Genomic DNA, 56785 nt, shown 5'->3' with positions numbered 1-56785 from the left:
CCGGGGGGAGCGGGCAGACACCGAACCGACACTTGATGGAAAAGCGGAGGACATGCCGAAGAAGGACGGCGTCATCGAGATCGAGGGCACCGTGGTGGAAGCACTGCCGAACGCGATGTTCCGCGTGGAGCTGAGCAACGGCCACAAGGTGCTCGCCCACATCTCCGGGAAGATGCGGCAGCACTACATCCGCATCCTCCCCGAGGACCGGGTGGTCGTCGAGCTCAGCCCCTACGACCTGTCCCGCGGGCGCATCGTCTACCGCTACAAGTGATCCCACCACTGGCCGCCGGCCGCGGTCCCGCCACGCCCGTGGCAGGGGCCGGGTCTGCACGACCGGAGACACGATGAAGGTCAAGCCGAGCGTCAAGAAGATCTGCGACAAGTGCAAGGTGATCCGCCGCCACGGCCGGGTCATGGTGATCTGCGAGAACCTGCGCCACAAGCAGCGCCAGGGCTGATCGCAGACCCACCCCCGCCGCCGGGCCCCGCAGCCGGCGGCACCCGTTGCAGCACCCGCCCGCACCCCCGAGGGGGAGCGGGTGGCACCCCCGGTCGGAGGCCGGGGACCCGCCCGACGAGAGCGGGAGCGGTGCTGCGTCAGACCTCCGCGACAGAAGAGGGACCACCACGATGGCACGTCTCGTCGGTGTCGACCTCCCCCGCGAGAAGCGGCTGGAGATCGCACTCACCTACATCTACGGCGTCGGGCGCACCCGCGCCCAGGAGACGCTGACCGCCACCGGCGTCAGCCCGGACCTGCGCGTCCGCGACCTCACGGACGACGACCTGGTCGCCCTGCGCGACCACATCGAGGGCAACTACCGCGTCGAGGGTGACCTCCGCCGCGAGGTGGCCGCCGACATCCGCCGCAAGGTCGAGATCGGCACCTACCAGGGCCTGCGGCACCGCCGCGGTCTGCCCGTGCGCGGGCAGCGCACCAAGACCAACGCCCGCACCCGCAAGGGCCCCAAGCGCACCGTCGCCGGCAAGAAGAAGGCCGGCCGCAAGTAAGCGGTGCGCGGCCCGCCGGGTCGCCTCGCGAGCCGTCCACCGGCTCGCCCTCGAACTCAGTCGTCGCAGTCCACCAGGAGCCCGGACACCATGCCTCCCAAGAGCCGCCAGGCCACGGCGACGCGCAAGCCGCGTCGCAAGGAGAAGAAGAACGTCGCGCACGGTCACGCGCACATCAAGAGCACGTTCAACAACACGATCGTCTCGATCACCGACCCGACCGGTGCGGTGATCGCCTGGGCGTCCGCCGGCCAGGTCGGCTTCAAGGGGTCGCGCAAGTCCACCCCGTTCGCCGCCCAGATGGCGGCCGAGGCCGCCGCCCGCCGCGCCCAGGAGCACGGCATGCGCAAGGTCGACGTCTTCGTCAAGGGTCCCGGCTCCGGCCGCGAGACCGCGATCCGCTCGCTGCAGGCCACCGGCCTGGAGGTCGGCGCGATCCAGGACGTCACCCCCAGCCCGCACAACGGCTGCCGGCCGCCCAAGCGCCGGCGCGTCTGACCCGGTGACGGCGCCGGCCCACCCCGCGGGGGAGGGCCGGCGCCACCCCGGCCGGCCGGTGCCGGTCGAGCCAGACAGACCCCGTCGGTGGACCGATGCCGGCGGGCGTGCGGGGCGTCATATGGCGGACGCCCGCGGGAAGGAACCTCCGTGCTGATCGCACAGCGCCCCACCCTCACCGAAGACGTCGTCGACGAGTACCGCTCGCGCTTCGTCATCGAGCCGCTCGAGCCCGGCTTCGGGTACACCCTGGGCAACTCGCTGCGGCGCACCCTGCTCTCGTCGATCCCGGGCGCGGCCGTGACCAGCCTGCGCATCGACGGCGTGCTGCACGAGTTCACCTCCGTGCCGGGGGTGAAGGAGGACGTCACCGAGATCGTCCTCAACGTCAAGAACCTCGTCGTCTCCTCCGAGCACGACGAGCCGGTCGTGATGTACCTGCGTAAGCAGGGCCCGGGCGCCGTGACCGCCGCCGACATCGCGCCCCCGGCCGGTGTCGAGGTCCACAACCCCGAGCTGCACATCGCGAGCCTGAACGGCAAGGGCAAGCTCGAAGTCGAGCTGACGGTCGAGCGCGGCCGCGGCTACGTCTCCGCCGCCCAGAATAAGTCCGGCGAGCAGGAGATCGGCCGCATCCCGGTCGACTCCATCTACTCGCCGGTGCTGAAGGTGACGTACAAGGTCGAGGCGACCCGCGTCGAGCAGCGGACGGACTTCGACCGCCTCGTCGTGGACGTGGAGACCAAGCACGCCATCACCCCGCGCGACGCCGTCGCCTCGGCCGGCAAGACGCTCGTCGAGCTGTTCGGCCTGGCGCGCGAGCTCAACGTCGAGGCCGAGGGCATCGACATGGGCCCCTCGCCCACCGACGCCGCGCTCGCGGCCGACCTCGCGCTCGAGATCGAGGCGCTGGACCTGACCGTCCGCTCCTACAACTGCCTCAAGCGCGAGGGCATCCACACCGTCGGCGAACTGGTCTCGCGCAGCGAGGCCGACCTGCTCGACATCCGCAACTTCGGGCAGAAGTCCATCGACGAGGTCAAGGCCAAGCTGGTCGGCATGGGCCTGCACCTGAAGGACTCCCCGCCCGGGTTCGACCCGAGCACCGCCGTCAACGACTTCGAGGAGGACGACTCGTCCTTCGCCGAGGACGAGCAGCTCTGACCGTCCGCTGACCGCCGCCCCGTCCGGGGCGGCGGGCCATTCCGAGGAGATCGACAACCATGCCCACCCCCACCAAGGGTCCGCGGCTCGGCGGCGGGCCGGCCCACGAGAAGCTCATCCTCGCCAACCTGGCGACCTCGCTCTTCGAGCACCGCAGCATCACCACGACCGAGGCCAAGGCCCGCCGCCTGCGCCCGTTCGCGGAGAAGCTCATCACCTTCGCCAAGAAGGGCGACCTCGCCTCGCGCCGCCAGGTGATGAAGACGGTGCGCGACAAGTCCGTCGTGCACTTCCTCTTCACCGAGATCGGCCCGGCGATGGCCGAGCGCCAGGGCGGGTACACCCGCATCGTCAAGATCGGCCCGCGCAAGGGCGACAACGCCCCCATGGCGGTCATCCAGCTCGTCATGGAGCCGGTCAGCGCCAAGCAGGCCACCGTGCGCGAGGCCGAGCGGGCCGCCGCCGGTGCCGCCGCGGCGTCCACCGCCGCCGCGGTCGCCGCCGACGCCGAGGCGGGCACCGCCGCGGCGGAGGAGCCCGTCGAGACCGGCGCCGACGAGCAGGCCGGCACCACCGACACCGCCGGCACCGCCGACACCGGTGTCGAGCTGGACGCCACCGAGCAGGACCCGAGCGACGAGGCCGCCGGCACCACGCCGGTGACCTCCACCGAGGGCACCGACGGGGGCACCGACGAGGGCACCGACGAGGGCAGCACCGGGGACCGGGCCTGAGCCCCACCCCCCCGAGCACCGACGAGCCCGCCCTCCCCACCGGGGAGGGCGGGCTCGTCGCCGTCCCGCCCGCCGCGCCGGCCGGACCCGCGGTGCCCGCCGCGCCGGCCGGACCCGCCGGGGCGGTGCGCCTGCGCCTGGACCTGGCCTACGACGGCACCGGCTTCGCCGGCTGGGCCGAGCAGCCGGGCCTGCGCACCGTGCAGGGCGAGCTGACCGCCGCCCTGGCCCGCGTGCTGCGCCTGGAGCCCGCCGCGCGCCTGACGGTCGCCGGGCGCACCGACGCCGGCGTGCACGCCACCGGCCAGGTCGCCCACGTCGACGTCCCGCGCACGGCCTGGGAGGCCGTCCCGGGGCGCTCCGGCTCCGCGCCGGGCACCGCCCTGGTGCGGCGCCTGGCCGGCGCGCTGCCGCCCGACGTGCGGGTGCACCGCGCCGCCGCGGCCCCCGAGGGCTTCGACGCGCGCTTCTCCGCGCTGCGGCGCCGCTACGCCTACCGCGTCAGCGACGACCCCGCCGGGGCCCCGCCGCTGCTGCGCGGCCACGTGCTGCACCACCGCCGGCCGCTGGACGCGGCCGCCATGGACGCCGCCGCCGGAGCCCTGGTGGGCCTGCACGACTTCGCCGCCTACTGCAGGCCCCGCGAGGGCGCCACGACCGTGCGCACGCTGCTGGCGTACTCCTGGCGGCGCGAGAGCGCCGGCCCGCACGCCGGGCTGCTCGTGGCCGACGTGCGCGCCGACGCCTTCTGCCACTCGATGGTGCGCGCCCTGGTGGGCGCGGTGCTGGCCGTCGGCGACGGGCGCCGCGACGCCGGCTGGCCCGCCCGCGTCCTGCTCGGCGCGGTGCGCGACCCCGGCGCGGCCGTCGTGGCCGCGCACGGGCTGTGCCTGGAGGAGGTCGCCTACCCGCCCGACGCCGACCTGGCCGCGCGCGCCCGCGAAGCGCGCGCCGTGCGGTCCCTGCCCGGCGCCCCCCGGACGGCCTAGGCGGGCGCGGGGGCGCGTGCGGTGCGGGCGCGGGCGTGCGGCACCCTTGCGCCGTGCCCACGCTCGTCCTCGTCCGCCACGCGAAGGCGGACACCCCCGTCGGCCTGCAGGACATCGCCCGCCCCCTGACCGAGCGCGGCCGCGCCGACGCCGCGGCCGCCGGGCGCTGGCTGGCGCAGAACGTCGCCGCGCCCGACCTGCTGGTGACCTCCCCCGCCCGCCGCACCGAGGAGACCACCGCCCGGCTGCTGGACGCCTGGGGCGCCGAGCCCGCCGTCGTGGACGAGGAGCGCGTCTACGAGGCCTCCCTGGGCGACCTGCTGCGCCTGGTGCGGGGCCTGGACACCGAGCGCCCCGACGCCGTCGTGGTGCTCGTCGGCCACAACCCGGGCCTGAGCGACCTGCTGGAGTCGCTGACCGGTGAGGTGCAGCAGCTGCGCACCGCCGGCATCGCGGTGCTGGACGTGGCGGGGGAGTGGGCCGACGCCGACAGCACCAGCTGCGCGCTGCGCACCACCTGCACCCCGCGCGCCTGAGCGCCCGGCCCCGGGCCGGGGGTCCCGGCGGGCCCCGCGGGGAAAACCGTGCGCCCGCCGCGGCGCGGGCGCGGCACACTGGCTGCCCGTGGGTCACGTCGACGTCCAGGCCGTCAGCCACGAGCTGCCCGACGGGCGCCCGCTGCTGCACGAGGTCTCCTTCCGCGTCGCCGACGGGACGACCACGGCGCTGGTGGGCCCCAACGGCACCGGCAAGACGACGCTGCTGCGGCTGATCGCCGGCGACGAGCCGGTGCAGGAGGGGGCCGTCGCGCGCAGCGGCGGGCTGGGCGTCATGCGCCAGTTCGTCGGCTCGGTGCGCGACTCGACCACCGTGGGCGAGCTGCTGGCCTCCGTGGCCCCGGCGCCGCTGCGCGCCGCCGCCGCGGCCCTGGACGCCGCCGAGGCGGCGCTGCTGGAGACCGACGCCGAGCGCGAGCAGATGCGCTACGCGCACGCCCTGGCCGACTACGCCGACGCCGGCGGCTACGAGGCCGAGGTCGGCTGGGACGAGTGCACCGCCGCGGCCCTGGGGCTGGCCTTCGACGCCTGCCGCCACCGCCTGGTGCGCACCCTCTCCGGCGGCGAGCAGAAGCGCCTGGTGCTCGAGGCGCTGCTGCGCGGGCCCGACGAGGTGCTGCTGCTGGACGAGCCGGACAACTACCTCGACGTGCCCGGCAAGCGCTGGCTGGAGGAGCGGCTGCGCGCCACCGCGAAGTCGGTGCTGCTGGTCAGCCACGACCGCGAGCTGCTCTCGGCGGCCGCCGACCGCATCGTCACCCTCGAGCCGGGCGCCCTGGGCGCCGTCTCCTGGGTGCACGGCGGCTCCTTCGCCACCTACGGCGCGGCGCGCACCGCGCGCGGGGAGCGGCTGGAGGAGCTGCGCCGGCGCTGGGACGAGGAGCGCGTGAAGCTGCGCGTGCTGGTGCTGACCCTGCGGGAGCGCTCGAAGTTCAACGACGGCATGGCCTCGCGCTACGCGGCGGCGCAGACGCGGCTGGCGAGGTTCGAGCAGGCCGGCCCGCCGCAGGCGCCGCCGGCCGCGCAGGACGTGCGCATGCGGCTGCGCGGCGGGCGCACCGGCAAGCGGGCGGTGGTGTGCGAGCGCCTGGAGCTGACCGGCCTGATGCGCCCCTTCGACGCCGAGCTGCACCTGGGCGACCGGGTGGCCGTGCTCGGCTCCAACGGCTCGGGCAAGTCGCACTTCCTGCGGCTGCTGGCGGCCGGCGGCTCGGACCCCGACCCCGAGCACGCCCCCGTCGACGAGCACGTCGTGGCGCCCGTGCCGCACACCGGCACCGTGCGCCTCGGCGCGCGGGTGCGGCCGGGCTGGTTCGCGCAGACCCACGAGCAGCCGGCGCTGGCCGGGCGCACGCTGCTGGACGTGCTGCACCGGGGCACCGCGCACCGCGCGGGCCTGGACCGCGAGGCCGCCGCGCGGGCCCTGGACCGCTACGGCCTGGCCGCCGCGGGCGAGCAGCGCTTCGAGCACCTCTCCGGCGGGCAGCAGGCGCGCCTGCAGATCCTGCTGCTGGAGCTGTCCGGCGCCACGCTGCTGCTGCTGGACGAGCCCACCGACAACCTCGACCTGCACTCGGCCGAGGCCCTGGAGCAGGCCCTGGCCGCCTTCGAGGGCACCGTGGTGGCCGTGACGCACGACCGCTGGTTCGCCCGCGGCTTCGACCGCTTCCTCGTCTTCGGCGCCGACGGGCGCGTCACCGAGAGCTCCGAGCCGGTCTGGGACGTGGCCCGGGTGGCCCGCGCCCGCTGAGGCGCGCGCGGCGCCCGGGCCGGCGCCAGGGGGCCGCAGGGCCCCGGCGCGCGGCCGTTTTGACCGGCCGCCGATCCGCCGGGTAACGTCATGGGTCGTTGTGCCCACGCAGTGCCTGCCAGCCCGGATCCCGCGGTCGGCGGCCCCGAGCGCGGGCCCGTTCCGCAAATCGTCTCGAGGAGATGGGCAAGCCCCGTGCGCACGTTCACCCCGAAGCCCGGCGACATCGACCGCCGCTGGCTCGTCATCGACGCGGAGGACGTGGTCCTGGGTCGCCTGGCGTCTCAGACCGCGGTCCTGCTGCGCGGCAAGCACAAGCCGACCTTCGCGCCCCACGTGGACGGCGGCGACTTCGTCGTCATCGTCAACGCCGCCAAGGTGGCCCTGACGGGCTCCAAGCGCGAGCAGAAGATCGCCTACCGCCACTCCGGCTACCCGGGCGGCCTGAAGGCCACCAGCTACGTGGACCTGCTGGAGAAGAGCCCCGAGAAGGCCGTCGAGAAGGCGATCCGCGGCATGCTGCCCAAGAACTCGCTGGGCCGGCAGATGCTGACCAAGCTCAAGGTCTACGCCGGCCCGGAGCACCCCCACGCGGCGCAGCAGCCGCAGCCCTACGAGCTGACCCAGGTCGCGCAGTGAGCGCTGCGCCCACTGCGAACTGACTGAGGAGAACCGTGGCCGAGTACACCACCGAGACCGTCGACGACATCACCGAGTCCGACGAGTTCACCGGCACCTACACCAGCGAGTCCGCGCAGCCGCAGACCGGCGGCAACAGCGTGATCGCCCCCGGCGGGGCCACCGGCCGCCGCAAGGAGGCCATCGCCCGCGTGCGCATCGTCCCCGGCTCGGGCAAGTGGTCGATCAACGGCCGTGAGCTGGACAACTACTTCCCGAACAAGGTGCACCAGCAGCTCGTCAACGAGCCGTTCCGGGTCACCGCCCTCGAGGGCTCGTTCGACGTGATCGCCCGCATCCACGGCGGCGGCTCGTCCGGCCAGGCCGGCGCGCTGCGCCTGGGCGTGGCCCGCGCGCTGAACGCGATCGACCTCGAGGCCAACCGGCCGGCGCTGAAGAAGGCCGGGTTCCTCACCCGCGACCCGCGCGCCACCGAGCGCAAGAAGGCCGGTCTGAAGAAGGCCCGCAAGGCGCCGCAGTTCAGCAAGCGCTGACCCGCGCCCGCCGCGGCGGGCGCGTTCAGCACACGCACCACGACGGCCCCGGGGGAGCGACCCCGGGGCCGTCGTGGTGCCGGGGCCGCGCGGCGGCCGGGTCGCAGCGGCGCGACGCGGCGGCACGGCGCGGCGGCAGACAGGGACCGAGCAGGGACCGGGCGGGGGACGGCGCAGTGGGACGGCTCTTCGGCACCGACGGGGTGCGTGGACTGGCGAACGTCGACCTGACGGCGGACATGGCGCTGGGCCTGTCCGTCGCGGCGGCCACCGTGCTGGCCGAGGCCGGCGGCGGCGCGCACCCGCGCGCGCTGGTGGCCCGCGACCCGCGCGTGTCCGGGCAGTTCCTGTCCGCGGCCGTCGTGGCCGGCCTGGCAAGCGCCGGGGTGGACGTCCTCGACGTCGGCGTCGTGCCCACGCCCGCGCTCGCGCACCTGGTGGGCACCTCCGGCGCCGACTTCGGCGTGATGCTCTCGGCCTCGCACAACCCCATGCCCGACAACGGGCTGAAGATCTTCGCCCGGGGCGGCACCAAGCTGCTCGACGACGTCGAGGACGCCGTCGAGCGCGAGTTCCGCGCCGGCGGCGGTCGCCGCCCCACCGGTGCCGCGGTCGGCCGCGTGCACTCCGGCCCCGACGTCGAGCAGGACGCCGCCGACACCTACGCCGCGCACCTGCTGGACTCCCTGCCGCACCGGCTGGAGGGCCTGCACGTCGTCGTCGACTGCGCCAACGGCGCCGCCAGCGCGATCGCCCCGCGCGTGCTGGCCGAGGCGGGTGCTCGCGTGACCACCCTGTTCGCGCGCCCCGACGGGCTGAACATCAACGACGGCTGCGGCTCGACGCACCTGGGCCCGCTGACCGAGGCGGTCCTGGCCCACGGCGCCGACGTCGGCATCGCCCACGACGGCGACGCGGACCGCTGCCTGGCCGTGGACGCGCAGGGGCGCACCGTCGACGGCGACCAGATCCTCGCCGTCCTGGCGCTGGCGATGCGCGAGCGCGGCGAGCTGCGCGAGAACACCCTCGTGGCCACCGTGATGAGCAACCTGGGCCTGCGCCTGGCGATGCGCCGCGAGGGCGTGCGCCTGGTCGAGACGGGCGTGGGCGACCGCTACGTGCTCGAGGCCCTGGCCGCCGGCGGCTGGAGCATCGGCGGCGAGCAGAGCGGGCACGTGGTGCTGCCCGCGCACGCCACCACCGGCGACGGCGTCCTGACCGCCCTGCACCTGCTGGCCCGGGTGGCGCAGACCGGCCTGCCGCTGGCCGAGCTGGCCGGCGTCGTCGAGCGCCTGCCGCAGGTGCTGGTCAACGTGCGCGGGGTCGACAAGGCGCGCGCCGGGCGCGACGAGGAGCTCGCCGCCGCCGTGGCCGACGCCGAGGCCGAGCTCGGCGAGACCGGGCGGGTGCTGCTGCGCCCCAGCGGCACCGAGCCGCTGGTGCGCGTCATGGTCGAGGCGGCCCGCACCGAGCACGCCCAGCAGGTCGCCGACCGCCTCGCGGACGTGGTCCGCACGCGCCTGGCCCTCTGAGCCGGGCCGCGCGCGTCAGATCTTGCGCAGGCGCACCTGCTGCACCGAGTGGTCGGCGGCCTTGCGCAGCACGCAGGTGGCCCGCCCGCGGGTGGGGCGCACATTCTCCACGAGGTTCGGCTCGTTGGTCTCGGCCCAGATCCGCTCCGCGCGCGCGACGGCCTCCTCGTCGCTGAGGGCCGCGTAGCGGCGGAAGTACGACTCCGGGCGGCTGAACGCGGTGCGGCGCAGCTCCAGGAACCGCGAGACGTACCAGGAGCGCACGTCGTCGGTGCGCGCGTCGACGTAGAGCGAGAAGTCGAAGTAGTCGCTCACCGCCACGCCCTGGGTGCCGTCGGCGCGCACCCGCGCCGGCTGCAGCACGTTCAGGCCCTCGACGATGAGCACGTCGGGGTGGTGCACCACCGTCTCGGCGCCGGGCACGATGTCGTACGTCAGGTGCGAGTACACCGGCGCGCGCACCTCGGCCGCCCCGGACTTCACCGCCGAGACGAAGCGCAGCAGCGCGCGGCGGTCGTAGGACTCCGGGAACCCCTTGCGGTGCAGCAGGCCGCGCCGCTCCAGCTCCGCGTTGGGCAGCAGGAACCCGTCGGTGGTCACCAGCTGCACCCGCGGGGTCTCCGGCCAGTGCGAGAGCAGCTCGCGCAGCACGCGCGCGGTGGTGGACTTGCCCACCGCCACCGAGCCGGCCACCCCGATGACGAAGGGGGTGCGCCGGGCCCGCTCGCCCAGGAACGTCGACGTCGCCGCGTGCAGGCCGCCGCTGGCGCGCTCGTACAGCGTCAGCAGGCGCGAGAGCGGCAGGTACACCTCCTCGACCTCGCGCAGGTCCACCCGGTCGCCCAGGCCGCGCAGCTGCGCGACGTCCTCGGCGGTCAGGGTCAGCGGCGTGGAGGCGCGCAGGCGGCTCCACTCGTGCCGCTCCAGGACCACGTAGGGGGAGTGCTCCCCGGGGTGCTCCGGCTGGCCGTCGCGGTGGCCGTCGCGGTGCCCGTCGCGGTCGGCCTCGCGCACCGGCCCGGGCCGGTGCGTCGGCGCCGCTGCCGGCGGGGTCCCGGGCGGTGGTCCGGCCGTGCTCACCGGCGGCACGCTACCCCGTGCCCCGGCCGGCACCGCCCGCGCCCGGCGCGCGCGGCCCGGCGCGCCAGCGCCCGGGAGGACCGGGCGCGCCCGCGCGGAACGTACCCTGCTGGGCATGTGCGGCATCGTGGGCTACGTCGGGCGACCCGGGGCACCGGGCGCGGCAGCCGGGGGCGGGGCCCCCGTCGTCCTGGAGGGGCTGCGCAGGCTGGAGTACCGCGGCTACGACTCCGCCGGCATCGCCGTGGTCACCGACGGCGGCGTGGCGGTGCGCAAGCGCGCCGGCAAGCTGGCCAACCTCGTCGAGCTGCTCGACGCCGACCCGCTGCCCGAGGCGGGCACCGCGATCGGGCACACCCGCTGGGCCACCCACGGCGGGCCCACCGACGCCAACGCGCACCCGCACACCGACACCGCCGGGCGCGTGGCCGTCATCCACAACGGCATCGTGGAGAACTTCGCGCGGCTGCGCGCCGAGCTGGCCGAGGCGGGCGTGGTGTTCACCAGCGAGACCGACACCGAGGTCGTCGCCCACCTGCTGGGCGCCCAGCTGACCCGCGCCCCGGACCTGACCGAGGCGGTGCGCGCGGTGTGCGCCCGCCTCGAGGGCGCCTTCACGCTGCTGGCCGTGCACGCCGACGCCCCCGGCGTCATCGTCGGCGCGCGCCGCAACTCCCCGCTGGTGGTGGGCCTGGGCGAGGGCGCGAACTACCTCGGCTCGGACGTGGCCGCCTTCATCGCGCACACCCGCGAGGCGCTGGAGCTGGGGCAGGACCAGGTGGTGACCATCACCGCCGACGAGGTGCGCGTCACCGGCTTCGACGGCTCGCCCGCGCAGGGCCGGCGCTTCCACGTCGACTGGGACGCCTCGGCGGCGGAGAAGGGCGGCTTCCCCAGCTTCATGGCCAAGGAGATCCACGACCAGCCGCAGGCCATCGCGGACACGCTGCTGGGGCGCACGGACGCCGCCGGGCGCCTGCAGCTGGACGAGCTGAAGATCTCCGAGGCGGAGCTGCGCAGCGTCGACAAGATCGTCGTCGTGGCGTGCGGGACCGCCGCCTACGCCGGGCAGGTGGCCAAGTACGCGATCGAGCACTGGTGCCGCATCCCGGTCGAGGTGGAGCTGGCGCACGAGTTCCGCTACCGCGACCCGGTCGTCTCCGAGCGCACGCTCGTCGTGGCGATCTCGCAGTCCGGCGAGACGATGGACACGATCATGGCGGTGCGCCACGCGCGCGAGCAGGGCGCGAAGGTGCTGGCCATCTGCAACACCAACGGCTCGACCATCCCGCGCGAGTCCGACGCGGCCCTCTACACGCACGCCGGCCCGGAGATCGCCGTGGCCTCCACCAAGGCGTTCCTGGCGCAGATCACCGCCTGCTACCTGCTGGGCCTCTACCTGGCGCAGCTGCGCGGCAACAAGTTCGCCGACGAGATCTCCGACGTGCTCGCGCAGCTGCACGAGGTCCCCGGCAAGGTGCGCCAGGTCCTCGACGGCCTGGAGCAGGTGCGCGAGATCGCCCGCTACATGGCCGACACCCGCTCGGTGCTCTTCCTGGGCCGCCACGTCGGCTACCCGGTGGCGCTGGAGGGCGCGCTCAAGCTCAAGGAGCTGGCGTACATCCACGCCGAGGGCTTCGCCGCCGGCGAGCTCAAGCACGGCCCCATCGCCCTGATCGAGCCGGGCCAGCCGGTGTTCGTCGTGGTGCCCAGCCCGCGCGGTCGCGACTCGCTGCACGCGAAGGTCGTCTCCAACATCCAGGAGGTGCGCGCCCGCGGCGCGCGCACGCTCGTCATCGCCGAGCAGGGCGACACCGACGTCGAGCCGTACGCCGACGTCGTCATCCGCGTCCCGCGCACCTCCACCCTGCTCTCGCCGCTGCTGGCGGTCGTGCCGCTGCAGGTCTTCGCGTGCGAGCTGGCCACCGCCAAGGGCCTGGACGTGGACCAGCCGCGCAACCTCGCCAAGTCCGTCACCGTCGAGTGAGACCCACCCCGCCGCAAGCGGCCCCGCCCCCGCGTGGGACGGTGGCCGCCGGCGGAGGGGGAGTGACGTGATCGTCGGAGTGGGAATCGACGTCGTCGACATCGCGCGGTTCGTGCGCCAGGTGCAGCGCACGCCGCGGCTGCTGGACCGGCTGTTCGGGGACGGCGAGCGGGGCCTGCCCCCCGAGTCGCTGGCCGCGCGCTTCGCCGCCAAGGAGGCCGTCGCCAAGGCGCTGGGCGCGCCGGTGGGCCTGGTGTGGCGCGACGTGGTGGTCGAGCGCGAGGACGGGCACCGCCCCGAGGTCGTCGTGCGCGGCAGCGCCGAGCGCATCGCCCGCGAGGCCGGGGTGGAGCGCTTCCACCTCTCGCTCTCGCACGACGCGGGCATCGCCACCGCGCTGGTGGTCGCCGAGGGCCGCTGAGGCCCGTGCCCGCGCACCGCGCCGGCCCACCGCGCCGTGCCCGCGCCGACGGGCGCGCGGCGCGCGGCGGTGCCAGGGTCGGCACGTGATCGAAGCGCACGCCGTCGCCGACGTCCGCGCCGCCGAGCGCGACGTGATGGCCACCGTGCCCGAGGGCGCCCTGATGCAGCGCGCCGCCGCGGCCCTGGACGCCGAGTGCGCCGCCGTGCTGCGCGCGGCCACCGGGCGGGTCAGCGGCCGGCGCGTCGTGGTGCTGGCCGGCGGCGGCGACAACGGCGGTGACGCCCTGCTGGCCGCGGCCCGCCTCGCCGGGCGCGGCGCCGGGGTGCTGGTGCTCACCACCGCCGCGCGCGCCCACCCGGAGGGCCTGCGCGCCGCGCTGGCCGCGGGCGCGCGGGTGCGCCCCTTCGACGGCGACGGCCCGGCCGCCTGCCGCGCCGCGGACCTGCTCCTGGACGGCGTCACCGGCATCGGCGGCTCCGGCGGGCTGCGCGCCCCGCTCGACGAGCTGCCCGCCGCGCTGGCCGCCGCCGGTGACGACGGCCCCGTCGTCGTGGCCGTGGACGTGCCCAGCGGCCTGGACGCCGACCGCGGCGCCGTCGAGGGCGGGGTGCTCCCCGCCGACGTCACCGTCACCTTCGGCACCGCCAAGCCCGCGCACCTGCTGGCCCCGGCCGCCACCCGCTGCGGGCGCCTGGTGGTGGCCGACATCGGCGTGCGCGGGCGGCTGCCCGCGCCCGCGGTGCGCCGCGTCGAGCCCGCCGACGTCGCCCGCCGCTGGCCGCGCCCGGGCCCCGGCGACGACAAGTACTCGCGCGGCGTGGTCGGCGTGGTCGCCGGGGGCCCGGAGTACACCGGCGCCGCGCTGCTGGCCGTGGACGCCGCGGTGCGCGCCGGCGCGGGCATGGTGCGCTACCTGGGCCCGGAGCACCCCACCGAGCTGGTGCGCCACCACCGCCCCGAGGCCGTCACCGGCGCCGGCCGCGTGCAGGCGTGGGTGCTGGGCCCGGGCGTCTCGCCGCACGACGAGGAGCAGCAGGCGCGCGTGCGCGCGGCCCTGGCCTCCGGCGAGCCGGCGGTCGTGGACGCCGGCGCACTGGCCGGGCTGCCCGCCGGGCTGGGCCCGCAGCACGTGCTGACCCCGCACGCCGGGGAGCTGGCGCGCCTGCTGGGCCTGCTCGGCGAGGACGTCGCGCGCGCCGCCGTGGAGGCCGACCCGCTCGCGCACGCCCGGCGCGCGGCGGCCGCCACGGGCGCCACCGTGCTGCTCAAGGGCGCGGTGACCACCGTGGCCGGCCCGGACGGGCGGGTGCTCACCGCCGCCTCCGCCCCCGCCTGGCTGGCCACCGCCGGCGCCGGCGACGTGCTCGCCGGCGTGCTCGGCGCCGCCCTGGCCGCCCGCGCCGCCGAGCTGGCCCGCGAGCCGGCGCTGGCCGCCGAGGTGGCCGCCGAGGCCGCCGTCCTGCACGGCTGGGCCGCCGAGCTGGCCAGCGCCGGCGGGCCGGTCAGCGCGCTGGACGTCGCCGAGGCGGTGCCGGCGGCGCTGACGTCGCTGCCGGGCTGGTGAGCGGGCGGCCCCCGTGCGGTGGGCGTGGGCGCCGCGCCGGGCGCCAGCGGCCCGCGCCCGGCGGGTACGGTCGGGGGGTGGGCTCACCCGTGGACGAGGCCGTGGACCGGGCCGTGGACGAGGCCGTGGACGAGGCCGTGGACCGGGCCGCCGCGCCCGCTCCCCGCGGCGCGCCGCCCGAGCCGTCGCCGGGGCTGGCCGCCGAGGCCGTCGTCGACCTGGACGCCATCGCCGGCAACGCCGCCGCGCTGCGCGACCGCCTGGGCGGCGCGCAGCTGATGGCGGTGGTCAAGGCCGACGGGTACGGGCACGGGGCCGTGCCGGCCGCGCGCGCGGCGCTGGCCGGCGGGGCGAGCTGGCTGGGCGTGGCGCACGTGCACGAGGCCCTGGCGCTGCGCGCGGCAGGGATCGGCGCACCGGTGCTGGCGTGGCTGCTCACCCCGGGGGTGGACCCGGGCCCGGCCGTGGCCGCCGACGTGGACCTGTCCGTCTCGGCGCCGTGGGCGCTGCAGGCGGTGGCCGCCGCCGCCCGCGCCGCCGGGCGCACCGCCGCGGTGCACCTGGAGGTCGACACCGGCATGTCCCGCGGCGGCGCCTCCCCGGCGCTGTGGCCGGACCTGCTCGACGCCGCGGCCGCGCTGGTCGCCGAGGGCGCGGTGCGGGTGCGCGGCACGTGGGCGCACTTCGCCTCCGCCGACGTGCCCGGCGACGCCTCGGTGGACGCCCAGCTGGACGCCTTCGCCGCGGCGGTGGCCACCGCCCGCGCGCGCGGGGTGGACCCGGGCCTGCTGCACCACGCCAACTCCGCCGCGGCCCTGTTCGAGCCGCGCGCCCGCTTCGACCTGGCCCGCTGCGGCATCGCCCTGTACGGCGTGAGCCCTGCGCCGGCCGTCGCGCCCGCCGAGCGGCTGGGCCTGGTGCCGGCCATGACCCTGACCGCGCGCCTGGCGCACGTGCGCGCGGTGCCGGCGGGCGCGGGCGTGTCCTACGGGCTCACCCACGTCGTCCCGCGCGCCACGACGCTGGGCCTGGTCCCCCTCGGCTACGGCGACGGCCTGCCCCGGCACGCCTCCTCCCGACCCGGCGGCGGGGGCGGGGCGGTGCTCGTCGCCGGCCGGCGCCGGCCGGTGCTGGGGCGCGTGTGCATGGACCAGGTGGTCGTCGACCTCGGCGGCGAGGAGCTCGCGCCGGGGGAGCCGGTGGTCGTCCTCGGCGCCGGAGCCGCGGCCGGGCGCCCCGAGGAACCCACGGCCCAGGACTGGGCCGAGGCCGCCGGCACCATCGCCTACGAGGTCGTCACCCGCATCGGCCCGCGCGTGCCGCGGCGCTGGACCGGCGCCGCGGCCGGGGGGCGCGCGTGGTGAGGGCGGCCGGTGCGCTGCGACCGCGCCGGCGCACCGCGCCCGCGCGCGAGGAGCTGCAGCCCCTGGTGGGCGAGGCGGTGCGGGTCGAGACCGACGACGGCGCGCTGCTGCACGTGGAGGTCGACCCGGCCGCCGCCGCGCCGCCGGGCGCACCCACCGTCGTGCTGCTGCACGGCTACGGCCTGTCCGCCGACGCCTGGTGCTTCCAGCGCCTGGCGCTGCGCGAGCGCTACCGGCTGGTGCTGCCCGAGCACCGCGGCCACGGCCGCTCCACCCGCGGCCCCGCCGGGCCGGTGAGCGTCGCCCGGCTGGCCGACGACCTGGGCGCCGTGCTCGACCGGGTGGCGCCCACCGGCCCGCTGGCGCTCGTGGGGCACTCCGTGGGCGGCATGACCGTCATGGAGCTGGCGGTGCGGCGCCCGGACCTGCTCGAGCGCACCCGCGCCGTGGGCCTGGTCGCCACCAGCTCCGGGGGGCTGGCCGCCCTCGACCACGGCCTGCCCCTGCTGGGGCGCCACCTGGTGCGCTGGGCCGAGCAGGCCCTGCAGCGCGCCGCCGGGCGCGCCGAGGTCCTCGAGCGCGGCCGCCGGCTGGGCGCCGACGTGGAGCAGCGGCTCGTCTCGCACTGGTCGTTCGCCTCCCCGGTGGCCCCGGAGGTCGAGCGCCTGGCCGCGCGGATGATGGCCGCCACCTCCGTGGGCACCATCGCCGACCTGCTGCCGGCCTTCGGCACGCTGGACGAGAGCGCGGCGCTGGCCGCGCTGGCCGGGCGGCCGGTGCTGGTCGTCGCCGCCGAGCGCGACCTCATGACGCCGGCCGCGCACGGGCGCACCATCGCCGACGCGGTCCCCGGGGCCGAGCACGTCCTCGTGCGCCAGGCCGGGCACCTGGTGATGCTCGAGCACCCCGCGGTGGTCACCGCCCGCCTCGAGCGGCTCCTGGCGCGCGCGGCCGGCGGCGCGGCCGCGCCGGCCGACGAGGTCGTCCTGCCGGTGCCGCGCCGCCCGGCGCGCCCGCTGCGCCCGGTCCGGGGGCGGCCGTGAGCGCGGTGGAGCTGGAGCTGACGACCCCCGCGGCCACCGGGGAGCTGGGCCGGCGCCTGGGCGCCCTGCTGCGCGCGGGCGACCTCGTGGTGCTCTCCGGCGACGTCGGCGCGGGCAAGACGACGCTGACGCGCGGGCTGGCCGAGGGGCTGGGGGTGCGCGGGCCGGTGACCTCCCCGACCTTCGTCATCGCCCGCGTGCACCCCTCCCTGCGCGAGGGCCCGCCGCTGGTGCACGTGGACGCCTACCGGGTCCGCTCCCTGGCCGAGGTCGACGACCTCGACCTGGACGCCGACGCCGAGGAGGCGGTCACCGTCGTGGAGTGGGGCGCGGGCCTGGTGGAGGACCTGACCGGCCAGCGCCTGGAGGTGCACCTGCAGCGCCCGCACGGGGCCACCGCCGGGGTGGACGAGGGCGAGGTGCCCGTCGAGCCGCGCACCGCGCGGCTGCGCGCGCACGGGCGGCGCTGGGAGGGCGTGGACCTGGCCGCGGCGCTGGGGGAGGGCGCGTGAGCGGGCCGGACCTGCTCGAGCGCGACGAGCGCGCCCGCCCCTGGCGCGAGGCGGTGCCCGGTGCGCGCGCCGGCGTGGCCGTCGTGCACGGCTTCACCAGCACCCCGCAGAGCGTGCACGGCTGGGCGCGCGCGCTGGCCGACGCCGGGACCGGCGTGGACGTGCCGCTGCTGCCCGGGCACGGGCGCACCGTCGAGGCGTGCAACGGCTCCACCTGGCGGCAGTGGCTGGCCGAGGTGGTCGCCGCGCTGCGCCGGCTGCGCGCGCAGCACGAGGTGGTCGTGGCCGCGGGGCTGTCCCTGGGCGGGGCGCTGGTGCTGCGCGCCGCCCAGCGCCACCCCGACCTCGTCGACGGCCTCGTCCTGGCCAACCCCGCCGTCGCGCTGGCGCCGCACCTGGAGGTGGCCGTGGAGGTCCTCGGCCGCCTGCGCGCGACCCGCCCGGCCATCGCCGGGGACCTCGCCGACCCCGGCGCGGTGGAGCTGGCCTACGAGCGCACCCCGCTGCGGGCGCTGCGCTCGCAGGCGCAGCTGTGGCGCGCCGTGCGCCGCGACCTGCCGCGGGTGCACCAGCCGCTGCTGCTGCTGCGCAGCGCGGTGGACCACGTGGTGCCCGCCGCCTCCAGCGCCCGGGTGCTGCGGGGGGTGTCCTCGCGGGAGGTCACCGAGGTCGTCTACCGCGACAGCTTCCACGTGCTGACGCTGGACCGCGACGCGCCGGCGGCCTTCGCCGAGACGGTGGCCTTCGTGCGCCGCCTGGCCACCGCCTAAGCTCGCCGCGTGCTGATGCTGGCCCTCGACACCGCCACCGACGGCGTCGCCGTGGCCCTGCACGACGGTGAGCGCGTGCTGGGCTCGCGCCGCGCCGGCGACGCGCGCCACCACAACGAGGTCCTCGTGCCCACGGTCGCCGAGGCGCTGCGCGCCGCCGGCCGCGAGCGCGGCGAGGTCACCGACGTGGCGGTGGGCGTGGGCCCGGGCCCCTTCACCGGCCTGCGGGTGGGGCTGGTGACCGCCCGCGCGCTGGCGCTGGCGTGGGGGGCGGCGCTGCACGGGGTGTGCTCGCTGGACGCCCTGGCCGCGCAGGCGCTCGCCGAGGGGCTGGTGCGGGGGGAGTTCCTCGTGGCCACCGACGCGCGCCGGCGCGAGGTGCACACCGCCCGCTACGGCGCCCGCGACGGCCGCCCGGTGCGCCTGGCCGGTCCCGACGTCGTCGCCCCCGCGGCCGTGCGGCGCGACGGCCTGCCCGTCGTGGGCCGCGGCGCCGCCCTGCACCCCGACGCGCTCGGCCCGGCCGGGCCGCTCTCGGACGTCGACGCCGGCTGGCTCGCGCAGGTCGCCGTGGACGCGCTCGCCGGCCGCGGCGGCCCGGGGCTGCTGCCCGTCGAGCCGCTGTACCTGCGCCGCCCGGACGCGGTGGAGCCCACGGGCCGCAAGCGCGTCACCGCGTGAGCGCCGCGCCGGCGCGCGCCGGGGACCCGGGAGGCGCTGGGAGCTCGGGGAGCTCGGGGAGCTCGGGGAGCTCGGGGGCCGCGGGGGCCGGGGTGGTGCTCGCGCCGGCGCGCTGGTGGCACCTGGCCGACGTGCAGCGCCTGGAGGCGGACCTGTTCGGTCCCACCGCCTGGTCGGTGGAGACGTTCTGGGGCGAGCTGGCCGCGCCGGGGCGCACCTACCTCGTCGCGCTGGAGGGCGAGGAGGTCCTCGGCTACGCCGGGCTGGCCGTCTCCGGCGCCGACGCCGACGTGCAGACGATCGGCGTGGCCCGCGGCGCGCAGGGCCGCGGGCTGGGCCGGCGGCTGCTGCGCGCGCTGCTGACCGCCGCCCGCGACGCCGGGGCCACCCGCGTGCTGCTGGAGGTGCGCGCCGACAACGCGCCGGCGCAGGCGCTGTACGCCTCCGAGGGCTTCGAGGTCCTCGCCCGCCGCGCGCGCTACTACCAGCCCGGCGGGATCGACGCGCTGGTGCTGCGCGCGCGCGTCTGAGGGCGGCGGGGCCCCGGGCGGCGGGGCCCCGGGCGGCGGGGCCCGGGCTCAGCCCACCGGCTCGACGACGAGCACCGTCTGCCGCCCGGCCACGCGCGTGAGCACCACGGTGGCCGGCACCGAGCCGCGCAGCCCCAGCTGCCGGCGCAGCACGTCCGGGTCCACGGCGGTGCCGCGCTTCTTGACCGTCAGCGGCCCGACGTCGCGCGCGCGCAGGTGCGCGCGCAGCGCCTTCAGGCCGAAGGGCAGCACGTCGAGCACGGCGTAGGAGCGCGTGAACGGCGTGCTCGCCGGGCCGTCGGTGGTGACGTAGGCGATGGTCCCGTCCACCAGGCGCCCGCCGAGCAGGCGCGCGGCGGCGCCGACCAGGCCGGCGCGCACGACCGCCCCGTCGGGCTCGTGCAGGTGCGTGCCCACCGGCCCGACGTCGGGCACGGGGTTGTCCGCGTCGTCCAGCGACCAGCGCCCGCCGTCGCGCAGCAGCAGGGCGCTGCGGGCGACGCCGGGCCGGGCCAGCGGGCCGCACCACAGCGCCGCCTCGACCACGTCGCCGTCCACGGACGTCCACTGGGCCTCGGCGCCGGCGGGCACGAGCTCGTGCGGCAGGCCCGGCGCCAGCTTCGCGCCGGTGGCCGGCACCCGCGCGGCGGTGGCGAGCACGAAGGACAGCGGCGGGGAGGTGGCCTCGGGGTCGAGCAGGCGGCGTCCGCCGGCGGTGCGGCGGGCGGGGTCGAACCAGGCGCCGTCGCCGGGGCCGAGCTCGTCGACGACGCCGGCGGTGACGTCGGCGCAGCGCACCCGCGCGCGGCCGGCGAGGTTGGCGGCCGCCGCGGCGGCGGTGCCCGGGTCGGCGTCCACGGCCAGCACGTCCAGGCCCGCGTCGGCCAGGGCGAGCGCGTCGGCGCCGATGCCGCAGCCGAGGTCGGCGACCCGGCGCACCCCGGCGCCGGCGAAGCGGGCGGCGTGCTCGGCGGCGACGGCGGCGCGGGTGGCCTGCTCCACGCCGGCCGGGGTCAGCAGCAGCCCGCGGGCGCGCTCGCCCAGCTTGGCGACGGCGCGCTCGCGCAGGCGCGCCTGCGTCATGGCCAGCGCCACCAGCGCCGGCTCGTGCCCCTCGCGGCGCAGCCGCTGCCCCAGCGCCAGGGGGTCGGCCGGGCCGGCGGCGTCGACCAGCTCCAGCAGCGCCCGCCCGGCGGGGGAGGTCAGCGCGGCGACGTCGGCGGGGTCCACGCCCCGACTGTGCCAGGCGGGGCGGCGATCACCCGACCGGGCACCGTCCCTGGCACTCGGGGTGCGGGAGTGCTAACTTCTGACCCAGCGCCGGTGGCACTCCGCACGAGGGAGTGCCAGGCGAGGCGGCACCGTCCGGCACCCGCGACGACGGTCGGCGCAGGCCCCGCACCCGGCCCGCCAGCACACCAGATCCGTACCGAGTACGCAGAAGGGGAGGGCCGCTCAGTGTCGGTCTCCATCACTCCGCTCGAGGACCGCATCGTCGTCAAGCCGCTCGACGCGGAGCAGACGACCGCTTCCGGTCTGGTCATCCCGGACACCGCCAAGGAGAAGCCCCAGGAGGGCGAGGTCCTGGCCGTGGGTCCGGGCCGCGTGGACGACAACGGCAACCGCGTGCCCGTCGACGTCGCCGTCGGCGACAAGGTCATCTACTCCAAGTACGGCGGCACCGAGGTCAAGTACGGCGGCGACGAGCTGCTGATCCTCTCGGCGCGCGACGTGCTCGCCAAGGTCGCCAAGTAAGCGGCTGACGGACCACGACGCCCCGGGCGCCCGAGACCGGGTGCCCGGGGCGTCTCCCGTTCGCCCGCGAAGATCCGGAAGGAACAGCACATGGCCAAGCAGCTCTCGTTCAACGAGGACGCCCGCCGCTCCCTCGAGCGCGGCGTCGACGCCCTGGCGGACGCCGTCAAGGTGACCCTCGGCCCCCGCGGCCGCAACGTCGTCATCGACAAGAAGTGGGGTGCGCCGACGATCACGAACGACGGCGTCACCATCGCCCGCGAGGTCGAGCTCGAGGACCCGTACGAGAACCTCGGCGCGCAGCTCGCCAAGGAGGTCGCCACCAAGACGAACGACGTCGCCGGCGACGGCACCACCACCGCGACCGTCCTGGCCCAGGCGATGGTCCACGAGGGCCTGCGCAACGTCGCCGCCGGCGCGGCGCCGTCCGCCCTCAAGCGCGGCATCGACGCGGCCGTGCAGGCCGTGGGCGACCAGCTGCTCGAGCTCGCCCGCGAGGTCGACGGCAAGGGCGACATCGCCCACGTCGCCACCATCTCCGCCCAGGACGCCAGCGTCGGCGAGCTGCTGGCCGACGCCTTCGACAAGGTCGGCAAGGACGGCGTCATCACGGTGGAGGAGGCCTCCACCACCGCGCTGGAGCTGGACTTCACCGAGGGCATGCAGTTCGACAAGGGCTACATCTCGCCCTACTTCGTCACCGACGCCGAGCGCCAGGAGGCGGTGCTGGAGGACGCGTACGTCCTCGTGCACCAGGGCAAGATCTCCACGGTCACCGAGCTGCTGCCGCTGCTGGAGAAGGTCCTCAAGACCTCCAAGCCGCTGCTGATCATCGCCGAGGACGTCGACGGCGAGGCCCTGTCCACGCTGGTCGTCAACAAGATCCGCGGCACCTTCAACGCCGTGGCCGTCAAGGCCCCCGGCTTCGGCGACCGCCGCAAGGCGATCCTGGGCGACATCGCCACCCTCACCGGCGGCCAGGTCGTCGCCGAGGAGGTCGGCCTCAAGCTCGACCAGGTCGACCTCGACGTGCTGGGCACCGCCCGCCGCGTCGTCGTCACCAAGGACGACACCACCCTGGTCGACGGCGCCGGCGCCTCCGAGGACGTCGCGGGCCGCGTGGCGCAGATCAAGGCCGAGATCGAGCGCACCGACTCCGACTGGGACCGCGAGAAGCTGCAGGAGCGCCTCGCGAAGCTGGCCGGCGGCGTGGTCGTCGTCAAGGTGGGCGCGCACACCGAGGTGGAGCTGAAGGAGAAGAAGCACCGCATCGAGGACGCCGTCTCCGCCACCCGCGCGGCCATCGAGGAGGGCATCGTCGCCGGTGGCGGCAGCGCCCTGACCCACGCGGTGAAGGTGCTCGAGGGCGGCCTGGGCAAGGAGGGCGACGAGGCCACCGGCGTGAAGCTGGTGCACCGCGCGGCCACCGAGCCGCTGCGCTGGATCGCCGAGAACGCCGGTCACGAGGGCTACGTCGTGGTGGAGAAGGTGCGCGGCCTCGAGGTGGGCCACGGCCTGAACGCCGCCACCGGCGAGTACGTGGACCTGCTGGCCGCCGGCGTCATCGACCCGGTCAAGGTCACCCGCTCCGCGCTGGTCAACGCCGCCTCGATCGCGTCGATGGTCCTGACCACCGACACCCTCGTGGTGGACAAGAAGGAGGAGGAGCCGGCCGCCGCCGGCCACGGTCACGGCCACGGCCACTGACCCTCCCCGCACGACGAGAGGCCCGGCACCCCGCGAGGGGTCCGGGCCTCTTCTCGTGCTGCTGGTCCTCGTGCTGCATGGTCCTCGAGCTGCTGGTCCTGCTGCGGCGTGCCGCGCACCGCACCACCGCGCGCGGCGCACGCCGGTCGACGGCGGGCCCCCGCCCGCCGGGCGGCGTCAGCTGGCGACGCGCAGGGTGCGGCGGCGCTCCGCGGCGTAGATCGTCTCGCGGTCGTCCTCGGTCAGGCCGCCCCAGACGCCGTAGGGCTCGCGCACCTTCAGGGCGTGCTTGCGGCACTCCTGCACCACCGGGCAGCCGGCGCACACGGCCTGGGCGGCGGCGTCGCGGTTGCGGCGGGCCGGGCCGCGCTCGCCCTCGGGGTGGAAGAAGAGGTCCGGGTCGGCGTCGCGGCAGGCGCCCACGAGCTGCCACTCCCAGATGTCGGCGACGGGTCCGGGGAGGCGGGAGATCTCGGCCATGGTGTGCTCCTGGGGGCTGGTGCGGGGGTGCCGCGGAGGTGGATCTTGCTGACGAGGTAGGACGCTACAACCGCGCCAGAAGTTGTTCAAGCCCCTGGGTCGAGGTTGTTCAGGCCCGATCCGGGTGACCTGCGCCACACGCGGCGGCCCTGCTGCCGTGCCCGGCGACCCGGTTGTGCACCACCCGTGGACAACCCTGTGAACAACCTGCTTCTCCTGTGAACGACCCGCCTCCCGGGCCCTCGTCCGTGCGCGACCGGCGGTGAACAACCCTGAACAACCTGTGGGGCCCTCCCGCCCCGAGCGGCCCGGCGGGGGCGGGGGAGTGGCGGCTCCGCGCCGCGCGCGGGAGGATCCACCCGTGTCCTCCTCCCAGGGGGCGTCAGCGCCGCCCGCTCCGCGCATGACCCTCACCGTGGCCGCCGTGGCCCGCCGGCTGGGGGTCGCGCCCGCGACGCTGCGCACCTGGGACCGCCGCTACGGCCTGGGGCCCAGCGAGCACACCGCCGGCGCGCACCGGCGCTACTCCTCCACGGACCTCGCGCGCCTGGTCGTCATGCGCCGGCTGACCCTGGAGGGGGTGGCCCCCGCGGAGGCCGCCGCCATCGCCGCCACCACCGCCGTCGCCGACGGCGGCTTCGCCCTGGCCAGCGTCTCCACCATCCCCGCGGCCGTCATCGAGGCCGCCGTCACCGACGCCGCCGCCATCGCCGGGCCCGACCCGGCCGCCGCGCCCGCCGCAGCGCCGGGTCCCGCGGCCGGCGCCGCCGCGCCCGCCGTCCCCGCCGGCGAGGGGCTGGCCCCCGACCAGGAGGAGGCCGCCGAGGCCGACGCCGCCGAGGACGCCGCCGAGGACGCCGCCGAGGACGCCGCCGAGGACGCCGCCGAGGACGCCGCGGCGGAGCGGCGTGCCGCGGCGGTGCCCCGAAGCCGCGGCGAGCTGCAGGACTGGGCCGTGCAGAGCCTGGCCGACCGCTTCGCCGAGGAGGTGCGCGCCCGCGGGGCGGCCGCCGCGTGGGACGCCGTGCTCGGGCCCGCGCTGGCCACCGACGACGCCGCGCTGCACGAGGCCGTCGCCCGCGCGCTGGCGCTGCTGCCCACCCGCGACGACGAGCGCGCCGTGCTGCTCGCCGGCGCCGACCCCGCCCCGCGCGGTCCCGCCCTGGTGGCCGCGGCCGCCGCCCTGGCCGAGGCCGGTGCCGGGGCGCGCTCGGCGGGCGACGGCGTGCCCGCCCGCCTGCTGGCCGCGGCGGTGCGCCGCACCCGCCCGCCCGCGGTGCTGCTGCACGCCCGCTCCCCGCGCACCTCCGCGGACCTCGAGGGCGTCCTGGCGCTGCTGCGCGTGCGCCCGGCGCCGCTGGTGGTCCTCGTCGGCCCCGGCTGGCCCGACGCGGTGCCCGGCTGCGAGCGCGCCGCGTCGCTGTCCGACGCGGTGCGCCGCTGCGCCGCCGCCGTGCACGCCTGAGGCCGACCGGCCCGCGCGCGCAGCGGCGGTCGCCCCGGCGCGCAGCGGCGAGCGGCCGCCGCCCGCGGGTGCCCGCCGTGCGCTCAGGTGGGCACCCCCGCGTGCCGATGCCTCCACCGTGGCGCTCCCCGCGCCGCGACGCTCCCACGGACGGGGGTGTCCCACCCGTACAGGGAAGAGGCAAGTGGTGGCTACGGTTCTGGTCTGCGACGACCTCCCGCTGGCGCGTGAGGCGATGCGGCGCATGGTCGCCGCGGTCCCCGGCGTCACGCGCGTCGTCGGTGCCGCCTCCGGCGAGGAGGCGCTGACGCGCTGGCCCGTCGAGCGGCCCTCGCTCGTCATCATGGACGTGCGCATGCCGGGCATCGGCGGGGTCGAGGCGGCGCGCCGCCTCCTGGCCCGGCACCCCGAGGCCAACGTGCTCATGGCCACGATGGCCGAGGACGGCGACGGCGTCGCCCGCGCGGTCGCCTCCGGCGCGCGCGGCTACGTCGTCAAGGACGTCTCGCGCGAGGAGCTCGCCACCGCGGTGCTCCAGGCCCTGCAGGACGTCTCGCGCCGCCGCGGCGGCGGGCGCACCCGCACGGTGCTGTCCGGCCGTGCGCCGGTGCTCACCGAGCGCGAGGGCCAGGTGCTCGTCGGCATGAGCCGCGGGCGCAGCAACGCGGAGATCGGCCGGGAGCTGTTCCTCTCGGAGGACACCGTCAAGACGCACGCCCGCCGGCTCTTCCGCAAGCTCGAGGCGGCGGACCGCGCGCAGGCGGTGGCTGTGGGATTCCGCTGGGGTCTCGTACGGTAGGTCCGTGGGCCCTGGGGGCGACGAGGCCGGTGGACCGGCCGGGGCGGACGCCGCGCGGCGCTCCGGCCGCCGTGCTGCCCCCGCGGACCTCGCCCCCGACGACCTCGAGGTGCGCACCACCGCCCTGCCGCCCGTCCCTCGCGAGGGGGCGCCCCGCGACGGCGCGCGGGTCGACGGGGCTCCCCTGGACGGCGCGCGCGTCGACGGCACGCACCTCGACGGCGCGCGCGTCGACGGCGTCCGCGTCGACGGCGTCCGCGTCGACGCGGACGGCCCGGACGGGGCGGGTCCCCTCGACGGGGACCTGGACCCCGCGGGCGCGCCGGGTGTAACGCCGCAGGACGAGCGAGCGATGAGCAGGGTGGATGCCGGGGGGCTCCAAGAGCTGGCGGCCCGCGCCCTGTCGGGGGAGCAGGGCGCGGTCGCCGACCTCCTGGCAGCGGTTCGCCGCCTCGTCCACCGCTACTGCCGGGCTCGGCTCGGGCGACTGCCCGGAGCCGATCACGCCGCCGAGGACGCGGCACAGGAGGTCTGCATCGCCGTGCTCACGGCACTGCCCCGCTACAAGGACACCGGGCGCCCGTTCGAGGCGTTCGTGTACCGCATCGCGGCCAACAAGGTGGCCGACGCGCAGCGGGCCGCCTACCGCGCACCGGTGCCCACCGACGAGGTCCCCGACTCCGCGGCCGCCGAGCCCGGTCCCGAGCAGCTGGCCATGGACTCCTTCGACGCCGAGACCGTCGGGCGCCTGCTCGACACCCTGCCGCCCAAGCTGCGCGAGATCCTCACGCTGCGCGTGGGCGCGGGCATGTCCGCCGAGGAGACCGGCCGCGCCCTGGACATGACGGCCGGTGCCGTGCGCGTGGCGCAGCACCGCGCCATGCAGAAGCTGCGCAAGACCGCCCTGGCCGACACCTCCCTGCGGGTGACCTCGTGAGCACCGACGGCCGCGGCCACCTGCGCGGCGAGCGCGAGGTGCCCACCGTGCCCGAGCTGCTCGCCACCGACGCCCTCCTGGACCGCCTCGGCGCGCACCGCGCCACCGAGGGCGACCTCGCCGACACCGTGGCGCGCCTGCTGGACGCCTACGCCACGCACGCCGACCCGGAGACCGCCGGCGTGCGCCCGCTGGAGCTGCCCGAGCCCGCCCCGGGCGAGGAGCTGCCCGCCGCCCCCGGTGCCCCGGCCCCGCGGGTGCTGGTGGCGCGCCGGCGCACGCTGGAGCGGCTGGGCCGCGGCACGGCCGCGGCCTGCGCCGTGCTCGCCCTGCTGGGCGGCACCGCCGCGGCGGCCGCCACGGGCGGCTCCGGGCTCACCGGGAGCGCCACCGCGATCGGCAGCCCCGTGACCGCGGTCCTGCCCGAGTGGTTCGGCGACCGCGTCATGCAGGCCCTGGGCGGCACCGCCAAGCAGCGCGTGGAGCGCGAGGTGCGCCAGGCGCAGGTCGTGGCGGAGCGCGGGAACCGGCAGGCCGCGGTCGAGCGCCTCGGCAGCTTCCTGGAGCGCCTGCGCAGCGCCGAGGGCGACCCGCAGCTGGTGCGCCAGGTCGAGTACACCCTGCGGCGGCTCGAGCGCGAGACCCCGGTCCCGCTCGCCGTCGACGCCCCGTCGTCGACCTCGTCGACGGGGCTCGCCTCCCCGGACGGCACCGCGTCCGTCACGCTGCCCGAGCTGGTGCAGAGCTCCGGCGACGCGTCCGCGACGCCCAGCGCGCCCACCACCGAAGCGACCCCCGCCGCCGTCGGCGCCGCGGTCGACGCCCCCGACGACGGCAGCCCCACCTCACCGCGCCCCGTCCCGAGCACCACCGGCGGCACCGGCGGCACCGGCGGCCCGTCCACCCCGCTGCCCGCCCAGCCCACGCGCGGTGGCGGTGCCGGCTCGCCGTCCACGGGGTCGCCGTCCACGGGGTCGCCGTCCACGCCGACGAGGACCCCCGCGCAGACCCCGACGGGGACCCCCACCGGGACGCCGACGGACACCCCCACGGGCACCCCCACGGACAGCCCCACCGGGACCCCGACGGACGACCCCACGGGGACCCCCACGGACAGCGCCACCGGGACCCCGACGGGCACCCCCACGGACGGCCCCACCGGGACCCCGACGGGCACCCCCACGGACACGCCCGCCACCGACGACCCGTCGGCCTCCCCGGCGCCGACCGGCGACGGCGGCGACGGCGAGGACGCCGGTGGGGGCGGCGGCACGCCGCCGAGCACCGGCCCCACCGACCTCTCCGGCGGTCCGGGTGCGCTCCCGCCGGGCGGCGCCGGGCCGGTCGACGCGCCGCCGGCGTCCCCGGCGCCGCCGACCGGCGACGACGCGCTGCCCTCGCCCGAGCCCTCGCCCTCCCCGGTGCCCTCGCCGTCGACGCCGTCCGTGGCGGACGTCGCCCCGGCGGGGGGCGGGCAGGGGGCGGAGCCGTCGGCGCAGGGCTGATCGAGCCGTAGCATCGTGAGGGTGACCGCGTCGAACCCCGCCCCCGGTGCCCCGGCCCACGACGAGCCCGCCCACGACCCGTTCGGGTTCGTCGGGCTGACCTACGACGACGTCCTGCTGCTCCCCGGCGAGTCGGACGTCATCCCCTCGGAGGCGGACACCACCTCACGGGTCTCCAAGCGCGTCTCGCTGCGCGTGCCGCTGCTGAGCTCCGCCATGGACACGGTGACGGAGTCGCGCATGGCGATCGCCATGGCCCGCCAGGGCGGGCTGGGCGTGCTGCACCGCAACCTCTCCGCGGACGAGCAGGCCAACCAGGTCGACATCGTCAAGCGCTCGGAGTCGGGCATGGTGACGCGGCCGGTGACGACCTCGCCGGACGCCACCCTCGCGGACGTCGACGCGCTGTGCGGTCGCTACCGCATCTCGGGCGTGCCCGTGGTCGACGGCGAGGGCACCCTCGTGGGCATCGTCACCAACCGCGACCTGCGCTTCGAGACGGACTTCACCCGCCGCGTGCGCGAGGTGATGACGCCGATGCCGCTGGTCACCGCCCCGGTGGGCATCAGCTCCGAGGACGCCGAGCAGCTGCTGCGCAAGCACAAGATCGAGAAGCTGCCGATCGTCGACGAGCGCGACCGCCTCACCGGCCTGATCACGGTGAAGGACTACGTCAAGAGCGAGCAGTACCCGCTGGCCACGAAGGACGAGGACGGCCGGCTGCGGGTGGCCGCGGCCATCGGCATCTTCGAGGACGCCTGGAAGCGCGGCATGCAGCTGGTCGAGGCGGGCGTGGACGTGCTCGTGGTCGACATGGCGCACGGGCACTCGCGCGCGGTGCTGGAGATGATCTCGCGGCTGAAGTCGGACAGCGCCGCCGCGCACGTGGACGTCGTGGGCGGCAACGTCGCCACGCGCGCCGCCGCGCAGGCGCTGGTGGACGCGGGCGTGGACGGCATCAAGGTGGGCGTGGGCCCGGGCTCGATCTGCACCACGCGCGTCGTCTCCGGCGTGGGCGTGCCGCAGGTGACGGCCATCCACGAGGCCTCCAAGGCGGCCCGTCCCGCGGGCGTGCCGCTCATCGGCGACGGCGGGCTGGCGTACTCCGGCGACATCGCCAAGGCCCTCGTGGCGGGCGCGGACACCGTGATGCTCGGCTCGCTGCTGGCCGGCTGCGAGGAGAGCCCCGGCGACCTGGTGTTCATCAACGGCAAGCAGTTCAAGAGCTACCGCGGCATGGGCTCCCTGGGCGCGCAGCAGACGCGCTCCGGCGCCCGCTCCTTCTCCAAGGACCGCTACTTCCAGAACGACGTCGCCTCCGACGACCGCTTCGTGCCCGAGGGCGTGGAGGGCCAGGTGCCCTACCGCGGCCCGCTGGCGGCGGTGGCGCACCAGCTCGTCGGCGGGCTGCGGCAGTCGATGTTCTACGCCGGCGCGCGCACGGTGCCGGAGCTGCAGCGGGTGGGGCGCTTCGTGCGCATCACCCCGGCCGGCCTGCGCGAGAGCCACCCGCACGACATCCAGATGACGGTCGAGGCGCCGAACTACAGCAGCGGCCGCTGAGGGCGCGGCGGCCGCCGGACCACGCGGCCGCCGCGCGCCGCAGCAGCGGCCGCCGAGGGCGCGGCACCCGTCCCCGCCGCCGCGCGGGAGGGGCGGGTGCCGGGCAGCCGGTAGCCTGTGGGGGTGTACGAGATCGAGATCGGCCGCGGCAAGCGGGGGCGTCGCGCCTACAGCTTCGACGACGTGGCGATCGTCCCCAGCCGCCGCACGCGCGACCCCGAGGACGTGTCCACCGCCTGGCAGATCGACGCGTACCACTTCTCCCTGCCGGTGCTCAGCGCGCCGATGGACTCCGTCGCCTCGCCGGCCACCGCGGTGGCCATCGGGCAGCTCGGCGGCCTGGGCGTGCTCGACCTCGAGGGCCTGTGGACGCGCTACGAGGACCCCGAGCCGCTGCTGGCCGAGATCGCCTCGCTGGACGCCGCGATCGCGGTGCGCCGCATGCAGGAGATCTACGCCGAGCCGGTCAAGGCCGAGCTGATCACCGCCCGCCTGGCGCAGGTGCGCGCCGCGGGCGTGACGGTCGCCGGCGCCCTGTCGCCGCAGCGCACGCAGGAGTTCTGGAAGGTCGTCGTCGACGCGGGCGTGGACCTCTTCGTCATCCGCGGCACCACGGTCTCGGCCGAGCACGTCTCCGGGCGCACCGAGCCGCTGAACCTCAAGCGCTTCATCTACGAGCTGGACGTGCCCGTCGTCGTCGGCGGCGCGGCCACGTACACCGCCGCGCTGCACCTGATGCGCACCGGCGCCGCCGGCGTGCTCGTCGGCTTCGGCGGGGGCGCGGCCAACACCACGCGCCGCACCCTGGGCATCCACGCGCCCATGGCCAGCGCGGTCGCGGACGTGGCCGCGGCCCGGCGCGACTACATGGACGAGTCCGGCGGCCGGTACGTGCACGTCATCGCCGACGGCGGCGTGGGCACCTCCGGCGACATCGTCAAGGCGATCGCCTGCGGCGCGGACGCGGTGATGCTCGGCGCGGCGCTGGCGCGGGCCACCGAGGCCCCCGGCCGCGGCTGGCACTGGGGCCCGGAGGCGCACCACGCGGTGCTGCCGCGCGGCGAGCGCGTGCACGTGGGCACGGTGGCGCCGCTGGCGGAGATCCTCGAGGGCCCGGGCCGCCTGGCCGACGGCACCACCAACCTCGTCGGTGCGCTGCGCCGCTCGATGGCCACCACCGGCTACTCCGACCTCAAGGAGTTCCAGCGCGTCGAGGTCGTCGTCTCCCCGTACCAGCCCGCGTGAGCGGGCAGCGGTCCGCGGCCCCCTGGACCCCCGACGCGCTGGGCCCGCAGGACGGGCGCACCGCCCTGGTGACGGGCGCGAACTCCGGCCTGGGCCTGCACGTGGCCACCGAGCTGGCCCGCCGCGGCGCGGACGTGCTCATGGCGTGCCGGGACGCCGCGCGCGGCGAGGCGGCGCTGGAGCGGCTGCGCGCCGACGTCGCCGACTCCGGCGTGAAGGCGTCCGCGGAGGTCCTCGTGCTGGACGTGGCCGACCTGGCCGGCGTGCGCCGCGCCGCCGCGGAGGTCGCCGAGCGGCGCGCGAGCGTGGACGTGCTGGTCAACAACGCCGGCGTGATGGCGCCGCCGTTCGGCCGCACCGCCGACGGCTTCGAGCTGCAGGTCGGCACCAACCACCTGGGCCACTTCGCCCTGACGGGCCTGCTGCTGCCGCTGCTGCTGGCCGGGGACGGCGCGCGGGTGGTGAGCGTGGCCAGCGTCGCGCACCGCTTCGGCCCGCTGGATCGCGAGGACTACCTCAGCGAGCGCTCCTACTCGCGCTGGCACGCCTACGGGCAGTCGAAGCTGTCGAACCTGCTGTTCGCCCTGGAGCTGCAGCGGCGCGCCCGCTCGGCGGGCGCCGCGCTGGTCTCCACCGCGGCGCACCCGGGCCTGTCGGACACGAACCTGTGGAAGGCGACGCCGCTGGCGCCGCACGTCCCGGTGGGCGGTGCGCTGGGCCGGGCGCTGGGGCGCGCGGTGGGTCACCCGCCCGCGCGGGGCGCGTGGCCGCTGCTGCGCGCCGCCGCCGACCCGGCCGCGCGCGGCGGGCAGTACTTCGGCCCCGACGGGTTCGGCGGCTGGAAGGGCTTCCCGGTGCCCGAGCGGGCCTCGGCGGCGGCGTACGACACCGCCGACGCGGCGTGGCTGTGGGCGCGCTCGGCGGAGTGGACCGGCGTGGGCTTCGAGGAGCTCGCCGCCCGCTGACCGCGGCCGGTCAGCGGTCCTTCGGCTGGGTGAAGCGCAGCGCGTTGCCGGCGGGGTCGCGGAAGGCGCAGTCGCGCACGCCGTACGGCTGGTCGGTCGGTTCCTGCAGCACCTCCCCGCCGGCGGCGCGCACCCGCTCGAAGGTGGCGTCGCAGTCGCCGGTGCGGAAGATGACGCCGCGGAGCATGCCCTTGGCGAGCAGCTCCGCGGCGGCCCGCCGGTCGGCGGGGGAGGCGTGCGGGTCCGCCAGGGGCGGTTCGAGCACGATCTCCACGTCCGGCTGCGCGGGGGAGCCCACGGTCGTCCACCGCATCCCCTCGAACTCGACGTCGGCGCGCACCTCCAGGCCGAGGGCGTCGCGGTAGAACGCGATCGCGGCCTCGTGGTCGTCGACGGCGATGAAGCACTGCGAGAGCGTGATGTCCATGCGCTCCACGCTAGGGGCGCGCCCGCTGCGCGGGCTTCTCCGTCCCTGACCGGTCGGACGCCGGCCGGAGCCTCACCGGCCGCGTGCGCACCCTCGCCACGCACGGCGGCACGACCGCGCCGGCGTCGTGGTGGCGCGCCCGGTAGGCGCTGGGGCTCTCGCCGACCAGCTCGGTGAAGCGCGAGCTGAACGAGCCCAGCGACGTGGCCCCCACCGCGTGGCACACCTGCGTGACCGTCAGGTCGCCGCGCCGCAGCAGCGCCTTCGCGCGCTCCACCCGCCGGGTCATCAGGTAGGCGTACGGCGTCTCCCCGTACGCGGCCCGGAAGCTGCGGGAGAAGTGGCCGGGCGACATCAGCGCGGCGCGCGCCAGCGCCGGGACGTCCAGCGGCTGCGCGTGCTCCCGGTCGACGAGGTCGCGCACCCGCCGCAGCCGGACGAGGTCCTCCAGCTCCACGCGACCACGGTGCCACGGCGCCCGCGCTGCCGGTAGGGGCGCGGGCGCCGCGGCACGGCTCACGCCCGCCCGGCCACCTCCACGGCGGGCTGCGCGCCGGCCTCGCGCGGAGCCGGCACGGCGGTGCCGGCAGCGGGGAGCCCGATGCTCGGCGCGTGCCCGCGGAAGTTGCGCAGCCACCACGCCCAGTCCGCCGGCACCAGCGAGAAGGGGTCCTCGTGGCCGAGCTCGCGCGCCGCCCACACCGGCCAGTGCGGGTTCGACAGCGCCGGGCGCCCGAGCATCGCCACGTCGATGCGCTCCTCGCGCACGGCGGCGTCGGCGACCGAGGGCACCCCCAGGTTCCAGCTGCACGCCACCGGGATGCCGACCTCCTCGCGCACGCGCGCCGCGCGGTCGACGAAGCCGGCGGACTCGCCGAACGGCGGGTCGACCATGTCGTCGGTGTTGAACCCGAAGCTGACGTCGGCCAGGTCCAGGCCGTGCTCCTTCATCCACCCGATCACCTCGATCGAGTCCTCGAAGCGCACCCCGTCGGGGTGGAAGTCGTCGGCGCCCAGGCGCATGGTCAGCGGCAGCCGCTCGGGCCACACCTCGCGCACGGCGTCCAGGGCCTCGAGCAGGAACCGCGCCCGGTTGCGCACGCTGCCGCCGTACTCGTCGGTGCGCTGGTTCGCCAGCGGCGAGAAGAAGCTGGCGCCGAGGTAGCCGTGGGCGAAGTGCAACTCCAGCCACTCGTAGCCGGCCTCCAGGGCGCGGCGCGCGGCGTCGGCGTACGAGCGGTGCAGGCCGTGGATCTCCTCGCGGGTCAGCTCGTGCACGGGGAAGGAGTGGTCGCCGCCGTAGGGGATCGCCGAGGGCGCCACGCACGTCCAGCCGTCCGGGTGCTCCGGCGGCAGCGCCTTCCAGCTGCCCTGGGCGTTGGTGCCCACGTGCGGGGGCAGCTCGCTGCCCTTGCGGCCGGTGTGGCCGAGCTGGATGCCCGGCACGGCGCCCATCTTCTTGATCATGGAGGCGACGCGGGCGTGGCCGGCGACCTGGCCGTCCTCCCAGATCCCGGCGCACGAGGTCGTGGTGCGCCCGTCGGGGGTGATGGCGACCTGCTCGGGGAAGACCAGGGCGAAGCCGCCGGCGGCCCGGGCCCCGAGGTACATCACGTGGTAGTCGTCCATCCGTCCGTCCACGGAGCCGTACATCGTCATGGGCGACATGGCGGTGCGGTTGCGCAGGGTCACGCCCTTGAGCGTGAACGGCGAGAACAGGTGCGGCACGGGAGCTCCCTCCGAGGTGGAGCACCCAGTGCAGCGCGGTGCCGGGTCGCCCGTGTTGCCCGGCGCGACCGGTCGCGTGAACTCCTCCTCTCAACCGCTCGCGCGGGCTGAGAGGAGGGGTTCACGCGCGTGTCACGGGCCGTGCGGCGCTAGCCCAGCGCCGCGGTGACCAGGTGGGTGGCGTGGTCGTAGGTGAACACGACCCGCGCCCCGCCGGGCGGGACGACCAGCGCGGTGTTCGCCCCGTTCGCCGTCCCGCCCGCGCCGTAGTTCTCCGCCCAGCCGCCGTCCAGGGCGACCTTGTACTCGTAGGAGCCCTGCGGCAGGTCCACGGCCAGCGTCCACAGCCCGGTGGCCGGGTCCAGGGCCATCCCGGCCTGCTCGCACCCGGGCTGCCAGTCCTCGGTGCACCCGATCTCGCTGTTGAACGACCCGGCGACGGTGACCGACCCCGGTCCCGCCGGCGTCTCCGGCGGCGGGGCCACCACCGTCGCGGAGGTCCCGGCGGCGGCGAGGTTGCCGGAGTGGTCGCGCACGACGGCGCGGTACTCCAGGCGCGTGCCCTCGGGGACGTCCGCGACGTCGTGGAAGACGCGGTACGGGGCGTTGTCGTCGGTGCCCAGGCGCGTCCACCCGCGCGCGCCGGCCACGCGGTAGGCGAAGGTGACCTGGTCGAAGCCGCCGCCGGGCACGTCCACGCCCACCTCGGCGCGCCCGCCGACGGTGTCACCGGTGGTGAACACCGGGGTCGGCGCGCGCCACGACCTGCGCAGCGGTGCCGCCGCCCGCCAGACGACGGCCGACAGGGCGGGCACCGTCACCGTGACCTCCCCCGAGCGCGCCGAGCGCACGGAGCCGGTGCCGGCGGGCCACACCCCGCGGAACGCGGTCCGCGGGCTGAAGGTGTCGAAGGTGACGGTCCGGTCCTGCTCGGAGTTGTTCACGGCCACGAGGTGCTCGCGGTCGTCCTCGTCGCTGATCCGGCTGAACGCGTACACGCCCGGGCCGTCCGAGGCGTACCGGTGCACCTGCGCGCCGTCGGCCAGGGCGGGGTACCGCTCGCGCAGCCGGGCCAGCTCGGCGATCCGGCGGTACAGCGGGTGCGAGGTGTCGAAGTTCTCCTGCGCCGTGGTGGCGTCGGTGCCGATGAGGTCGTCGTCGTTGTAGGTGCCGACCCGCGAGGCGAACACGTCCTGGCGCGCGTCCTGGTCGCCGCCGTCGCCGGTGAAGCCCTGCTCGTCGCCGTAGTAGACGACGGGCTGCCCGCGCGTGAGGTACATCAGCGCGTGCGCGAGCTGGTCGCGCCGCAGCAGCTCCTCGTCGTCGGCGCCGCCCGCGGCGTCGTCGCGCAGGAACGCGCCGATGCGCCCCATGTCGTGGTTGCCCAGGAACGTCGGCAGCGAGTAGGCGTTGGAGTCGGCGTCGGTGTAGTGGTCGTCCAGGGCGTAGAACTCCTGCAGCGCGCGGGTGGCGCCGCCGCTGCCGAACTCACGCGCGCGGTCCTGGAACCCGAAGTCCAGCGTCGCCTGCAGGCCCGCCTCGGTGGTGTAGCGCGAGAGGAACTCCGGGTCCGCGTCGTACACCTCGCCGAAGGAGAAGAAGTCGTCGTTGCCGGCGGCCAGCGCCTGCTGCCGGATCGCTGGGGCGAAGCTCTGCCAGAACCCGGTGTCGACGTGCTTGACGGTGTCGATGCGGAACCCGTCGATGCCGAAGTCCACCCACGCCCGGTAGACGTCCGTCATGCCCTCGACGACCTCGGGGCGCTCGGTGAACAGGTCGTCCAGGCCGACGAAGTCGCCGTACTGGTCGGACTCGCCGCCGTCGAAGCGCGCGTCGCCGCGGTTGTGGTACATCGTCGGGTCGTTCAGCCAGGCCGGCACCTTGACGGTCGCGTCCTCCGGGGTGGGCAGGACGGGCGTGTACGGGAACGACGTCTGCGCGTCCAGCGCCGGGAACGCGTCGCTGCCGGCGACCTCGCGGTCGTCGAACTCCCGGCCGGCCGCGTCGCGGTAGGGCACCTCGCTCTTGGGGACGTACTCCGAGCTGCCCTCGGCGTAGGAGATCACGTCGGCGGTGTGGTTGGTGATGATGTCGAAGAACACCTTGATGCCGCGCGCGTGCGCGGCGTCGACGAGCTGCTCCAGCTCCTCGTTGGTGCCCAGGTGCGGGTCGATCTGCGTGAAGTCGGTGATCCAGTAGCCGTGGTAGCCGGCGGAGGTGTTCTCACCCTCGCCCTGCACGGGCCGGTTCTCGAACGACGGCGTCAGCCAGATCGCGGTGGTGCCCAGGCCCTCGACGTAGTCCAGGCGGTCGATGATCCCCTTCAGGTCGCCGCCGTGGTAGAAGCCCTTGTGAGTGGGGTCGTACCCGCTGGCCAGCCGGTCGGCACCCAGGCCGCCGGTGTCGTTCGAGGTGTCGCCGTTCTCGAAGCGGTCGGCCATGACGAAGTAGAAGCGCTCGCGGGTGAGGTCCTCGCGCAGCGAGGGCGCGGCCAGGGCGCGGTCGGCCGCGCTCACCCCCGGCGGGCGGTGCGGGTGGTGCGGGCGGCGGTGGCCGTCGGGGTCCGCGGCCGCCGCGGGCGCGGGGGTCAGCGCGAGCGCGAGGGCCGCCGCCACCAGGGCGGTGGGCCGTCGGCGCGCAGGGGTGTGGGGTCGCACGGTGCCTCCTCGTCGTTGAGAACGTGCTGTGCAGACGCTATCGCGCACCGTGGCGGTCTCGACGGGGTGCGCGGGGTGGGCCCGGCGCCGGTGGCCGGGCCGGCGGCACCCGGCCGATACCCTGGAGCGGTGACGCCGGACGCGCCCGAGACCGCCCAGACCGACCCCGCCGAGGTGGCCGCCGAGCGCGCCCACCGCCCCGTGCTCGTCGTCGACTACGGCGCCCAGTACGCCCAGCTCATCGCCCGGCGGGTGCGCGAGGCCGACGCCTACTCCGAGATCGTGCCCAGCACGACGCCCGTGGCGGAGATCCTGGCCAAGGACCCGGCCGCGGTGATCCTCTCCGGCGGCCCGGCCAGCGTCTACGCCGAGGACGCCCCGCAGGTCGACCCCGCCCTCTTCGAGGCGGGGGTGCCGGTGCTGGGCATCTGCTACGGCTTCCAGGCGATGGCCAAGGCCCTGGGCGGGCAGGTCGAGCGCACCGGCCGGCGCGAGTACGGCGGCACGGTGGCGCGCCTGAGCGACCCGGGCGCCTCCACCCTGCTGCGCGACCAGCCCGCCGAGCAGTCGGTGTGGATGTCCCACGGCGACAGCGTCGCCGCCGCCCCCGAGGGCTTCCGCGTGGTCGCCTCCTCCGCGGACACCCCGGTCGCCGCGTTCGAGGACGACGAGCGGCGCCTGTACGGGGTGCAGTGGCACCCGGAGGTGCGGCACTCCGCCCACGGCCAGGACGTGCTGGTGAACTTCCTGCGCGAGGGCGCCCGGGTGCCGGCCGACTGGACGACGGGCAACGTCATCGAGGAGCAGGTCGCGCGCATCCGCGCGCAGGTCGGCGACGGCAAGGTGGTCTGCGGGCTCTCCGGCGGGGTGGACTCCGCCGTGGCCGCCGCCCTGGTGCAGCGCGCCGTGGGCGAGCAGCTCACCTGCGTGTTCGTCGACCACGGCCTGCTGCGCGCCGGCGAGGCCGAGCAGGTCGAGCAGGACTTCGTGGCCGCCACCGGCGTGAAGCTGCACGTGGTCGACGCCGCGCAGCGCTTCGCCGAGGCGCTGGCCGGGGTCGTCGACCCCGAGGCCAAGCGCAAGGTCATCGGCCGGGAGTTCATCCGCGCCTTCGAGCAGGCCGCCCGCGACGTCGTCGCCGCCGAGGGCGGCAGCGGCGAGGTGCGCTTCCTCGTGCAGGGCACGCTGTACCCGGACGTGGTGGAGTCCGGCGGCGGCACCGGCGCGGCCACCATCAAGAGCCACCACAACGTCGGCGGCCTGCCCGAGGACATGGCGTTCGAGCTCGTCGAGCCGCTGCGCGCGCTGTTCAAGGACGAGGTGCGCGCGGTCGGCGAGCAGCTCGGGCTGCCCGAGGCGATGGTGTGGCGCCAGCCCTTCCCCGGCCCCGGCCTCGGCATCCGCATCGTCGGCGAGGTCACCCCCGAGCGCCTCGCGGTGCTGCGCGCCGCCGACGCGATCGCCCGCGAGGAGCTGACCGCCGCCGGCCTGGACCGCGAGATCTGGCAGTGCCCGGTGGTGCTGCTGGCCGACGTGCGCTCGGTGGGCGTGCAGGGCGACGGGCGCACCTACGGGCACCCGGTGGTGCTGCGCCCGGTCAGCTCCGAGGACGCCATGACCGCGGACTGGACCCGCCTGCCGTACGACGTGCTGGCGCGCATCTCCACCCGCATCACCAACGAGGTGCTCGAGGTCAACCGCGTCGTGCTCGACGTGACGAGCAAGCCGCCGGGGACGATCGAGTGGGAGTGAGCCCCCGTCGCGCCCGGGCGCGTCAGCGGCGGCGCGTCAGCGGCGGTGCTGCCCGCCGTCGAGGCCGAAGACGCTGATCGTGCCGTCCTCCTCGTCGGCGGCCAGGAGCAGTCCGCGCGAGGGCACCGCCAGCAGCCCCTCGGGCGCCGCGCCGGTCTCGAGGACCTGCAGCAGGCGCGGGGAGCGCTCGCGGCGCAGGTCGTGCACGAGCACCGCGCCGCCGCGCTCGGAGCCGATGAAGGCGTAGGTGGTGCCGCGCACGGTGGCCACCTCGGCGCCCTCGAACTCCGCGCCGCGGTCGTCGCTGCGCCCGTCGGGGTAGCGGCCGGCGTCGGCCAGCGCGCGCTCGGCGGAGGAGCCCGAGGCCCACAGCACCTGCCCGCGCGGGGAGAAGACCGTCCAGCCGCGCCCGCCGGCGGGGTCGGGCGCCAGGTCGCCCTCGTCGGCGGTCACGAGGTTGCCGCCGGGCGTCCACTGCACCGCGTCGGGCTCGCGCGGCGCGGTCAGCTCGTCGTCGAAGGCCACCACGTCGTCGTCCTCGACGTCGGCGTCGGTGCGGTGCACCTCGCCGGCCGAGAAGGAGCCCACCACGCGCCGCGAGCGCAGGTCCACCAGCGCCACGGCGTTGTTCTCCTGCAGCGTCACCGCGGCGACGCCGGCGGCGTCGACGTCGACGAACTCCGGCTCGGGGTCCTCGGGGAACAGCGCGCCGGGCAGGCCGGTGAGGTCCACCGCCGCCGCGCTCCAGCGCTCGGGCGCGCCCTTGAGGTGGACGACGGAGAGGAACCCGGCCGGGGCCTGCGGCAGCCCGCCCTCGACGCCGTCGACGACGAGCTCCTCGTCGCGCTGGTTCTCGATCGCCACGGCCGCGCGCCGGCCGTCGGGGGAGACGGCCACCGAGTCCGGCTGCCCACCGAGGTCGATCGTGCGCACGACGCTGAGGGTGCGCACGTCCACGACCGTCAGGTTCCCCGACGGGGTGGTGAACGCGCCGTCGGTGGTGTCCACCGCGACCAGGGCGAAGCGGCCGTCGCGGGTGACGGCCACCGAGGTGGGCTCGCCGCCGACCTCCACGGTGCCGCTCTCTCGCGGGGCCGACGGGTCGGACAGGTCCACCGCGCCCACGCGCCCGGTCGCGGAGTCGGTGTAGAAGGCGGTGCGCCCGTCGGGGGTGACCGCGAGGATCTCGGCGACCTCGCCGGAGACGGCCAGCACGGCGCGCTCGGTGAAGAGCGCGGGCTCGCGCGGCGGGCGGCGCTCGCCGGCGCTCGCGGGCGCGGCGAGCGCGGGGACGGCCACCGCGGCGGCCAGGGCCACGGCCAGCGCGGCGCGTCGGGGGTTCCGGTTCGGGAGCACGGGTCCTCCTGGGGTGGGTGGCCGCGGCGGGCGCCGTCGGCCGGTGGGTGCGGCCCCGTGGGTACCGCGCCCGCACGACACCGCGGTGTCCACCGCGTGAACGGGCGGGGACGGCTCGGCGCACCGCCGGGCCGTCCCCGGGCCGTCCCCGCGCCGTCCCCGCGCCGCCCCCGCGCCGCCGGGCGCGGCGGCCGCTCAGCCGGCCGGGACCGCCTCGCGCTCGCGCACGTCCACCGGCGCCGGGACGGGCGCGGCGGCGGGGGTCGCGGCGGGGGGCGCGGTGGGGGTCGCGGCGGAGGTCCCGCGCTCGCGCTCGCGCGGGTGCACCGGCACCGGCAGGCCGTAGTGCTCGCGCAGCGTGGTGCCGGTGTACTCCGTGCGGAACAGCCCGCGCCGCTGCAGCTCGGGCACCACGTGCTCGACGAACTCCTCCAGCCCCGAGGGCAGCACGGGGGCCATGACGTTGAAGCCGTCCGCCGCCCCCGCCTCGAACCACGTCTGCAGCGCGTCGGCGACCTGCTCGGGCGTGCCGGCGAGGGTGCGGTGCCCGCGCCCGCCGCCCAGGCGGCCGATGAGCTGGCGCACCGTGAGGTGCTCGCGCCGCGCCAGCTGCACGATGAGCGTGTACCGGCTCTTGGCGCCCTCGATCTCGTCCTCGGAGGGCAGGTCGGCCGGCAGCGGCCGGTCCAGGGCCAGCTCCTCCTCCGGCACCCGCAGCGTGGCCGCCAGCTGGCGGCGGGCGTGCTCGGGCACGATGAGCTCGTCCAGCTCCGCCTCGCGCCGCCGCGCCTCCTCCTCGGTCGAGCCCAGCACCGGCACGATCCCCGGCAGCAGCAGCACCGTGCGCGGGTCGCGCCCGAACCCCGCGGCGCGTCCGCGCACGTCGGCGGCGAACGCCACCGCCTCCTCCAGCGTCTGCTGGGCGGTGAAGACCGCGTCGGCGTAGCGGGCGGCGAGGTCCTTGCCGTCCTCGGAGGAGCCGGCCTGCACCAGCAGCGGGTGCCCCTGCGGCGAGCGCGGCACGTTCAGCGCGCCGGCCACGCGCACGTAGCGGCCCTCGAAGGCGGCCGGGTGCACGCGCTCGGCGTCGGCGTACACCCCGGCGGCCTTGTCCGCCAGCACCGCGCCGCTCTCCCAGCTGTCCCACAGGCGCCGCGCCGCGTCGAGGAACTCCGCGGCGCGCGCGTAGCGCTCGGCGTGCGCGGGCAGCTCGTCCAGGCCGAAGTTGCGCGCGGCCTCCGCCGTCGCGGTGGTCACCACGTTCCACCCGGCGCGCCCGCCGGAGACGTGGTCCAGCGAGGCGAACCGGCGGGCCAGCTCGTAGGGGGCGTTGTACGTGGTGGTGGCGGTGGCGATCAGCCCGATGCGGCTGGTCACCGCCGCCAGCGCAGTCAGCAGGATGGTGGGGTCCAGCGCGCCGGCCGGGCGGCGGCGCACGTCGCCGTACAGGGCGGGGGAGTCGGCGAAGAACACCGAGTCGAACAGGCCGCGCTCGGCGGTGCGGGCCAGGTGCTGGTAGTGCGCCACGTCCAGGTGGGCGTGCGGGTCGCTCTCGGGCAGCCGCCAGGCCGCCTCGTGGTGGCCCACGCTCATGAGGAACGCGTTCAGGTGCAGCCGGCGCGGTGCGGTGGTGCTCATCGGGTCTCTCCGTCCGGGGTGCGGGTCGGGGTGGGGTTTCCGCGGTGCTCGGGGTGCTCGGGGTGCTCGGGGTGCACGCCGAGCGCGCCGAGCAGGCGCGCGCGCAGCGCGGCGGCCCGGGGGTCCTCGCGCGGGCGCGGGGTGGGCAGGTCCACGGGGACGTCCAGGCCGAGGCGGCCGTCGACCAGGACGAGCACGCGGTCGGCCAGGGCGATCGCCTCGTCGACGTCGTGCGTGACCAGCAGCACCGCGGGCCGGTGCCGGGCGTGCAGCTCGCGCAGCAGGTCGTGCATGCGCAGCCGGGTCAGCGCGTCCAGGGCGCCGAACGGCTCGTCGGCCAGCAGCAGCGCCGGTTCGCGCACCAGCGAGCGGGCCAGCGCCACGCGCTGCTGCTCGCCGCCGGAGAGCTGGTGCGGCCAGGTGCGCTCGCGCCCGGCCAGCCCGACCTCCGCCAGCGCGTGGCGCCCGCGCTCGCGGGCGTCCGCGCCGCGCAGGCCCAGCACGACGTTGTCCAGCACCCGCAGCCACGGCAGCAGCCGGGAGTCCTGGAACACCACCGACACGTCGCCGGGTTCCTCGATCGCGCCGGAACCCTCGGCCTCGTGGTCGATGCGCGCCAGGGCGCGCAGCAGGGTGCTCTTGCCCGAACCCGAGCGGCCCAGCAGGGCGGTGAACTCGCCCGGCGCGAGGTCCAGGTCCAGGGAGTCCAGCACGGTGCGCCCGCCGAAGCGGCGCACGAGGCCGCGCGTGCGCACGGCCGGGGCGGTCAGCCCGCCAGGGAGCGTCGCCACGACAGCGCCCTCCTCTCCGCCGCGCGGACCAGGGCGTCGGAGGCCAGGCCCAGCAGGGCGTACACGACCAGGCCGACGACGATGACGTCGGTCTGCCCGTAGGTGCGCGCCTGGGTCATGAGGTACCCGATGCCGCTGGTGGCGTTGATCTGCTCGACGACCACCAGGCCCAGCCAGGAGACGGTCACGCCCATGCGCAGTCCGGTGAAGAACCCCGGCAGGGCGCCGGGCAGCGCCACGCGGGTGACGAACTCGCGCCGGCCGAGCCCCACCGTCTCGGCCAGCTCCACGAACCGGGCGTCCACGCCGCGCAGGGTGGCGTGGGTGGTCAGGTACACCGGCACCAGCACGCCCAGGGCGATGACGGTCACCTTCATCGGCTCGCCGATGCCCAGCCACAGGATGGCCAGCGGGATCAGCGCCAGGGACGGGATGGCCCGCTTGACCTGGATCGTGCCGTCCACGAGGGCCTCGCCCCAGCGGTTCAGCCCGGACAGCAGCGCCAGGGCCGTGCCGACCCCGACGCCCGCCACCAGCGCCAGGCCCGAGCGGGTCAGCGAGGTGAGCAGGTTCGACTGCAGGCGCCCGTCGGCGATGAGCTCGCCGGCGGTGCCCACCACGGTCCACGGCGCCGAGAGCGTGTCCGGGCTCAGCGCGCCGCTGGCGGACCCGGCCGTCCAGGCGGCCAGCAGCAGAAGCGGCCCCCACAGCCGCGACAGCGGCAGCGGGCGCCCCGGCCCCAGCCGGCGCGCGCGCCGCGCGGGGCGCTGCGCGCGGGTGGGGCCAGTGGTGGCGCCGGGGGTGGCGCCGGTGGTGGCGCCGGGGGTGGGAGCGTGGGTGGGGGCGGTGGTGACCGCGCCGGGGGTGCCCAGCGCGCCGGCCGCGGCGGGGCTGTGCGTGGCGCTCACCGGGCCACCTCCACGGGGGCGGCGGTCGCCCCGGCGGCGGCGACCGCGTCGGCCACCACGGGGGCGAAGCGCAGGTCGAAGCCGTCGTGGGCGTCGAGGTCGTCCACGGGCAGCTGCCCGGCGTCGGCGATGGTGTCGATCGTGCTCTGCTGCACGGCGATGAGGTCCTCGTCCAGCGGCGGGAACGTCACCGTGCCGTTCGTCTCCACGATGCGCCGGCCGTCCTCCGCGGCGACGTCCTGGTTCTCGACGTAGTACCGCTGCACCCACTCCTCGCGGTTCTCGTTGACCCACTGCTGCGCGGCCACCCAGCGCGTGACGTAGTCGGCGATCGCGGCGGCCTTGGCCGGGTCGTCCAGCGCCTCGCCGCGCGCGTACAGGTAGCTCAGGCCGGTGGCGGTGCCCCGGGTCTCCTCCACCGGCAGCGCGCTGCCGCCCGGTGCGCGTTCGAGGAACCTCGTCAGGTTCGGCTCGCCGAGCACGGCCACGTCCACCTGGCCGGTGCGCACGGCGTCGGGGAAGTCGCCGAGCTGCAGGCCGACGAGTTCGACGTCGCCGGGTTCCAGCTCCGCCCTGGCCAGCGCGCGCAGCACGATGGACTGCTGGGCGGTCCCCTCGGCGTAGGCGATCCGCTTGCCGCGCAGGTCGTCCAGGGTCTGCACGTCCGCGCCGGGGGCGACGGCCAGGCGCGTGGCGTCCGGGCTGGAGCGCCGGGCGGCCACGATGCGCACGTCGGCGCCCGCGGCGAGGGCCTGGATCGGCGGGGTGTCCCCGACGGTGGCCAGGTCGGCGGCGCCCGCGCGGAACGCCTCGAGGATGGCCGGCCCGCCGGTGAAGTTCGCGTACGTCACCTCGGCGGCCAGCTGCGCGTCCTGCCCGGAGGCGGCGAACACCGTCTGCAGCTGCTGGGCCTGGTCCGCGACGACGAGCTCCGTGCCCGCCGGGACGTCCAGCGACAGCTCGGCGGGCCGCTCGGCCGCGGCGCCGTCCCGCGACTCCGCCTGCGCGCCGGCGCAGGCGGACAGCAGCGCAGCGGTCAGGCCGGCGGCCAGCGCGCCGAGGACCTCGCGCCGCGCCCTCACCACGCGCTCCCGGCCGCCGCGGCGGGCTGGGCCGCGCCGAGGCGGTGGTAGCCGCCGGCGTGGTGCAGCAGGGGTTCGTGCACCCGCCGCACCTCCGCCCAGGCGATGCGCACCACGACGAGGTGGTGGTCGCCCGCCGCGAAGCGGTGCTCCACCGGGCCGGTGATGACCACGGGCGCGTCGTCCAGGCCCGGGGCGCCGCCCGGCAGCGGCGACCAGCGCAGGGGAGCGGTGAAGCGGTCGGTCCCGCGGGCGGCGAACCGCCGGGCCAGGTCGGTCTGCGAGGCGTCCAGGAAGTGCACGGCGACCGTCGCGGCGGAGGCGACGGCGTCCCAGCTGGACGAGGTGCGCGCCACGTTGAACACCAGCAGCGGCGGTTCCAGCGACAGGGAGCTGACCGAGGTGGCGGTGAAACCGGCGGGGCCGGCACCGCCGTCGGCGGTGACGACCGCCACGGCGCCGGCGTGCGCGGCGAACAGCTCGCGCAGCGAGGGGGTCGTGGGGGCGGGGGGTGCGACGCTCAAGGGTTTCCTCCGGGGCAGGCGGCGGCGCCCGGGCGGCGGTGCGCGCGCTGCGCGCGGGTGCGGCCCGGTGCGGGGTGGTTCCAGTGGTGGTGAGCCGTTGCGCCGCAACGGCTTCGTGGGCGTGCGACCGCGCCCGCGGCGCGGCGCGGGCCCGCGCGGGCGGGTCCGCGCGCGGGCCCGCGGGGCGGTTCGGCGGGACCGGTGCGGTCAGGCGCGGGTGCGGCGACAGAGGGCGCTGCCGACGCGGCACAGGTCGACGTGCCGGCGCTGCACGCTGAGCAGCGGGCGCAGCGGCGACTGCTGCGCGGTGCGGTTCATCGAGGGTTCTCCCATCGTTCCCGGCATGAGCACCCGCTCCCGTCTCCGGGGGGTTGCTGCGGCGTCGACGAGCCAGGTCTCTCAGCCGCTCTGGATGGCGTCCTGGAACCCTGGCACACCCGTGCACGCACCGTCAACGGTTCCCCGTGCGGGTTCCGGTCCCCCGGAGGGTTTCCGGTCCCCCGGGAGGACCGGAACCCGTTGGACCACCACCTCCGCACAGCGTAGGCTGGTGCCTAAAGGGGTTAGGGAGAAGGGCGCGCGGCGCCCGGAGGAGGAACCGTGCCGGATGAGGGGGGCGTGCGCCCGGCGGTGCTCACCGAGGAGGTGGTGCGCCGCGCGTTCGTGAACTGCAGCAGGGGCGAGGCGTCGCGCGTGGGCGTGCCCGCGTGGGTGCGCGAGGTGGACCCGCGGGCGCCGGTCGCCGGCTGGCGCGACCCGAGGGCCCCCGAGCGCGGCTGCCTGCTGGTGCCGGGCGCGGCGCCGGGGCTGGCCCCGCGCGCGCTCGTGCTGCGCGCGCCCTCCGGCGGGGGCGCCCGCGCGGCCGCCATGTGCGACCTGTGCCGCACGACGCGCTCGGCCGGCGACGTGGCGCTGTTCGCCGCGCCCCGCGCCGGCGCCGCCGGCCGCCGAGGCGACACCATGGGCGTGTACGCCTGCGCCGACCTCGCGTGCGCGCGCTGCGTGGAGGTGCAGCGGGCCACCGCGGCGCTGCGCCCCGACCCCGGCCGCACCGTCGAGGAGCGCCGCGCGGACCTCGCCCGGCGGGCGGGAGCCTTCGTCGACGCGGTGCTGGGCGCGCGCACCTGAGCGGGCCGCAGCGCGTCCGTGAACCGCGGCGGGCGCCGCGGCGGGCGTGAACCGCGGCGGGCGCCGTCGCCTCACACCCCCGCGCGGTGCGTCCAGGCCCCGCCGACGAGGGTGCCCAGCACCTCGGTGCGCCGCAGCGCCGCGGCGCCGCCCGCGGCCAGCACCGCGGCCGGCGGCTCGGCCACCAGCACCGCGTCGGCCACGTCGCCGGCGCGCACCGCGGCGCGCCCGTCGCACGCCGCGCGCAGCGCCACGTCCAGCGGCAGGTGCTGCTCGGGGTGCCAGGCGGGGCGCCCGTCCACCGAGCGGTGCACGGCCGCGGCCACGGCGTCCCAGGGGTCCAGCGGCGCCACGGGCGCGTCCGAGCCCAGCCGCAGCTCGGCGCCGGCGGCGTGCAGGGCCGCGTACGGGTACGCCCGCCCGGCGCCGTGCGCCCAGTGCACCTCGCACAGGTCGCGGTCGTCGGGGGCGTGCCGCGGCTGCACGCTGGCCACCACGCCCAGCTGCGCGAAGCGCGGCAGGTCCTGCGCGCGCACCTGCTGGGCGTGCTCGACGCGCCCGGTGCAGCCGGCGGCCGCGAAGCCGTCCAGGGCCACGGCCACCGCCGCGTCGCCGATGGCGTGCACCGCCGCGTCGAAGCCGTGCGCGGCCGCGCGGCGCAGCAGCGCCTCCAGCTCCCGCGGCGGCAGGCGCAGCACCCCGTGCGGGCCCGCCGGTGCCGGCGGGGGGTAGGCGTCGCAGCAGTACGCGGTGCGCGTGCCCAGCGAGCCGTCCACCACGAGCTTGACCGGGCCCACCCGCACCCGCGCCCCCGCGCCCGGCAGCGCGGCGCCGCTGCGCAGCCCCCGCGCGAGCGCGTCGTCGAGCCACTGCGGCCACACGCCCACCGACACGCGCACCGCCGGCTCGCCCAGGGCCGCGCGCCGGGCCCACACCGCCGGCGGGGCGTGCTCGAGGTCGACCACCCCCGTCACCCCGCGCGCGGCCGCGGCCGCCGCGGCCTCGGCCACCCAGCGGTCCAGCGCGTCCGCCCCCACGTCGCCGGCGGCGGCCGTCAGCGCCATGGCCTCCGCCTCGCGCACCACGCCTGTCGGCTCCGCGACCCCGAAGCGGGCCGCTGCCGCCGAGCTGACCCACGCCGCGTGCAGGTCCTGGCTGACCACCACCACGGGCCGTGCGCCGAAGCGCTCGTCGAGCAGGTCGCGGTGCGGCGCGTCCGGCCACAGCGCGTCGCGGAAGCCGTGCCCGAGCACCAGGTCCTCGCCGGGCGGGGCGTGCCGGGCCAGCAGGTCCACGGCCTCGCGCGCCGAGCGGGCCGGCAGCACGTCGACCCGCCGGCGCGCCGCCGCCCACTGCGTCAGGTGCACGTGCGCGTCCACCAGGCCCGGCAGCAGCACCGCGCCGCCGCAGTCGACGACCTCCGCGCCCGCGGGCACCCGCGCGCCCGGCGAGCCCGCCGCTCCCGCGGCGCCGGGGCGCAGGTCGTCGGCGATCGCGCGCACGCGCCCCGCGGCCAGCAGCACGTCGCGCTCGCCGCCCGGTGCGCCGTGCACCCGCACCCGCCGCAGCAGCACCGCGCCGGCCCCCGGCCCCGCCGCGCCGGGGCCCGCGCCCGCGGCCCCGCCCCCGACCCCGCCCGCCACCGCGTCCACCGCTCCGCCCCCCGTCGCCCCGCCCGTCCGGCCGCCGCCCGGCCCCCGTGCGCACCGGCAGTGTCGCGGACACCGCCGGGCGCGGCGTCCGGGTGACGGCCGCGGCATCCGGGTGACGGGCGCTCCGGCCGCTCCGGTCCCCGCGACCCCGCGCCGATGGGAGCATGCTGGTCACCCGGACAAGGAGCGGAGGGGGAGGTCGTGCGCGTGCTCCCGGACGGCCGTGGCGACCCCGCGCTGCTGGTGGGCGGCCGGGTCGGCGCCCTCGCGGCGGCCTGCTGCGTGCTGCTGTACCCGCTGCCGCTGCCGGGCGGGGTGCGCGCCGCGCTCATGCTGGCCGTCGGTGCCCTGTCCGTCGCGTGCCAGCTCATCGGGGTGCGGGTGCACCGCCCCGCCCCGCGCGCCGCGTGGCGCCTGATGCCGTGGATGGCGGGGTTGTTCCTCCTCGGCGCGGTCGCGCGCCCCTGGAGCGCGGGCGCCGGCGGTGCCGGCGCGCACCTGGCGGACGCGTTCACCCTCTCCGGCTACCTCGTCCTGGGCGTGGCGCTGACCCGGCTGGTGCGCGCCCACGGCGGCCTGCGCCGGGAGGTCGTCTGCGACGTGGGCATCGTCGCCGCGGCCGGCGCCCTCGCCGCGGCCCGCTTCCTCGTCGAGCCGACGACGAGCGTGCCCGGCCGCGACGCGCTGACCTCCGTGCTGGCCGGCACCTACCCGCTGATCGACGTGGTGCTGCTGGCCCTGGCCGTCGACCTGGTGCTCAGCGGCCCGCGCCACCGCAGCCACCGGCTGCTGACCGCGGCCACCGCGGCGCTGCTGACCGGTGACCTGCTCTACGCGGTCTACGGCGTGCAGGGGGTGCTGGTGCCGCCGGACCCGGTCAACGTGCCGTTCCTGCTGGCCTACCTCCTCATCGCGCTGGCCACCCTGGACCCCTCGCAGGCCACCGGCGGCGGGCGGGCGGGCGCCGAGCCGCTGGACGCGTGGTCGCTGCGCCGGCTGCCGCTGCTGGCCGCCGCCCTGGCGGCGCTGACGGCCCTGGTGGCCCTGCCGGCCGGCGACGGGCGGCTGCAGGTGGCCACCGCCCTGGCCCTGGCCGTGGCGCTGTGCCTGCTGGTGCTGCGCGCGGTCTCGGCCGTCAACGGCCAGGCGCGGGCGCGCGCCGTGCTGCAGCACCGCGCCAGCCACGACCCGCTCACCGGCCTGCCCAACCGCCAGGAGCTCGAGCGGCTGCTGGAGCAGCGCCTGGCCGCCCCGCCGGCGGCGCCGGTGCGCACCTGGCTGCTGTACGTGGACCTCGACGGCTTCAAGCGGGTCAACGACACCTGGGGCCACTCCGGCGGCGACGAGCTGCTGCGCGCGGTGGCCGACCAGCTGCGCGAGGTGGTGCGCGAGGTGCCCTCGCGGGCGGTCGTGGCCCGCCTGTCCGGCGACGAGTTCGTCATCCTCGCCGACGGCGACGCCGCCGGCGCCGAGGACCTCGCGCAGCGCGTGCTGCACGCGGTGGAGCGCCCCGCGCACCTGAGCGTCGCCGAGGTGGTGCTCAGCGCCTCCGTCGGGGTGGCCGAGGCCCACACCAGCGCCGCGGCCACGCTGCGCGACGCCGACACCGCCATGTACCGCGCCAAGAACCGCGGCCGCGCGCAGTGGGCGGTCTTCGACGAGTCCATGCGCACCGCGCTCGGCGGGGAGATCGAGCTGGAGCTGGCGCTGCGCTACGCGGTGGACGAGGGCGCGCTCACCGTGGCCTACCAGGCGATCGTCGACCTGCCGGCGCACCGCCCCGTGGGCGTCGAGGCGCTGCTGCGCTGGGAGCGCCCGCTGCTCGGGCCGGTCTCGCCGGTGGACTTCGTGCCGGTGCTGGAGGACAGCGGCCTGATCGTGCCGGTGGGCCGGTTCGTGCTGCGCACCGCCGTGCACCAGCTGGCCCGCTGGCGCGAGGCGGGCCTGGTGGACGCCGCGTTCGTCATGTCCGTCAACGTCTCCCCGCGCCAGCTGCTGCACCCCTCCTTCCCCGGGGCGGTGGAGGAGGTCCTCGCCGAGACGGGCGTGGAGGGCGCCAGCCTCACCCTGGAGATCACCGAGTCGTCGGTGCTGTCGAACGACCCCAGCACCACGGAGGTGCTCCAGCGGCTGCGGCGCCTGGGCGTGGGCCTGGCCGTCGACGACTTCGGCACCGGCTACTCGGCGCTGAGCTACCTGCGCGCCTTCCCGGTGACGGCGGTGAAGGTGGACCGCAGCTTCGTCTCCGGGCTGGACGGCTCGGCCGGCGACGCGGCCGTGGTGCGCGCGGTGGTGGGCGTGGCGCGCGCGCTGGGGCTGCACGTGACGGCCGAGGGCGTCGAGACGCCGGTGCAGTCGCGCGTGCTGGCGGACCTGGGCGTCGAGCGGGGCCAGGGCTGGCTGTGGCACCGCGCCGGCGCCCCGGACGACGTCGCGGCCCTGCTGGCGCGCGCGGGCGCGGGCGTGCCCGCCCGCCCGGGCGTCAGCGCCCCGGGCGGGGTCTGACCAGCGCCGCGCCCGCGTCCTCGCCGGGCCCGGCGGGGGAGGGGAACTCCCACGCCCAGTAGCTCTGCTGGTCCAGGCGCAGCAGCCGCGCCCCGGCGCCGGCGGCGTCGACCAGGCGCCCGAAGAGCTGCGGCAGGGCCAGCTCCTCCTCGTTGTGCCGGCACACGTCGATGCCGGCGACGCCGCCGCGCTCGCCGACCACCGCGCACATGTGGGCCACCATCCGGGGGAAGATCCCGCTGCCGCGGTAGGCGGGGTGCACGCCCAGGCAGCCGATGTACCAGACGCGCCCGTGCGCGTGGTGCTCCGGCCAGCGGTGGGCGAAGTACGCCTCGGAGATCAGCGGGATCGCCGCGAGGTGGTTGGTGAAGGTGCCGAAGGCGCACACGCGCCCGTCCAGCTCGTCGTCGACGCCGAGGTGCTTCTCGACCCGCTCGTCGGCGCACACCGCGTCGAACTCCGCGCGCGTCATCAGGTGGCGCTGCACGGCGAGGACCTCGAGGCGCCGGAAGGCCTCGTGGTAGACCTCCCAGGCCTGCTCGCGCAGGTCGCCGTTCAGCGTGGTCAGGACCTGCAGGGACGTGGCGCGCGTGGGCAACGGTGCTCCGGGGGCCGAGGGGGTGGTGTCCGGGGCACTCTAGCGGCGCCGCTCACAGGGCGGCGGCCAGCCGGCGCACCGCCTCGCCGACCTGCCCGGAGGGCAGCCCGGCCACGCACAGCCGCAGGTGCGCGGCGTCCTCCTCGGCGACGAGGTGGTGCCGACCCGGCCCCACGGCCACCCCGCGCGCCAGCGCCCGGCGCGCCACCTCGGCGTCGTCCACCCCGCGCGGCAGGCGCAGCCACAGCGAGAAGCCGCCGCGCGGGCGCGCCCAGGAGCACCCGGGCAGCTCGCGGGCCAGCGCCGTGCCCAGGGCGCCCACCCGGTCGGCCAGCGCCGCGGACAGCGCGCGCAGGTGCGCGCCCCACCCGGCGCCGGTGACCAGCTCCAGGGCGGTCTCCTGCAGGGGGCGCGAGACGAACAGGTCGTCGACCACGCGCAGCGCGGCGATGCGCTGGGCCACCGGCCCGCGGGCGACCACGCAGCCCACCCGCAGGCTCGGGGCGGCGGCCTTCGTCAGGGAGTTGACGGTGATGACGCGCCCGTCGGCGTCGTCGCGCAGCAGCGACGGCGGCGGCGTGGGCCCGTGCCCGAGCCAGCGCGCGTAGTCGTCCTCCACGACGAAGGCGCCGGCGGCCGCGGCCGCCTCCAGCACGGGGCGGCGGCGCTCGGCGGCCAGCACCGAGCCGTCCGGGTTGGCGTAGGTGGGCTGCACGTACAGCACCCGCGCGCCCGTGGTGGCGAAGGCGCGCTCGAGCAGGTCCGGGCGCACCCCGTCGGCGTCGGCGGGCACGGGCACCGGCACCAGCCCGGCGCTGCGCAGCAGCGAGATGACCCCCGGGTAGCTGGGCACGGCCACGAGCACGGGGCTGCCGGCGGGCACCAGCGCGCGCAGCACCGTGGACAGCGCGCCCTGCCCGCCGGGGGTGACCAGCACGTCCTCGCGGTCGGCGCCGAGCTGGCGGGCGAACCAGGTGCGCAGCTCGGGAAGGCCCGCCGGTGGCGGCACGGACCACGCCTGCGGCCGGCGCGCGGCGCGGGCGCAGGCGGCCGCCAGCCGGGAGGTCGGCTGCAGGGAGAGGTCCAGGTAGCCGCGGGCCATGTCCAGCGCGTCCTCGGGCGGGGCGCTGAGGGCGGCCACCACGCCGGTGGCGCGCACGGGCGAGGCGCCCAGGGCGACCTGCTGCCAGCCGGTGTCGGCGGCGCCGGTGGCGGTGGGGCGGGCCACGAAGGTGCCCGCGCCCGGGCGCGTGACCACGGTGCCGTCGGCGACGAGCTGGTCCACGGCGCGCTGCACCGTCACCGGGCCCACCCCCAGCTCGGCGACCAGGACCCGGCTGCTGGGCAGGCGGGCCCCGGCCGGCAGGGCGCGGGCGCGCTCCCGGAGGCTGGCGGTGACGCGCGCCACGCTGCTACTGTCGGACATGAACAGAGACAATAGCGCTATCCACTCGGTGACCGGTAGCACCACGGGCGCGCGGAGTCCCCGGTGAACGCCCCCGTCCTGCTAGCGCTCCTCCTGCTGCTGGCGCTGCTCGCCCCCGTGCTCGGCGCCGACACGCGCCCCGGCCGCACCGGCCCGCGCCCGGACCGCCCCGCCCGCTACCGCCTGCGGCGCTGAACCCTGCCCGCCGCTACCACCGGCGCTCCCCGTCCCGCGCGGGGCGCGCCGGACGGCCCGGCCGGGGCGGGACGTACCCTCTCCCCGTGGCCCAGCCCCTCCCGAGCGCCGCCGGCGCGCCGCGCGCGGGCGGCGGGGCGGGCGGGCGGGCGCTGGCGCTGACCGCCCTGGCCTGGCTGGCCGTCGCCGCGTGCGTCGTCCTCGGCGCCTGGCAGTGGAGCCGCGGCAACGTCGTGGTCGGCGAGCCCCCGGCCACGCAGCCCGTCGTGCCCGTCCAGCAGGTCGTCTCCGCCGCCGCGGCCGGCGGTCCCGGCGCGGTCCTGGCCGCCGACGAGGTCGGCCGGCGGGTGCGGGTGCAGGGCTCCTTCGACCCGGCCGTGGACCTGCTCGTGCCCGGCCGGCCCCTGGACGGCGCCGACGGCGCGTGGGTGCTCGGCGTCGTGCTCCTCGCCGACGGCACGGGCGTGCCCGTCGTGCGCGGCTGGGTGCCCGAGGGCGAGCCGGCACCGCCCCCGCCCGCCGGGCCCGTCGACCTCGCCGGCGTGGTGCAGGCGCCGGAGGCCTCCGACGTGGCCCCCTCCACGAGCGCGCTGCCGCCCGGCAGCGCGCGGGTCGTCAGCGCCGCCGACCTCGTCAACCGCGTGCAGTACCCGGTCGCCAACGCCTTCGTCACCGCCACCGAGCCCGCCGCCGAGCCCGCCGCCGCCGAGCCCGCCGCCGGGGGGGCGGTGCGGCTGCGCCCCGTGCCGCCGCCCGAGCCCGGCGAGGCCACCCGGCGCCTGGACTGGCGCAACATCGCCTACGCCGCCCAGTGGTGGGTCTTCGCGGTCTTCGCCCTGGTGCTGTGGCGGCGCGCCCTGCGCGACCTGCGCGCCGACGCCGCGGGGGCGCGCGCGCCCGCCGGCGGCGCCGGGGCCGACCCCGCGGGCGGCGCGCCCGCGGGCGAGGGGCAGGATCGGGTCCCACACCCCGCCGACGGTCCGGGAGGACGAGACGTGAGCAGCACCCGATGAGCGCCGACCGCACCGGCGCCCCGAGCGCGGGCGCGGGCAGCGGCAGCGGCACCAGCGCGGCGCCGAAGGTCCGCTCCGCCCTGACCCGCTACCGCGTCATGGCCTGGGTCACCGGCATCGGGCTGCTGTTCGTCGTCGCCGGGATGGTGCAGGAGCACGTGCTGCACCGCGGCGACTCCCTCACCAGCGTCATGGGCCCGGTGCACGGCCTGTTCTACGTGCTGCTGCTCATCACGACCTTCGACCTGGGCACCCGCGTGCGCTGGCCGTGGTCGCGCATGCTGCTGACCGCCCTGGCCGGGACCGTGCCGTTCCTCTCCTTCTACGCCGAGCGCAAGAACCACCGCGCCGTCGAGGCGCAGCTGCCGGGCCGCGCAGCGGCGAGCTGAGGCGCCGGTGAGCCCCAGCGCCCCGCCGCCCGCCGCCGGGCGACCGGCCCTGCAGCGGGTGGTGGTGCACGCGGCCCTGCGCGCCGGCGGGCTGCTGCTCGTGCGCGACGCGCCCGCCCCGCCGGGCGCCCCCGGCGCCGGGCCGGTGCTGCCCTGGGCGCTGCTCGCGCACGGCGAGACCCCCGCCGCCGGCGCCCAGCGGGCCCTGGCCGCCGCCGGCGCTCCGCCGGCGCGCACCGGCGTCCCCGTGGAGGTGCGCGACGGCGTGCGCCGCGCCGTGGACGGGGAGGTCCCCGGCCACCCGGGTGGCGTGGACCTGCACACCGTGCACGTCGTGCTCTCCGCCGGCCCCGCCACGCCCGCCGCGCCCGCCGGCCCCGCCGCCGCCGCGGGCGCCGCCGCGGCCGGGGCGGGGCGCTGGGTGCCCGCGCCGGCCGCGCTGCCGCTGGTGCCGGACGCGCTCGCGCGCGTGGAGCCGGCCGAGCTGGAGCGCCTGCGCGCCCCGGCCGACGCGGCGACCCCCGTGGTGCGCCAGCGGCTGGCCGCCTACGCGGTCGTCGTCAGCCCCGCCCGCGAGATCCTGCTCACCCGCCTGTCCACCCTGACGCCCAGCCCGGGGCGCTGGACGCTGCCCGGCGGCGGCGTCGACCACGGCGAGCACCCGCTGACCGCCGCCGTGCGCGAGGTGCACGAGGAGACCGGCATGGACGTCGACGTCGAGCGCCTCGTCGACATCGGCTCCGAGCACTTCACCGGCCGCTCGCCGCGCGGGGTGCTGGAGGACTTCCACGCCGTGCGGGTGCTCGTGACCGCCACCGCCCGGCAGGTGCGCGAGCCGCGCGTGCTCGACGTCGGCGGCAGCACCGACCTGAGCTCCTGGGTGCCGCTGGAGGAGGCGGAGCGGTGGGGGCTGGTCGGCGTGGCCCAGCGCGGCGTGCAGATCGCCCTGCGCGGGCCGGCCACCGGCTGAGCCGGCCCCGCGCCCCGGGCGGCACGGGGAGTTCACGCGGCGGAGCTTCCCGACCACGGCCCGCTGCTGGCAGACTCCGCCCGCGCCTGTCCCTCCCGCGGAAGCGAGCTCATGAGCCGTCCCCTCGTCCGACTCGTCGGTCCCGCCGCCCTCGCGCTCGCGCTCGCCGGGCCCCTGGCCGCGGCCCCGGCCGCCCTGGCCGCGCCCACCGCCGGGCCCACCCCCGGGCCCACCGCGAGCCCGTCCCCCTCGGCCCCGGCCGGGCAGGTGCGCGACCTGCTGCCCGCGCCCGCCGCCGGGCGCACGCAGGTGCAGATCGGCGCGTTCAACGACCTGCACGGCCGCCTCGAGGCGCCCGACGAGACCGACGACGGCGCCCCGATCGGCGGCACCGCGCAGCTCGCCGGCGCCCTCGACGCGATGCGCGCCCAGGAGCCGAACACCGTGGTCGTCTCCGTCGGCGACAACATCGGCGCCTCGACCTTCACCTCGTTCATCCAGCAGGACGCCCCGACGCTGGAGGCGCTGAACGCCATGGGCGTGGCCGCCTCGGCGGTGGGCAACCACGAGTTCGACAAGGGCTACGCGGACCTGACCGACCGCGTCGGCGTGCAGGGCGACGGGCCGCTGGCCGAGTTCCCCTACCTGGGCGCGAACGTGACGCTCGCCGACGGCAGCCCGGCGCTGCCGGCCTCCAGCACCACCGAGGTCGCCGGCGTGCGGGTGGGGTTCATCGGCGTCGTCACGCGCGCCACCCCCAGCCTGGTCGCGCCCGACGGCATCGCGGACCTGCGCTTCACCGACCCGGTCGCCGCCGCGAACCGGGTGGCCGACGAGCTCTCCGACGGGGACGAGGCCAACGGCGAGGCCGACGTCCTCGTCCTGCTGGCGCACGAGGGCTCCGAGGGCACCGACTGCGAGGAGGTGCGCACCACCGGCGCCTTCGGCGAGGTCGTGCGCGGCGCCTCGCCGCGGATCGACGTGATCCTCTCCGGGCACACCCACCAGCTCTACGACTGCGAGTTCCCCGTCGAGGGCAGGGCGGTGCCCCGCCCGGTGCTCTCCGCGGAGTCGTACTCGGTGGCCGCCGACCGCGTGGTGCTCGAGGTCGACGACGCCACCGGCGAGGTCGTCGCGCAGGCGCACGAGGTGGTCGCCGTGCAGGGCTTCGCCCCGGACCCCGAGGTGCAGGCGATCGTGGACCGGGCCGTGGCGTTCGCCGAGGAGGAGGGCGCCCGCCCGGTCGGGCGCATCACCGCCGACGTCGGCCGCGCCCGCCTGCCCAGCGGCGAGGACGACCGCGGCACGCAGTCGCCGCTGGCGAACCTCGTCGCCGACGCGCAGCTGCAGCAGACCCGCGGCGCCGGCGCGCAGTTCGCCCTGATGAACCCCGGCGGCGTGCGCGACGACCTCGACCTCGCCCCCTCCGGCGCGGAGGGCGAGGGCGTGGTCACCTACGCCGAGGCCGCCGCGGTGCAGCCGTTCGCGAACTCCGTGCTCACCCTGACCCTGACCGGCGCGCAGGTGCGGCAGGTGCTCGAGGAGCAGTGGCAGCCGGCGGGCTCCTCGCGCCCGTTCCTGGCGCTGGGCGTCTCCAAGGGCTTCTCCTTCACCTACGACCCCGCCGCCCCGGCCGGGCAGCACGTGCGCTCGGTGGCGCTGGACGGGCGCGAGCTGGACCCGGCGGCGACGTACCGGGTGACGGTGAACAGCTTCCTGGCCGCCGGCGGGGACAACTTCGCCACCCTGGCGCAGGGCACCGACCGCACCGAGCTGGGCCGCACCGACCTGGAGGCCTTCACCGCCTTCCTGGGCCTGCCGGAGAACCAGCCGCTGACGCCGGACCTGCTGCCGCGCTCCTCGGTGGCGACGGTCACCGCGCCGCCGAGCCCGGCGCCGACCACGTCGGCGCCCGCACCGGCACCGACCACCGCCCCGACGAGCGCGCCGACCACCGCCCCGGTCACCGCGGCCCCGGCCCCGGTGCGCACCACCCGCCCGAGCACCCGTCCCACCACCCGCCCGACCAGCCGGCCGGCCGCCACGGCCGGTGGCCGGCTGGCGCGCACGGGCACCGAGGTCACCCCCTACGTGGCCGCCGGCGGCGGCCTCGTGCTCGGCGGCGGGCTGCTCATCGCCCTCTCGCGGCGCCGGCGCGGGGGGGGGCGCGGCCGGCGCCCGCCCCCCCCCCCCGCCCCCCCCCCCCCCCCCCCCCGCCCCCCCCCCCCCCCCCCCCGCCCCCCCGCCCCCCCCACCACAC

55 protein-coding genes and 1 riboswitch are annotated in these 56785 nt (G+C 77.5%); of the genes, 38 read left to right on the top strand and 17 right to left on the bottom strand.

Annotation, left to right across the window (positions count from 1 at the left end):
• Window positions 1-52: 52 nt before the first annotated feature.
• From infA to glmM, 12 genes are all read left to right on the top strand, one after another.
• On the top strand, window positions 53-274 hold the full coding sequence (infA, locus tag ACRYMN_RS08700) for a translation initiation factor IF-1 (protein ID WP_166605559.1): 222 nt from the start codon (window positions 53-55) through the stop codon (window positions 272-274).
• A gap of 73 nt (window positions 275-347) precedes the next feature.
• Window positions 348-461: a 50S ribosomal protein L36 gene (rpmJ, locus tag ACRYMN_RS08695; RefSeq protein WP_009740505.1), complete on the top strand. Its 114-nt coding sequence runs from the start codon at window positions 348-350 to the stop codon at window positions 459-461.
• Window positions 462-633: 172 nt separating this feature from the next.
• Entirely contained in the window at window positions 634-1014 is a 381-nt protein-coding gene (gene rpsM / locus ACRYMN_RS08690; protein ID WP_166609805.1) for a 30S ribosomal protein S13, read from the top strand.
• A gap of 90 nt (window positions 1015-1104) precedes the next feature.
• On the top strand, window positions 1105-1512 hold the full coding sequence (rpsK, locus tag ACRYMN_RS08685) for a 30S ribosomal protein S11 (RefSeq protein WP_106209584.1): 408 nt from the start codon (window positions 1105-1107) through the stop codon (window positions 1510-1512).
• A gap of 150 nt (window positions 1513-1662) precedes the next feature.
• Complete coding sequence (locus tag ACRYMN_RS08680; RefSeq protein WP_432494037.1) at window positions 1663-2676, top strand: DNA-directed RNA polymerase subunit alpha; 1014 nt, start codon at window positions 1663-1665, stop codon at window positions 2674-2676.
• 59 nt (window positions 2677-2735) lie between these two features.
• Window positions 2736-3410 carry a 50S ribosomal protein L17 gene (rplQ, locus tag ACRYMN_RS08675; protein WP_432494035.1) on the top strand — a complete coding sequence of 225 codons (675 nt, stop codon included), beginning with the start codon at window positions 2736-2738 and terminating at the stop codon, window positions 3408-3410.
• A gap of 92 nt (window positions 3411-3502) precedes the next feature.
• Window positions 3503-4399 (top strand): tRNA pseudouridine synthase A, encoded by an 897-nt coding sequence (locus ACRYMN_RS08670; protein WP_432494033.1) that lies wholly within the window; start codon window positions 3503-3505, stop codon window positions 4397-4399.
• A 53-nt stretch (window positions 4400-4452) separates the two neighbouring features.
• Window positions 4453-4935 carry a SixA phosphatase family protein gene (locus tag ACRYMN_RS08665; RefSeq protein ID WP_432494031.1) on the top strand — a complete coding sequence of 161 codons (483 nt, stop codon included), beginning with the start codon at window positions 4453-4455 and terminating at the stop codon, window positions 4933-4935.
• A gap of 88 nt (window positions 4936-5023) precedes the next feature.
• Entirely contained in the window at window positions 5024-6706 is a 1683-nt protein-coding gene (locus ACRYMN_RS08660; RefSeq protein ID WP_432494029.1) for an ATP-binding cassette domain-containing protein, read from the top strand.
• 195 nt (window positions 6707-6901) lie between these two features.
• The gene (rplM, locus tag ACRYMN_RS08655) at window positions 6902-7345 is read left to right on the top strand and encodes a 50S ribosomal protein L13 (RefSeq protein ID WP_432494027.1); all 444 of its coding nucleotides are present in this window, start codon (window positions 6902-6904) and stop codon (window positions 7343-7345) included.
• A gap of 35 nt (window positions 7346-7380) precedes the next feature.
• On the top strand, window positions 7381-7878 hold the full coding sequence (gene rpsI, locus ACRYMN_RS08650; protein ID WP_432494025.1) for a 30S ribosomal protein S9: 498 nt from the start codon (window positions 7381-7383) through the stop codon (window positions 7876-7878).
• A gap of 176 nt (window positions 7879-8054) precedes the next feature.
• Entirely contained in the window at window positions 8055-9410 is a 1356-nt protein-coding gene (glmM, locus tag ACRYMN_RS08645; RefSeq protein WP_432494023.1) for a phosphoglucosamine mutase, read from the top strand.
• A gap of 15 nt (window positions 9411-9425) precedes the next feature.
• Here the strand turns inward: glmM and coaA are convergent, their stop codons facing one another.
• A complete protein-coding gene (gene coaA, locus ACRYMN_RS08640; protein WP_432494086.1) occupies window positions 9426-10343 on the bottom strand; it encodes a type I pantothenate kinase in 918 nt (305 codons plus the stop codon).
• Window positions 10344-10605: 262 nt separating this feature from the next.
• On the opposite strand from coaA, the gene glmS reads away from it, so the two are divergent.
• The 9 genes from glmS (at window position 10606) to rimI (ending at window position 19365) form a co-directional block, all read left to right on the top strand.
• The gene (gene glmS / locus ACRYMN_RS08635) at window positions 10606-12477 is read left to right on the top strand and encodes a glutamine--fructose-6-phosphate transaminase (isomerizing) (protein WP_432494021.1); all 1872 of its coding nucleotides are present in this window, start codon (window positions 10606-10608) and stop codon (window positions 12475-12477) included.
• 67 nt (window positions 12478-12544) lie between these two features.
• Window positions 12545-12898 carry a holo-ACP synthase gene (locus ACRYMN_RS08630; protein ID WP_432494019.1) on the top strand — a complete coding sequence of 118 codons (354 nt, stop codon included), beginning with the start codon at window positions 12545-12547 and terminating at the stop codon, window positions 12896-12898.
• Between the two features lie 85 nt (window positions 12899-12983).
• The gene (locus tag ACRYMN_RS08625; RefSeq protein ID WP_432494017.1) at window positions 12984-14465 is read left to right on the top strand and encodes an NAD(P)H-hydrate epimerase; all 1482 of its coding nucleotides are present in this window, start codon (window positions 12984-12986) and stop codon (window positions 14463-14465) included.
• 77 nt (window positions 14466-14542) lie between these two features.
• Complete coding sequence (gene alr / locus ACRYMN_RS08620; RefSeq protein ID WP_432494015.1) at window positions 14543-15829, top strand: alanine racemase; 1287 nt, start codon at window positions 14543-14545, stop codon at window positions 15827-15829.
• Window positions 15826-16872, top strand: coding sequence for an alpha/beta fold hydrolase (locus ACRYMN_RS08615; RefSeq protein ID WP_432494013.1), 1047 nt, complete (start codon window positions 15826-15828; stop codon window positions 16870-16872). The genes alr and ACRYMN_RS08615 overlap by 4 nt, the downstream gene beginning before the upstream one ends.
• On the top strand, window positions 16869-17384 hold the full coding sequence (gene tsaE / locus ACRYMN_RS08610; protein WP_432494011.1) for a tRNA (adenosine(37)-N6)-threonylcarbamoyltransferase complex ATPase subunit type 1 TsaE: 516 nt from the start codon (window positions 16869-16871) through the stop codon (window positions 17382-17384). Before ACRYMN_RS08615 ends, tsaE begins: the two co-directional genes overlap by 4 nt.
• Complete coding sequence (locus tag ACRYMN_RS08605) at window positions 17381-18154, top strand: alpha/beta hydrolase (protein WP_432494009.1); 774 nt, start codon at window positions 17381-17383, stop codon at window positions 18152-18154. The genes tsaE and ACRYMN_RS08605 overlap by 4 nt, the downstream gene beginning before the upstream one ends.
• A 9-nt stretch (window positions 18155-18163) precedes the next feature.
• Window positions 18164-18835, top strand: coding sequence for a tRNA (adenosine(37)-N6)-threonylcarbamoyltransferase complex dimerization subunit type 1 TsaB (gene tsaB, locus ACRYMN_RS08600; protein WP_432494007.1), 672 nt, complete (start codon window positions 18164-18166; stop codon window positions 18833-18835).
• 92 nt (window positions 18836-18927) lie between these two features.
• Complete coding sequence (gene rimI / locus ACRYMN_RS08595) at window positions 18928-19365, top strand: ribosomal protein S18-alanine N-acetyltransferase (protein WP_432494005.1); 438 nt, start codon at window positions 18928-18930, stop codon at window positions 19363-19365.
• A 48-nt stretch (window positions 19366-19413) separates the two neighbouring features.
• Here the strand turns inward: rimI and ACRYMN_RS08590 are convergent, their stop codons facing one another.
• Window positions 19414-20595: a THUMP-like domain-containing protein gene (locus ACRYMN_RS08590; RefSeq protein ID WP_432494003.1), complete on the bottom strand. Its 1182-nt coding sequence runs from the start codon at window positions 20593-20595 to the stop codon at window positions 19414-19416.
• A gap of 228 nt (window positions 20596-20823) precedes the next feature.
• Here ACRYMN_RS08590 and groES point away from each other — a divergent pair, with 228 nt between their 5' ends.
• Window positions 20824-21120: a co-chaperone GroES gene (groES, locus tag ACRYMN_RS08585; protein ID WP_012084928.1), complete on the top strand. Its 297-nt coding sequence runs from the start codon at window positions 20824-20826 to the stop codon at window positions 21118-21120.
• Window positions 21121-21210: 90 nt separating this feature from the next.
• Window positions 21211-22827: a chaperonin GroEL gene (gene groL / locus ACRYMN_RS08580; RefSeq protein WP_432494001.1), complete on the top strand. Its 1617-nt coding sequence runs from the start codon at window positions 21211-21213 to the stop codon at window positions 22825-22827.
• A 177-nt stretch (window positions 22828-23004) separates the two neighbouring features.
• On the opposite strand, the gene ACRYMN_RS08575 is transcribed toward groL, so the two are convergent.
• The gene (locus ACRYMN_RS08575) at window positions 23005-23307 is read right to left on the bottom strand and encodes a WhiB family transcriptional regulator (RefSeq protein ID WP_432493999.1); all 303 of its coding nucleotides are present in this window, start codon (window positions 23305-23307) and stop codon (window positions 23005-23007) included.
• Window positions 23308-23668: 361 nt separating this feature from the next.
• Between ACRYMN_RS08575 and ACRYMN_RS08570 the strand changes: the two genes are divergently transcribed.
• The 7 genes from ACRYMN_RS08570 (at window position 23669) to ACRYMN_RS08540 (ending at window position 31786) form a co-directional block, all read left to right on the top strand.
• Window positions 23669-24772: a MerR family transcriptional regulator gene (locus ACRYMN_RS08570; RefSeq protein ID WP_432493997.1), complete on the top strand. Its 1104-nt coding sequence runs from the start codon at window positions 23669-23671 to the stop codon at window positions 24770-24772.
• Window positions 24773-24959: 187 nt separating this feature from the next.
• Complete coding sequence (locus ACRYMN_RS08565; RefSeq protein ID WP_432493995.1) at window positions 24960-25571, top strand: response regulator transcription factor; 612 nt, start codon at window positions 24960-24962, stop codon at window positions 25569-25571.
• A gap of 4 nt (window positions 25572-25575) precedes the next feature.
• On the top strand, window positions 25576-26508 hold the full coding sequence (gene shbA / locus ACRYMN_RS08560) for an RNA polymerase sigma factor ShbA (RefSeq protein WP_432493993.1): 933 nt from the start codon (window positions 25576-25578) through the stop codon (window positions 26506-26508).
• On the top strand, window positions 26505-28013 hold the full coding sequence (locus ACRYMN_RS08555) for a hypothetical protein (RefSeq protein WP_432493991.1): 1509 nt from the start codon (window positions 26505-26507) through the stop codon (window positions 28011-28013). The genes shbA and ACRYMN_RS08555 overlap by 4 nt, the downstream gene beginning before the upstream one ends.
• 21 nt (window positions 28014-28034) lie before the next feature.
• Window positions 28035-29576: an IMP dehydrogenase gene (guaB, locus tag ACRYMN_RS08550; RefSeq protein ID WP_432493989.1), complete on the top strand. Its 1542-nt coding sequence runs from the start codon at window positions 28035-28037 to the stop codon at window positions 29574-29576.
• A 123-nt stretch (window positions 29577-29699) separates the two neighbouring features.
• Entirely contained in the window at window positions 29700-30821 is a 1122-nt protein-coding gene (locus ACRYMN_RS08545; protein ID WP_432493987.1) for a GuaB3 family IMP dehydrogenase-related protein, read from the top strand.
• Complete coding sequence (locus tag ACRYMN_RS08540; protein WP_432493985.1) at window positions 30818-31786, top strand: oxidoreductase; 969 nt, start codon at window positions 30818-30820, stop codon at window positions 31784-31786. Before ACRYMN_RS08545 ends, ACRYMN_RS08540 begins: the two co-directional genes overlap by 4 nt.
• Before the next feature lie 10 nt (window positions 31787-31796).
• Here ACRYMN_RS08540 and ACRYMN_RS08535 read toward each other — a convergent pair whose 3' ends face one another.
• The 4 genes from ACRYMN_RS08535 to ACRYMN_RS08520 form a co-directional block, all read right to left on the bottom strand.
• Window positions 31797-32213, bottom strand: a complete 417-nt coding sequence (locus ACRYMN_RS08535) for a VOC family protein (protein WP_432493983.1) — start codon at window positions 32211-32213, stop codon at window positions 31797-31799.
• 10 nt (window positions 32214-32223) lie between these two features.
• Complete coding sequence (locus ACRYMN_RS08530) at window positions 32224-32670, bottom strand: helix-turn-helix transcriptional regulator (protein ID WP_432493981.1); 447 nt, start codon at window positions 32668-32670, stop codon at window positions 32224-32226.
• 59 nt (window positions 32671-32729) lie between these two features.
• Complete coding sequence (locus ACRYMN_RS08525; RefSeq protein ID WP_432493979.1) at window positions 32730-33941, bottom strand: NADH:flavin oxidoreductase/NADH oxidase; 1212 nt, start codon at window positions 33939-33941, stop codon at window positions 32730-32732.
• 149 nt (window positions 33942-34090) lie between these two features.
• Window positions 34091-36598, bottom strand: a complete 2508-nt coding sequence (locus ACRYMN_RS08520) for an alpha-amylase family glycosyl hydrolase (RefSeq protein ID WP_432493977.1) — start codon at window positions 36596-36598, stop codon at window positions 34091-34093.
• Between the two features lie 174 nt (window positions 36599-36772).
• On the opposite strand from ACRYMN_RS08520, the gene guaA reads away from it, so the two are divergent.
• Window positions 36773-38350 carry a glutamine-hydrolyzing GMP synthase gene (gene guaA, locus ACRYMN_RS08515; protein WP_432494084.1) on the top strand — a complete coding sequence of 526 codons (1578 nt, stop codon included), beginning with the start codon at window positions 36773-36775 and terminating at the stop codon, window positions 38348-38350.
• Window positions 38351-38386: 36 nt separating this feature from the next.
• Here guaA and ACRYMN_RS08510 read toward each other — a convergent pair whose 3' ends face one another.
• The 7 genes from ACRYMN_RS08510 to ACRYMN_RS08480 all read right to left on the bottom strand — a co-directional run bounded on the left by ACRYMN_RS08510 (window position 38387) and on the right by ACRYMN_RS08480 (window position 44967).
• Window positions 38387-39706, bottom strand: a complete 1320-nt coding sequence (locus tag ACRYMN_RS08510; protein WP_432493975.1) for a choice-of-anchor I domain-containing protein — start codon at window positions 39704-39706, stop codon at window positions 38387-38389.
• A 195-nt stretch (window positions 39707-39901) separates the two neighbouring features.
• The gene (locus tag ACRYMN_RS08505; protein ID WP_432493973.1) at window positions 39902-41344 is read right to left on the bottom strand and encodes an LLM class flavin-dependent oxidoreductase; all 1443 of its coding nucleotides are present in this window, start codon (window positions 41342-41344) and stop codon (window positions 39902-39904) included.
• Complete coding sequence (locus ACRYMN_RS08500) at window positions 41341-42135, bottom strand: ABC transporter ATP-binding protein (protein WP_432493971.1); 795 nt, start codon at window positions 42133-42135, stop codon at window positions 41341-41343. The genes ACRYMN_RS08505 and ACRYMN_RS08500 overlap by 4 nt, the downstream gene beginning before the upstream one ends.
• A complete protein-coding gene (locus tag ACRYMN_RS08495; RefSeq protein ID WP_432493969.1) occupies window positions 42111-43043 on the bottom strand; it encodes an ABC transporter permease in 933 nt (310 codons plus the stop codon). The genes ACRYMN_RS08500 and ACRYMN_RS08495 overlap by 25 nt, the downstream gene beginning before the upstream one ends.
• Entirely contained in the window at window positions 43040-44125 is a 1086-nt protein-coding gene (locus ACRYMN_RS08490) for an ABC transporter substrate-binding protein (RefSeq protein ID WP_432493967.1), read from the bottom strand. The genes ACRYMN_RS08495 and ACRYMN_RS08490 overlap by 4 nt, the downstream gene beginning before the upstream one ends.
• Window positions 44122-44649, bottom strand: a complete 528-nt coding sequence (locus tag ACRYMN_RS08485) for a flavin reductase family protein (RefSeq protein ID WP_432493965.1) — start codon at window positions 44647-44649, stop codon at window positions 44122-44124. Before ACRYMN_RS08485 ends, ACRYMN_RS08490 begins: the two co-directional genes overlap by 4 nt.
• Window positions 44650-44856: 207 nt before the next feature.
• On the bottom strand, window positions 44857-44967 hold the full coding sequence (locus tag ACRYMN_RS08480; RefSeq protein WP_432493963.1) for a putative leader peptide: 111 nt from the start codon (window positions 44965-44967) through the stop codon (window positions 44857-44859).
• Between the two features lie 8 nt (window positions 44968-44975).
• A riboswitch (SAM riboswitch) is annotated at window positions 44976-45068 on the bottom strand.
• A gap of 181 nt (window positions 45069-45249) precedes the next feature.
• Here ACRYMN_RS08480 and ACRYMN_RS08475 point away from each other — a divergent pair.
• Window positions 45250-45777 (top strand): FBP domain-containing protein, encoded by a 528-nt coding sequence (locus ACRYMN_RS08475; protein WP_432493961.1) that lies wholly within the window; start codon window positions 45250-45252, stop codon window positions 45775-45777.
• Between the two features lie 71 nt (window positions 45778-45848).
• Here the strand turns inward: ACRYMN_RS08475 and ACRYMN_RS08470 are convergent, their stop codons facing one another.
• Window positions 45849-47429: an amidohydrolase gene (locus ACRYMN_RS08470; protein WP_432493959.1), complete on the bottom strand. Its 1581-nt coding sequence runs from the start codon at window positions 47427-47429 to the stop codon at window positions 45849-45851.
• A 201-nt stretch (window positions 47430-47630) separates the two neighbouring features.
• Here ACRYMN_RS08470 and ACRYMN_RS08465 point away from each other — a divergent pair, with 201 nt between their 5' ends.
• Entirely contained in the window at window positions 47631-49934 is a 2304-nt protein-coding gene (locus ACRYMN_RS08465; protein ID WP_432493957.1) for a putative bifunctional diguanylate cyclase/phosphodiesterase, read from the top strand.
• Here the strand turns inward: ACRYMN_RS08465 and ACRYMN_RS08460 are convergent.
• Together ACRYMN_RS08460 and ACRYMN_RS08455 are read right to left on the bottom strand one after the other, a co-directional pair.
• Window positions 49912-50532, bottom strand: coding sequence for a GNAT family N-acetyltransferase (locus ACRYMN_RS08460; RefSeq protein WP_432493955.1), 621 nt, complete (start codon window positions 50530-50532; stop codon window positions 49912-49914). The two genes, ACRYMN_RS08465 and ACRYMN_RS08460, sit on opposite strands and share 23 nt — an antisense overlap.
• A gap of 52 nt (window positions 50533-50584) precedes the next feature.
• Window positions 50585-51958: an aminotransferase-like domain-containing protein gene (locus ACRYMN_RS08455; protein ID WP_432493953.1), complete on the bottom strand. Its 1374-nt coding sequence runs from the start codon at window positions 51956-51958 to the stop codon at window positions 50585-50587.
• A gap of 63 nt (window positions 51959-52021) precedes the next feature.
• On the opposite strand from ACRYMN_RS08455, the gene ACRYMN_RS08450 reads away from it, so the two are divergent.
• The 5 genes from ACRYMN_RS08450 to ACRYMN_RS08430 form a co-directional block, all read left to right on the top strand.
• Entirely contained in the window at window positions 52022-52153 is a 132-nt protein-coding gene (locus tag ACRYMN_RS08450; protein WP_432493951.1) for a hypothetical protein, read from the top strand.
• An 86-nt stretch (window positions 52154-52239) separates the two neighbouring features.
• Window positions 52240-53166: an SURF1 family protein gene (locus tag ACRYMN_RS08445; RefSeq protein ID WP_432493949.1), complete on the top strand. Its 927-nt coding sequence runs from the start codon at window positions 52240-52242 to the stop codon at window positions 53164-53166.
• Window positions 53163-53555, top strand: a complete 393-nt coding sequence (locus tag ACRYMN_RS08440; protein WP_432493947.1) for a DUF3817 domain-containing protein — start codon at window positions 53163-53165, stop codon at window positions 53553-53555. The genes ACRYMN_RS08445 and ACRYMN_RS08440 overlap by 4 nt, the downstream gene beginning before the upstream one ends.
• Window positions 53556-53562: 7 nt before the next feature.
• Complete coding sequence (locus ACRYMN_RS08435; protein WP_432493945.1) at window positions 53563-54525, top strand: NUDIX hydrolase; 963 nt, start codon at window positions 53563-53565, stop codon at window positions 54523-54525.
• 111 nt (window positions 54526-54636) lie between these two features.
• Window positions 54637-56785 (top strand): bifunctional metallophosphatase/5'-nucleotidase (locus tag ACRYMN_RS08430; RefSeq protein WP_432493943.1); only part of this gene is annotated, 2149 nt, incomplete at its 3' end.

The sequence above is a fragment of the Kineococcus gypseus genome, from assembly GCF_050871305.1.
In the GTDB taxonomy this organism is placed as follows: domain Bacteria; phylum Actinomycetota; class Actinomycetes; order Actinomycetales; family Kineococcaceae; genus Kineococcus; species Kineococcus gypseus.
Note: the sequence above shows the minus strand (reverse complement) of the source record. Positions and strands in the feature narration are given on the sequence as shown.

What these genes read in the sequence shown, in the direction of transcription:
- infA (WP_166605559.1), top strand. Translation starts at nt 53, where the DNA reads ATGCCGAAGAAGGACGGCGTCATCGAGATCGAGGGCACCGTGGTGGAA.
- rpmJ (WP_009740505.1), top strand. Translation starts at nt 348, where the DNA reads ATGAAGGTCAAGCCGAGCGTCAAGAAGATCTGCGACAAGTGCAAGGTG.
- ACRYMN_RS08440 (WP_432493947.1), top strand. Translation starts at nt 53,163, where the DNA reads ATGAGCGCCGACCGCACCGGCGCCCCGAGCGCGGGCGCGGGCAGCGGC.
- groL (WP_432494001.1), top strand. Translation starts at nt 21,211, where the DNA reads ATGGCCAAGCAGCTCTCGTTCAACGAGGACGCCCGCCGCTCCCTCGAG.
- rplQ (WP_432494035.1), top strand. Translation starts at nt 2,736, where the DNA reads ATGCCCACCCCCACCAAGGGTCCGCGGCTCGGCGGCGGGCCGGCCCAC.
- rpsM (WP_166609805.1), top strand. Translation starts at nt 634, where the DNA reads ATGGCACGTCTCGTCGGTGTCGACCTCCCCCGCGAGAAGCGGCTGGAG.
- rpsK (WP_106209584.1), top strand. Translation starts at nt 1,105, where the DNA reads ATGCCTCCCAAGAGCCGCCAGGCCACGGCGACGCGCAAGCCGCGTCGC.
- ACRYMN_RS08505 (WP_432493973.1), bottom strand. Translation starts at nt 41,344, where the DNA reads ATGAGCACCACCGCACCGCGCCGGCTGCACCTGAACGCGTTCCTCATG.
- ACRYMN_RS08535 (WP_432493983.1), bottom strand. Translation starts at nt 32,213, where the DNA reads ATGGACATCACGCTCTCGCAGTGCTTCATCGCCGTCGACGACCACGAG.
- ACRYMN_RS08455 (WP_432493953.1), bottom strand. Translation starts at nt 51,958, where the DNA reads ATGTCCGACAGTAGCAGCGTGGCGCGCGTCACCGCCAGCCTCCGGGAG.
- ACRYMN_RS08575 (WP_432493999.1), bottom strand. Translation starts at nt 23,307, where the DNA reads ATGGCCGAGATCTCCCGCCTCCCCGGACCCGTCGCCGACATCTGGGAG.
- ACRYMN_RS08480 (WP_432493963.1), bottom strand. Translation starts at nt 44,967, where the DNA reads ATGAACCGCACCGCGCAGCAGTCGCCGCTGCGCCCGCTGCTCAGCGTG.
- glmS (WP_432494021.1), top strand. Translation starts at nt 10,606, where the DNA reads ATGTGCGGCATCGTGGGCTACGTCGGGCGACCCGGGGCACCGGGCGCG.